General features: G+C 72.9%; 46 protein-coding genes (1 of these 46 cut by a window edge). 17 read left to right on the top strand and 29 right to left on the bottom strand.

Annotated features, from left to right (window positions below; all coding sequences use genetic code 11):
- From ACWEVS_RS33465 to ACWEVS_RS33445, 5 genes are all read right to left on the bottom strand, one after another.
- Positions 1 to 244, bottom strand: a 244-nt coding sequence (locus ACWEVS_RS33465; RefSeq protein WP_452554684.1) for a hypothetical protein, incomplete at its 3' end; no start/stop codon positions are given.
- Positions 214 to 1188 carry a tetratricopeptide repeat protein gene (locus tag ACWEVS_RS33460; RefSeq protein ID WP_452554682.1) on the bottom strand — a complete coding sequence of 325 codons (975 nt, stop codon included), beginning with the start codon at positions 1186 to 1188 and terminating at the stop codon, positions 214 to 216. The genes ACWEVS_RS33460 and ACWEVS_RS33465, both read right to left, overlap by 31 nt.
- Positions 1189 to 1248: 60 nt before the next feature.
- On the bottom strand, positions 1249 to 2637 hold the full coding sequence (locus ACWEVS_RS33455) for a DUF4331 domain-containing protein (protein ID WP_449918741.1): 1389 nt from the start codon (positions 2635 to 2637) through the stop codon (positions 1249 to 1251).
- Positions 2638 to 3025: 388 nt separating this feature from the next.
- Positions 3026 to 4951, bottom strand: a complete 1926-nt coding sequence (locus ACWEVS_RS33450; protein WP_452554680.1) for a hypothetical protein — start codon at positions 4949 to 4951, stop codon at positions 3026 to 3028.
- 536 nt (positions 4952 to 5487) lie between these two features.
- Entirely contained in the window at positions 5488 to 6897 is a 1410-nt protein-coding gene (locus ACWEVS_RS33445) for a GAF domain-containing protein (RefSeq protein ID WP_452414976.1), read from the bottom strand.
- Between the two features lie 194 nt (positions 6898 to 7091).
- Between ACWEVS_RS33445 and ACWEVS_RS33440 the strand changes: the two genes are divergently transcribed.
- Both ACWEVS_RS33440 and ACWEVS_RS33435 read left to right on the top strand, forming a co-directional pair.
- On the top strand, positions 7092 to 7835 hold the full coding sequence (locus ACWEVS_RS33440) for an alpha/beta fold hydrolase (protein ID WP_449919701.1): 744 nt from the start codon (positions 7092 to 7094) through the stop codon (positions 7833 to 7835).
- A gap of 82 nt (positions 7836 to 7917) precedes the next feature.
- On the top strand, positions 7918 to 8199 hold the full coding sequence (locus ACWEVS_RS33435) for a hypothetical protein (protein WP_354908018.1): 282 nt from the start codon (positions 7918 to 7920) through the stop codon (positions 8197 to 8199).
- Positions 8200 to 8320: 121 nt separating this feature from the next.
- On the opposite strand, the gene ACWEVS_RS33430 is transcribed toward ACWEVS_RS33435, so the two are convergent.
- The gene (locus tag ACWEVS_RS33430) at positions 8321 to 9502 is read right to left on the bottom strand and encodes an MFS transporter (protein ID WP_449918747.1); all 1182 of its coding nucleotides are present in this window, start codon (positions 9500 to 9502) and stop codon (positions 8321 to 8323) included.
- Between the two features lie 29 nt (positions 9503 to 9531).
- The gene (locus ACWEVS_RS33425; protein ID WP_449918749.1) at positions 9532 to 10341 is read right to left on the bottom strand and encodes an LLM class flavin-dependent oxidoreductase; all 810 of its coding nucleotides are present in this window, start codon (positions 10339 to 10341) and stop codon (positions 9532 to 9534) included.
- A 184-nt stretch (positions 10342 to 10525) separates the two neighbouring features.
- Between ACWEVS_RS33425 and ACWEVS_RS33420 the strand changes: the two genes are divergently transcribed.
- From ACWEVS_RS33420 to ACWEVS_RS33410, 3 genes are read left to right on the top strand one after another with little or no spacing between them, the layout of a single operon-like run.
- A complete protein-coding gene (locus tag ACWEVS_RS33420) occupies positions 10526 to 10975 on the top strand; it encodes an RlpA-like double-psi beta-barrel domain-containing protein (protein ID WP_354908023.1) in 450 nt (149 codons plus the stop codon).
- Between the two features lie 10 nt (positions 10976 to 10985).
- Positions 10986 to 11582, top strand: a complete 597-nt coding sequence (locus tag ACWEVS_RS33415) for a cell wall protein (RefSeq protein WP_449918752.1) — start codon at positions 10986 to 10988, stop codon at positions 11580 to 11582.
- Positions 11583 to 11607: 25 nt separating this feature from the next.
- Positions 11608 to 12384 carry a MauE/DoxX family redox-associated membrane protein gene (locus ACWEVS_RS33410; protein WP_452554677.1) on the top strand — a complete coding sequence of 259 codons (777 nt, stop codon included), beginning with the start codon at positions 11608 to 11610 and terminating at the stop codon, positions 12382 to 12384.
- Between the two features lie 101 nt (positions 12385 to 12485).
- On the opposite strand, the gene ACWEVS_RS33405 is transcribed toward ACWEVS_RS33410, so the two are convergent.
- Complete coding sequence (locus tag ACWEVS_RS33405; RefSeq protein WP_452554675.1) at positions 12486 to 13397, bottom strand: S1 family peptidase; 912 nt, start codon at positions 13395 to 13397, stop codon at positions 12486 to 12488.
- 268 nt (positions 13398 to 13665) lie between these two features.
- Here ACWEVS_RS33405 and ACWEVS_RS33400 point away from each other — a divergent pair, with 268 nt between their 5' ends.
- Complete coding sequence (locus ACWEVS_RS33400; RefSeq protein WP_449918759.1) at positions 13666 to 14367, top strand: hypothetical protein; 702 nt, start codon at positions 13666 to 13668, stop codon at positions 14365 to 14367.
- Positions 14368 to 14437: 70 nt separating this feature from the next.
- Here the strand turns inward: ACWEVS_RS33400 and ACWEVS_RS33395 are convergent, their stop codons facing one another.
- Together ACWEVS_RS33395 and ACWEVS_RS33390 are read right to left on the bottom strand one after the other, a co-directional pair.
- Complete coding sequence (locus ACWEVS_RS33395; protein WP_452554673.1) at positions 14438 to 15880, bottom strand: carboxylesterase/lipase family protein; 1443 nt, start codon at positions 15878 to 15880, stop codon at positions 14438 to 14440.
- A gap of 106 nt (positions 15881 to 15986) precedes the next feature.
- Positions 15987 to 16862 (bottom strand): LysR family transcriptional regulator, encoded by an 876-nt coding sequence (locus ACWEVS_RS33390; RefSeq protein ID WP_452554671.1) that lies wholly within the window; start codon positions 16860 to 16862, stop codon positions 15987 to 15989.
- Between the two features lie 70 nt (positions 16863 to 16932).
- Between ACWEVS_RS33390 and ACWEVS_RS33385 the strand changes: the two genes are divergently transcribed.
- On the top strand, positions 16933 to 17298 hold the full coding sequence (locus ACWEVS_RS33385; RefSeq protein WP_449918768.1) for a YybH family protein: 366 nt from the start codon (positions 16933 to 16935) through the stop codon (positions 17296 to 17298).
- Positions 17299 to 17351: 53 nt separating this feature from the next.
- Here the strand turns inward: ACWEVS_RS33385 and ACWEVS_RS33380 are convergent, their stop codons facing one another.
- From ACWEVS_RS33380 to ACWEVS_RS33350, 7 genes are read right to left on the bottom strand one after another with little or no spacing between them, the layout of a single operon-like run.
- A complete protein-coding gene (locus ACWEVS_RS33380; RefSeq protein ID WP_452414960.1) occupies positions 17352 to 18743 on the bottom strand; it encodes an amidase in 1392 nt (463 codons plus the stop codon).
- An 8-nt stretch (positions 18744 to 18751) separates the two neighbouring features.
- On the bottom strand, positions 18752 to 19495 hold the full coding sequence (locus tag ACWEVS_RS33375; RefSeq protein ID WP_354908036.1) for an ABC transporter ATP-binding protein: 744 nt from the start codon (positions 19493 to 19495) through the stop codon (positions 18752 to 18754).
- Complete coding sequence (locus ACWEVS_RS33370) at positions 19492 to 20418, bottom strand: ABC transporter ATP-binding protein (RefSeq protein ID WP_354908038.1); 927 nt, start codon at positions 20416 to 20418, stop codon at positions 19492 to 19494. Before ACWEVS_RS33370 ends, ACWEVS_RS33375 begins: the two co-directional genes overlap by 4 nt.
- A 2-nt stretch (positions 20419 to 20420) precedes the next feature.
- Positions 20421 to 21272, bottom strand: a complete 852-nt coding sequence (locus tag ACWEVS_RS33365; RefSeq protein WP_452414958.1) for an ABC transporter permease — start codon at positions 21270 to 21272, stop codon at positions 20421 to 20423.
- Positions 21272 to 22246, bottom strand: coding sequence for an ABC transporter permease (locus ACWEVS_RS33360; RefSeq protein WP_449918774.1), 975 nt, complete (start codon positions 22244 to 22246; stop codon positions 21272 to 21274). The genes ACWEVS_RS33365 and ACWEVS_RS33360 overlap by 1 nt, the downstream gene beginning before the upstream one ends.
- A complete protein-coding gene (locus ACWEVS_RS33355; protein WP_452554669.1) occupies positions 22216 to 23823 on the bottom strand; it encodes an ABC transporter substrate-binding protein in 1608 nt (535 codons plus the stop codon). Before ACWEVS_RS33355 ends, ACWEVS_RS33360 begins: the two co-directional genes overlap by 31 nt.
- A 24-nt stretch (positions 23824 to 23847) precedes the next feature.
- Positions 23848 to 25479 (bottom strand): amidohydrolase, encoded by a 1632-nt coding sequence (locus tag ACWEVS_RS33350; RefSeq protein ID WP_452554667.1) that lies wholly within the window; start codon positions 25477 to 25479, stop codon positions 23848 to 23850.
- A 108-nt stretch (positions 25480 to 25587) separates the two neighbouring features.
- Here ACWEVS_RS33350 and ACWEVS_RS33345 point away from each other — a divergent pair, with 108 nt between their 5' ends.
- Complete coding sequence (locus ACWEVS_RS33345) at positions 25588 to 26286, top strand: TetR/AcrR family transcriptional regulator (RefSeq protein ID WP_354908045.1); 699 nt, start codon at positions 25588 to 25590, stop codon at positions 26284 to 26286.
- Between the two features lie 18 nt (positions 26287 to 26304).
- Here the strand turns inward: ACWEVS_RS33345 and ACWEVS_RS33340 are convergent, their stop codons facing one another.
- The 5 genes from ACWEVS_RS33340 to ACWEVS_RS33320 all read right to left on the bottom strand — a co-directional run bounded on the left by ACWEVS_RS33340 (position 26305) and on the right by ACWEVS_RS33320 (position 33988).
- Positions 26305 to 29208, bottom strand: a complete 2904-nt coding sequence (locus ACWEVS_RS33340) for a sugar-binding protein (RefSeq protein WP_452554665.1) — start codon at positions 29206 to 29208, stop codon at positions 26305 to 26307.
- 286 nt (positions 29209 to 29494) lie between these two features.
- Positions 29495 to 30322 carry a carbohydrate ABC transporter permease gene (locus ACWEVS_RS33335; RefSeq protein WP_452554663.1) on the bottom strand — a complete coding sequence of 276 codons (828 nt, stop codon included), beginning with the start codon at positions 30320 to 30322 and terminating at the stop codon, positions 29495 to 29497.
- Positions 30319 to 31227, bottom strand: a complete 909-nt coding sequence (locus ACWEVS_RS33330) for a carbohydrate ABC transporter permease (protein ID WP_452554661.1) — start codon at positions 31225 to 31227, stop codon at positions 30319 to 30321. The genes ACWEVS_RS33335 and ACWEVS_RS33330 overlap by 4 nt, the downstream gene beginning before the upstream one ends.
- Positions 31228 to 31294: 67 nt before the next feature.
- A complete protein-coding gene (locus ACWEVS_RS33325; RefSeq protein ID WP_452554659.1) occupies positions 31295 to 32686 on the bottom strand; it encodes an extracellular solute-binding protein in 1392 nt (463 codons plus the stop codon).
- A gap of 3 nt (positions 32687 to 32689) precedes the next feature.
- Positions 32690 to 33988: a PfkB family carbohydrate kinase gene (locus ACWEVS_RS33320; protein WP_452554657.1), complete on the bottom strand. Its 1299-nt coding sequence runs from the start codon at positions 33986 to 33988 to the stop codon at positions 32690 to 32692.
- Positions 33989 to 34120: 132 nt separating this feature from the next.
- On the opposite strand from ACWEVS_RS33320, the gene ACWEVS_RS33315 reads away from it, so the two are divergent.
- The 3 genes from ACWEVS_RS33315 (at position 34121) to ACWEVS_RS33305 (ending at position 37156) form a co-directional block, all read left to right on the top strand.
- Complete coding sequence (locus tag ACWEVS_RS33315) at positions 34121 to 34879, top strand: DeoR/GlpR family DNA-binding transcription regulator (protein ID WP_452554655.1); 759 nt, start codon at positions 34121 to 34123, stop codon at positions 34877 to 34879.
- Positions 34880 to 34934: 55 nt separating this feature from the next.
- Positions 34935 to 36287 carry a 6-phospho-beta-glucosidase gene (locus ACWEVS_RS33310; RefSeq protein ID WP_452554653.1) on the top strand — a complete coding sequence of 451 codons (1353 nt, stop codon included), beginning with the start codon at positions 34935 to 34937 and terminating at the stop codon, positions 36285 to 36287.
- A gap of 245 nt (positions 36288 to 36532) precedes the next feature.
- Positions 36533 to 37156: a maleylpyruvate isomerase family mycothiol-dependent enzyme gene (locus ACWEVS_RS33305; RefSeq protein ID WP_452554651.1), complete on the top strand. Its 624-nt coding sequence runs from the start codon at positions 36533 to 36535 to the stop codon at positions 37154 to 37156.
- A gap of 177 nt (positions 37157 to 37333) precedes the next feature.
- Here ACWEVS_RS33305 and ACWEVS_RS33300 read toward each other — a convergent pair whose 3' ends face one another.
- The 7 genes from ACWEVS_RS33300 to ACWEVS_RS33270 form a co-directional block, all read right to left on the bottom strand.
- The gene (locus tag ACWEVS_RS33300) at positions 37334 to 38305 is read right to left on the bottom strand and encodes a carbohydrate kinase family protein (RefSeq protein WP_452554649.1); all 972 of its coding nucleotides are present in this window, start codon (positions 38303 to 38305) and stop codon (positions 37334 to 37336) included.
- Between the two features lie 30 nt (positions 38306 to 38335).
- The gene (locus ACWEVS_RS33295; RefSeq protein ID WP_452554647.1) at positions 38336 to 39457 is read right to left on the bottom strand and encodes an ABC transporter ATP-binding protein; all 1122 of its coding nucleotides are present in this window, start codon (positions 39455 to 39457) and stop codon (positions 38336 to 38338) included.
- Positions 39458 to 39565: 108 nt separating this feature from the next.
- Positions 39566 to 40579 carry an NAD(P)-dependent alcohol dehydrogenase gene (locus ACWEVS_RS33290; protein ID WP_452554645.1) on the bottom strand — a complete coding sequence of 338 codons (1014 nt, stop codon included), beginning with the start codon at positions 40577 to 40579 and terminating at the stop codon, positions 39566 to 39568.
- Between the two features lie 9 nt (positions 40580 to 40588).
- On the bottom strand, positions 40589 to 41494 hold the full coding sequence (locus tag ACWEVS_RS33285) for a carbohydrate ABC transporter permease (RefSeq protein ID WP_354908062.1): 906 nt from the start codon (positions 41492 to 41494) through the stop codon (positions 40589 to 40591).
- Positions 41491 to 42426, bottom strand: a complete 936-nt coding sequence (locus ACWEVS_RS33280) for a carbohydrate ABC transporter permease (protein ID WP_449918811.1) — start codon at positions 42424 to 42426, stop codon at positions 41491 to 41493. The genes ACWEVS_RS33285 and ACWEVS_RS33280 overlap by 4 nt, the downstream gene beginning before the upstream one ends.
- The gene (locus ACWEVS_RS33275; RefSeq protein WP_449918813.1) at positions 42427 to 43881 is read right to left on the bottom strand and encodes an extracellular solute-binding protein; all 1455 of its coding nucleotides are present in this window, start codon (positions 43879 to 43881) and stop codon (positions 42427 to 42429) included.
- A gap of 242 nt (positions 43882 to 44123) precedes the next feature.
- Positions 44124 to 45617, bottom strand: coding sequence for a mannitol dehydrogenase family protein (locus ACWEVS_RS33270; protein WP_452554688.1), 1494 nt, complete (start codon positions 45615 to 45617; stop codon positions 44124 to 44126).
- 105 nt (positions 45618 to 45722) lie between these two features.
- Between ACWEVS_RS33270 and ACWEVS_RS33265 the strand changes: the two genes are divergently transcribed.
- The 6 genes from ACWEVS_RS33265 to ACWEVS_RS33240 all read left to right on the top strand — a co-directional run.
- Entirely contained in the window at positions 45723 to 46691 is a 969-nt protein-coding gene (locus tag ACWEVS_RS33265) for a TIGR03557 family F420-dependent LLM class oxidoreductase (RefSeq protein WP_449918815.1), read from the top strand.
- Between the two features lie 79 nt (positions 46692 to 46770).
- A complete protein-coding gene (locus ACWEVS_RS33260) occupies positions 46771 to 51114 on the top strand; it encodes an HAD-IC family P-type ATPase (protein WP_452554642.1) in 4344 nt (1447 codons plus the stop codon).
- A gap of 97 nt (positions 51115 to 51211) precedes the next feature.
- A complete protein-coding gene (locus tag ACWEVS_RS33255; RefSeq protein ID WP_452554640.1) occupies positions 51212 to 51571 on the top strand; it encodes a metalloregulator ArsR/SmtB family transcription factor in 360 nt (119 codons plus the stop codon).
- 168 nt (positions 51572 to 51739) lie between these two features.
- The gene (locus ACWEVS_RS33250) at positions 51740 to 52192 is read left to right on the top strand and encodes a hypothetical protein (protein ID WP_452554686.1); all 453 of its coding nucleotides are present in this window, start codon (positions 51740 to 51742) and stop codon (positions 52190 to 52192) included.
- Between the two features lie 27 nt (positions 52193 to 52219).
- On the top strand, positions 52220 to 53608 hold the full coding sequence (locus ACWEVS_RS33245) for a cytochrome P450 (protein WP_452554638.1): 1389 nt from the start codon (positions 52220 to 52222) through the stop codon (positions 53606 to 53608).
- Positions 53609 to 53655: 47 nt separating this feature from the next.
- Positions 53656 to 53951: the 5' portion of a prenyltransferase/squalene oxidase repeat-containing protein gene (locus tag ACWEVS_RS33240; RefSeq protein ID WP_452554636.1), read on the top strand. 1351 nt of this gene lie beyond the right edge of the window; only the first 296 of its 1647 coding nucleotides appear in the window; its start codon is at positions 53656 to 53658; the stop codon falls past the right edge of the window.

Here is a 53951-nt window from a genome sequence, read left to right as displayed (position 1 = left end):
GACGCCGACCTGGAAGGCTACCGGCGTTCCGCTCCGGTGCGATGGGGTAACGGCACGGCTGACCAGCGCCAGCCTCGCGGTCGCGGCCGGCCCGGTGGAGCGCCCAGGCCAGCGCGTCGGCGGCCGTCAGGTTGGGGTGGCGGGCGTACTCGGCGCGGGCGTGGGCCACGGCCTTGGCGGGGGAGCCGTGGTCGGCTTCGAACTCCGCCCAGGTCAGGTCGTCCCTGACGGCCGCGGCGTCCATGAGGATGCGCTGGGCCGCCAGCAGCCGCCACTGCGGTGCGGGGTCGCGGCCGGCCGCGGCGAGGGTCTCGCCGTACTCGATGATGTACTGCGGCAGCGGCAGCCGGGCCACCAGGGTCGCGTAGTCGTCCAGCGCACGAGGGAGCTGCCCGGACAGCGCGCCGGCCCTGGCCCGCCCGGCCAGGGCGGGGGCGAAGGCGGGCGCGGCGTCCAGGGCAGCTGGTACTGCTCGGCGGCGGCGGCCACGTCCCCTGCGTGCAGGGAGAGCTCGCCCAGCGAGTAGCGGCAGTAGGCGACGTCCTCGGGGGCGTAGGCGTCGAGCAGGGCGTAGTTCAGGAGCCTGCGCGCCTGGGCCAGGTCGCCGCGCAGTTCGGCGGCGTAGGCGGCGCGCGTGTAGGCGGAGACGCCGGGCCGCAGCGCGATCATCCGGTCGGCGGCCTTCGCGGCCGCGTCGTAGCGGCCGAGCTGGGTGGCGGCGTCGGCGAGCACCCCGTAGGCGGTGGCGCCGTAGGGGTTGGCGGCGATCGCGCGGTCGGCCAGCCGTACGGCCCCCGCGAAGTCGTGCCGCGCCGCGGCCAGTGCCGCACCGCCGGTCAGGGTGGCGGGGTCACCGGGGGCCAGCGCGGCGGCCCGGTCGAGGGCCTGCTGGGCCCGCGCGTAGAGGGTGGGGTCGGAGGTGATCCTGGCCTCCTGCACGTAGGCGGCGCCGAGCCGGGCCCAGGCGTGGTGGTCGCGCGGGAGCCGCCGCAGCCTGGCGTTCAGGGCGTCGACCGTCGCGCGGGCGGAGGTGGCCGACAGCGCCGTGTCGGCCTGCGCCGCCGCGGCGGGGACGGGCGCCGGCGCCGGCGGCGGGACGGGCGAGGGGAGCAGGGTCGCGGCGGTGGTCAGCGCGGCGGCCAGGACCAGGCCGCCCGCGGCGAGCACCACCCCCCGTCGGGATGGCATGACGATGACCTCCAGGCAGGAAGGGAAGGGAGCGGGGCCGGGGCGACCGGCCCCGCGGGGTCAGCGCGCGCCGGCGTTGACCGAGGTGTTCGCGGGAAGCGCGACGTACGGGAAGGACGCGCCGAACGCCTTGTCGTTGGCGTCGACCCGGTCGCCGGTCGCCAGGGCGTCGACGAGCTTGCCGGTCCTGGCCGCGCCGGCCATCGCCTGCAGCGCGATGTCCACGACGTCGTCGGTGAGGCGGCGGCCGTTCGGGAAGCCCTGGAGGTCACCGGCGAGCACGCCCAGCCGGTTGGGGGCGGCGGTGGGCGGCACCGACATGTTCAGCCGCAGCATCTCGGCGGGGCGCAGCCGGCCGGCGTCCTTGTTGAGGGTCTGCGAGTTGAGGTCGGCCTTGATCGGGCCGTTGTCCTTGGCGATGCCGGTCAGGAAGATCTCGACCAGGTCGGTACGGGGCGTCGCCGGCGCCTTCAGGCCGTAGATCTTCTCCAGCAGCCGGGGGACCTCCGGATGGGTGACCCGCCTGACGACGGAGGGCAGGCCCGCGTCCTTGTCGGGGCTCACGGAGTTGAAGGCGTCCTTGAGCCCGGCGGGCAGGACGACCTCGTTGACCAGCGGCTGTCCCAGGCGGGAGACCTGCTTGTAGCCCTGCGGGCTCCACTTGTCGACGCTGGACCACACGCCGATGACGGGGTTACGGCGGGCGTCGCCCTTGAGCGCCACCGCGTCCTTGGGCACCTGGACGGCCAGCGTCTGCACGCCGTACCCCTTGAGCGTGTCCTGGCCGACCTCGGACAGGTCGCCGCCGTAGAGCAGGTCGAAGACGCGCAGGTCGAGGAAGAAGGGGTCGTCGGACTGCCCCGCGAACGTCCTGCCGCCGCCCTGCACCGAGGTGACGGCCTGGGCGCGCAGCGTCGCGTAGGAGGGCATGGAGGCGGGACCGGTGTTGCTCGGCGCGACGACGCCGTTCCTGACCAGCGTGGTGACCCCGCGCGGGGTGATCCGCTGGAGCGTGTAGCGCTGACGGAACAGCAGGTTGGGGTCGTCGAGGGAGGTGACGGGCCCGTTGTCGGCGAGGAATGTCGAGGTGCCGCGCCGGTCCTCGTCACGGAACGTCCACTGGTAGGTGACGTCGGGCAGGGCGTCACCGTTGCTGTCGATCTTGATGTTGTAGCGGGAGCGGGTGTCGAAGGTGTAAAAGTTGGGCCCGCCGTTCGGCTCCTCGAAGGGGAGGAAGTCGGCCAGCAGGGTGACGGTGTCGGGGCGGTCGGGGCTGACGAACGCGTAGACGTCGGTGTTGTCGTTGCGCGGGTCGCCGGCGATCAGCGGTGCCTCGCGGTGCGAGGACGCGGTGCCGGCCGGCGGCTGCAGCAGGGCGAGGGACGAGGCGGCCAGCGCCCCCGCGGCGGCCAGGGCGAGCAGGGCGCGCCGGTTGGTCGTGAGCTTCATGCGACTGTGAGCCTTTCGCAAGCGTCTGTGTCGTGGTCGAGGGGTCCGGCCGGGTCCTCGCCGCGTGATTCGGGGCGGTGGCGGCCGCGGATGGCTCGAATCGCAAAAGATCTCAACGGGTCTGGTGATATGCCGGGTAATGGGGGTTTCAGCGGGAAATGCCGTTGGGTCTACCGGCGGTCGGGAAGCCACCCCCTGAGGTTGCCCGGCGACCAGCTCGTGCCCGGTGACCCGACACCCCGACGCGCAGATCGGGATCATCGAGGACCTGTCGCGACGGCCGGGTGACCCGAACGAAGGAGGGGCCGATCGGACAGGTGTCCGGTCGGCCCCTCGGATGTTCAGCGCTGGTGATCAGCGGCGCTGATCAGCGCTGTGCGGGTTCAGCTCAGGCCCTGCCGCCCTTCCTGGCCATGGCGGCCTTGCTCGTCAGCTCGTCCTCGAGCTGGTTCCTGAGCTCGGCCTCCAGCCGGTTCCTGAGCTCGGCCTCGAGCCGGTTCCTGAGCGCGGCCTCGATCTGGTTCCTGATCTCGTTCTCCACCTGGTTCCTGGCCTCGGCCTCGGCGCGGTTCCGCGCGTCGGCGTCGGCGCGGTTCCGCGCGTCAGCGTCGGCGCGGTTACGGGCGTCGGCGTCGGCGCGGTTACGGGCGTCGGCGTCGGCGCGGTTCCTGGCGTCGGCGTCGGCACGGTTACGGGCGTCGGCGTCGGCCTGGTTCCGGGCGTCGTTGCGGGCGTCGTTGCGAGCGTCCGCGTCCGCGTCGGCGTCCGAGTCGGCCCAGTTCCGCGAGTCCAGGTCCGCCCAGTTCCGCGCGTCGTTGCGGGCGTCGGCGTCCGCGTCGGCCTTGTTGCGGGCGTCGGCGTCAGCGTCGGCGTCAGCGTCGTTCCGGTTGCGGTTGTCGGCGTCCTGGCGCTGGCGGGCGTCGGCGTCGTTCCGGTTGCGGTTCTCAGAGTCCTGACGCTGCCTGGCGTCGGCGTCGGCGTCCGCGTCGTTGCGGTTGCGGTTGTCGGCGTCCTGGCGCTGGCGGGCGTCCGCGTCGGCGTCCACGTCGTTCCTGTTGCGGGCGTCGGCGTCGGCGTCCACGTCGTTCCTGTTGCGGGCGTCGGCGTCGGCGTCCACGTCGTTCCTGTTGCGGGCGTCGGCGTCGGCACGCTGGCGAGCGTCAGCGTCGGCGTCCACATCGTTCTTGTTGCGGGCGTCGGCGTCCTGGCGCTGCTTCTGCTCGGCGTCCGCCTTGTTGCGAGCGTCGAGGTCCGCGCGGTTGCGGGCGTCGGCGTCCACGTCGTTCCTGTTGCGGGCGTCAGCGTCGGCGTCGGCACGCTGGCGGGCGTCGGCGTCGGCACGCTGCCTCGCGTCGGCGTCCGCCTTGTTGCGAGCGTCGGCGTCCGCGTCGGCCTTGTTGCGGGCGTCGGCGTCGGCACGCTGGCGAGCGTCGGCGTCGGCGTCGGCGTCGGCGCGGTTGCGGGCGTCGGCGTCCTGGCGCTGCCTGGCGTCGGCGTCCACGTCGTTCTTGTTACGGGCGTCGGCGTCCTGGCGCTGCCTGGCGTCGGCGTCGGCGTCCACGTTCGTCTTGTTCTTCGCCTCGTTGCGGGCGTCGGCGTCCTGCCTCTGCAGGGCGTCGGCGTCCACGTCCGTCTTGTTGCGGGCGTCGGCGTCGGCGCGCTGGCGGGCGTCGGCGTCCGCGCGGTTGCGGGCGTCGGCGTCCTGGCGCTGCCTGGCGTCGGCGTCCACGTCGTTCTTGTTGCGAGCGTCGGCGTCCACGTCGTTCCGGTTACGGGCCTCGTTGCGGGCATCGGCGTCGGCGTCCTGGCGCTGCCTGGCGTCGGCGTCCGCGTCGGCGTCCTGGCGCTGCCTGGCGTCGGCGTCCGCGTCCTGGCGCTGCGTGGCGTCCGCGTCGGCACGCTGCCTGGCCTCGGCCTCGGCACGCTGCTTGGCCTCGGCCTCGTTGGCCGCACGCTGCTTGGCGATGGCGTCGGAGAGGCTGTCGGAGTCGGCCGAGGTGTTCAGGTGGAAGTTGACGTTCTGGTGCAGGTTCTGCGACTGGCTCTGGAGCTGGCTCTGCAGCTGCTTCTGGAGCTGGCGCTGCTTCTGGAACTGCTTGTTGATGCTGCGCAGCAGGTCGCGCCGCCAGCCCCAGCCACGGCCGCAGCCGCCGCCCCATCCACCAATTCCGCAGCCGCCGCCGGCCTCGCTGGTGCTGGCGTTGGTGCTGGCGCTGGCAGCGGTGTTGGCGGTGGCGGCGCCGAGTCCCACGGCGCCGGCGCTCAGAAGGGTGGTAACAGCGGCTGCCGCGACAGCGCCCGTGAGCTTCTTCATTGCGTGATTCCCCCTGTGAAATGACTTGACTTGCACCAGCATGGCCATAAGCCAAATAGCTGGAAAACGCCCTACGTAACCCTGAAGGATTATCTTGCGCGCAACGTAGATTTCCCGCCGATCACCGGATAAACGGACATTACCCGCTTCTTTGTGCAACTGGCTGCTTGCTTGACTAAGTCGGATTTCCCACGGGCGGAGAGGCATGGCAGGTGTAGCCGTATTCGCCGTGACTCGGAACGTTCGTCCTGGGCGCAAGCCCTGTCCCACGCCTACGGGACGCTCATGAGGCGCGCTTAGCCACCCCTTTCCGGTCCGGCGTGCCGGCTTGAACAATGGCGCACTCTCGGCGGAAGGAGCGGGTGTTCCGGGCTTGGTGGAGCCGGGATGGCGTGTGTCGCTACCCATCGACAAAACGGACAATTGCCATTTCGTTCCGCCTGTCCGGCTGTAAGTATTCGGGCACCTCGAAAAAGGGGTGAAGGTTACTAATCGCCCCTATTGGAAGAAGTCGCGTCGCCCCGCCGACCGCCGGATCAGCGCCGGGTGCCGTCCTGGGACGGCAGGTGGCCGTGCAGCGCCTGCCGTACGGCGGTGTCGTCACGCCCGTGCGGCGCGGTGATCCAGCGGGTCAGGGCGTCGGCGTCGCCATGGGACAGGAGCCTGCCGCGCAACCGCTGGTGCAGCCGTTCGCGCAGCGCCCCGACGCCCTCCGCGCGGGAGGACGGCAGCAGCGGGCCGGGGTACCGGTCGAGCAACTCGCCGACGTCCACGCCGGTCAGGTCCTCGTCGAGAGCGAGGAAGTCGGCCGTCGTCCGCCCCAGCAGCCGGTAGGGGTCGGAGCCGAGGCGGTAGCCGAGCACCCGGCGCAGCCTGGTCATCTCGGCGCGCAGGGTGACCGTCTTGGCGCCCTGCCCGTAGACCTCGCGGGCCAGCGCGTCGGCGGTCAGCCCCGCCGGATGGGCCGCCAGCAGCACGACGAGCTCGCTGTGGCGGGCGCTGAGCTCGTGGGTGACACCGTCCAGGCGGATCCACGCGCGATCACGGCCGAGCGCGTGCAGCAGCAGCCCCTCGTCGGCGCTGTCGGCGTCGTCGGTGCAGTGCACCGCGAACGGGCCGGAGGGGGACAGGCGCTCGACCACCACCCGGCGGCCGTCGGCGAGCGTCGCGGGTCCTTCCCTGGGCGGGAACGGCCAGCGCCGCGGGAGCCAGCCGCCGGGCGAGGCGTGCAGCACCCGGCCGTCGGCACCCACCAGCGCGCTGTGGATGCCCTTGTGGCGCATGACGTGGTCGAGGTAGCGCATGCGCAGCAGTTCGTCCTGGTGCCTGGTCTGCTCGCCCAGCTGCGCCTCGGCCAGCCGCGCCGCGGCGGCGACCAGCGACAGGGACAGGGAGTTCGCGGCGGGCGTGGGGCAGGTCACGTCGATCGCGCCGAGCAGCTCGCCCGTGACCGGGTTGCGGATGGGCGCGGCGGAACAGGTGAAGTCGACGGCGACCGACAGGAAGTGCTCGGGACCGCGCACGCGGAACGGCCGGCTGAGCGCGAGCGCCGTGCCCACGCCGCTGGTGCCCGCCTTGCCCTCGCTCCACAGCGCGCCGGGCACCAGGTTCACCCGCTCGGCCAGCCGCCGCGCCGACCGGTCGCCCATGATCCACAGCAGGTGGCCGGCCGAGTCGCTGGCGAAGACCAGGTGACCCGGCTGCGTCGCCGCGTCGCTCAGCGTGGCCAGCAGGGTCGGCCAGACCGAGGCCAGCGGATGGTCGCGCCGCAGCCCGCGCACGCGGTCCTCCGCCAGCTCGATGGGCGGCAGGGACCGGTCGGGATGCACACCCTGCTGCCGGGCACGGTCCCAGGACTCACGTACCTCGGGGCGCACCTGCGCAGGTCGTTGGCCGCTCAGTGCCCGCTCGCGAGCACGGGCCATGCGTCGCGTCGAGTCGTCCATGATCTCCTGCCGAGAAAGGTAGCGCCGGATGCAACCCCAATGCAACGTGGGCTCGAGCCTTGGCCGGCCGGGGTGCGTAAGCGGATAGTCGTTACGGCCTGGACATTTCCACATCCGAGGGAGACGCGTTGTCATATCTGGAGTTGCCCGACGGCGTTCCGCTCTACTACGAGGACCGCGGCTCCGGGCCCGCCGTGCTGCTCATCCATGGGTGGACGATGAACAGCACCTTCTGGGGTCAGAACGTCGGGCCGCTCAGCGAGTCGAACCGGGTCATCACTGTAGACCTCCGCGGGCATGGTCTGTCCGGAAAAACCGATGAAGGTCACACTTTGTCGCAATATGCCCGCGATGTACGAACCTTGCTCGACCATCTGGGAGTGCGCGATGTGTGCATGGTGGGCTGGTCGATGGGCACCGCGGTCATCCTGTCCTACGTCCAGCAGTACGGCTGCGACCTGCTGCGCTCGGCGGCCTTCGTCGACCAGTCGCCGCGGTTCCTGGACGGGGAGGGGTGGGACTTCCCGCTGCTCGGCGGCTACTCCACGACCGACCTCGCCGTCTTCACCCAGGGCGTGCGCCATGCCAGGCCGAGCGTGATCAAGCCGTTCATCGCCGCGTGCTTCGCCGAGACGCCGCCGGAAGAGGTGATCGACGCCGTCTACGCCGAGACCACCAAGATGGCCACGTCGGCGGCGCTGTCGGTCTGGTACGACATGGCCTACGCCGACCTGCGCCCGGTCCTGCCGTCGCTCACCGTACCGACCCTGCTCATGTACGGCGCGCGCAGCAAGATCTTCCCGGGTGAGCTCGACGCCTGGCTGGCCGAGCGGCTGCCCAAGGCCCAGGTGGCCCGCTTCGAGAACAGCGGCCACGCCCCGTTCAGCGAGGAGCCCGACAGGTTCAACGAGACCCTGGCGGCGTTCCTGCGCTCCTGACGTCGGAACGCGGATTGGATCTCACGTGGGGAGTGGGAGTGTCTCGAGTGCCCCGCAGGCGGCAGGACCTCAGGAGCGCCAGGTGACCAGGATCGCGGCCACCGCGGCGGCCGACCTCGCGCACCTGCACGAGGAGTACCAGCTCGTCCGGCTCCGCGACCACCTCGTGCTGCTCGGCGTCAACGCCGAGCTGCGCGACAACAACACCGCTCTCATGGTGCACCGGCCCCCGCCAGGACTTCCCGTCTGGGTCTTCGTCGGGTACGGCGGCGCCTGCTACTCCTGGCAGAACGCCAACAAGCGGCACCCGGTCGACGATCCTCAGGGTGCCGCCGCCGTGCTGGCCGAGTACGTCTCGCGGTAGGCGACCAGAGCCCGGTCCCCCTTCGGGGGACGGCTCGCCGTCGCCATCGGATCGTGTGTCCCCGGGCGGGAGGGCGCCCGGGGACACGCTCGCTCGGACCGCACCTCACGCCCGTGCCGCGCTATCGCGCCGGGCGTGAGGTGCGGTGTCGGGCGGCCAGCAGGACGACCGGTCCGGCGGCCAGGAGCAGGGCCAGGGCGGCGAAGCCGTACGCCGGCGTGGAGGCGGTCGCGACGCCGGCCACCAGCAGCGGCCCGCCCGCGTCGCCGAGTTCGCGGCCGAGCTCGGCCGCCCCCATCGTCTGGCCGAGCCGTTCCCGCGGGGTGGCGGCGGCCAGGGCGGCGAACCCGAGCGGGGTGATCAGCCCCGTTCCCGCACCGACCAGGACCGCGCCGGACAGCAGTCCGGGCAGCCCCGGCAGCATCGCGCAGCCCAGCCCGGCGGCGGTGACCAGCAGGCCGGCCGGCAGTCCGGCGCGCAGGCCGAGCCGTCCCGCGTCGAGGGCGCGCCCGGCGACCGGCTGGACGACGGCGGCGCAGGCGGCCAGCACGGAGACGGCGGCGCCGGTGGCCACGGTGCCGAGCCCGGCCGCGGCGCCGGAGACCGGCAGGAAGCCGACCCCGACCGACAGTGCGGCGCTCGCGCCCGCGAGCGCCGCGGTGGGGCCGAGGAAGGAGGGCGCGGACAGCCTCCTGGCCAGGTCGAGCACGGTCTGGCGGGCGCGCGGCAGCGGCGGCACGGCGGGGACGGCCAGCGCCGCCCAGAGCGCGACGGCGGCCGCGAGCCCGGCCGTGACCGCGAACAGCAGCGACAGCCCGCCCGCCCAGACCACGACGCCGCCGATCAGCGGGCCGAGGGTGTAGCCGACGGACTTGGCGAAGCCGTAGCCGCCGAAGGCGCGGCCGTGCTTGGCGGCCGGGTTGAGGCGGGCGACCAGGGCGGCGGCGGATGGGGAGAACGCGGAGGCCGCTGCCCCCTGGCCGAGGCGGGCCGCCCACAGCCAGCCGGGGCTGTCGGCCACCGCGTAGAGCGCGGAGGCGGCGGCGAAGGCGATCAGGCCGCCGAGCAGGACGGGCCGCGCCCCGACGCGGTCGGCGAGCGTGCCGAAGACCGGTTTGAGCACGACCTCGGCCCCGTCGTACAGGGCCAGCAGGCCGCCGAGCATCAGCAGTGAGGTCACCGCGTCGGCGCTGAAGCCGCCGAGGTTGGCGGCGATGGCGTGGGCGCCGAACGCGGTGGTGAACCCCGCGGCGTACAGCGGCCCCATGGCGCGCGGGGGCGGCGTCTCCTCGTCGCCGGTCATGTCGCTCCTTCGTTCTCGTCCCGGATCGGCTACCGCCTGATCGCGGCGACCGCCGCGAGGTCACGCCATGCCCGCTCGGGCCGCCGGGTCTCCTCCGGGTCCCCGCTGAACGGATCGAGGACGACGGCCTCGGCACCGAGCGCCTTCAACCGCTCAAGATCGGCCGCCACCTGCTCGATCGTTCCCTGGCCCGCCAGCCGGTTCCCCGCGCGGGGGGACAGGTCGAGCGCGATCCGGGGAACCAGCGCGGGGAGCGGGCGGTCCTCCTCGGCGGCCAGCGCCGCAAGCCGTTCGACCGACTCCTCCAGCCGCGCCATCGGGTACCGCAGCGGATGCCAGGCCGCGCCGAGCCTGACGGCCCGCCGCTGGGCGGCCTCGCTGGAGCCGCCCACCCAGAGCGGGATGTCACGCCCTTCCCAGGCGGCGCGCATGACGTCGAGGTACTCGTCGGTCAGCCGGCCTCGCCTGTCGAACGGCACGCCGAGCGCCTCGAACTCCTGCCGGGCCCAGCCCACCCCCACGCCGAGCACGAACCGCCCGCCGCTCAGGTCGTGCAGGTTGATCGCCATCCGGGCGGTGACCAGCGGATGCCGGTACGGCACGATCAGCACGGTCGTGCCGAGCGTGACCCTGGTGGTGATCCCGGCCAGCCACGACAGCGTGGTGAACGGCTCGTAGAAGGGCGCCGGGTACTGCGCGGCCACGTCGGGCGTCACCACGACGTGGTCGGAGACCATCAGCAGGTCGAACCCGAGCCCTTCGACGGTCTGCGCCCAGCTGCGCAGCATGCCGGGATCGGTGCCGGGTCCGAAGTTCGGAACATTCACCCCAATTCGCACGGGTTCAGGCTATAGACGCAGGCGCCCGTCGCTGAAGGGACTCCGTCACGCCGGTGGAACCCGCCACAACAGGGGGATTGACGAAACTTACTTACATGCTATTGATAGATCAAGTCGGAAAGTTTCAGTACCGCTGCACCTTCTCATCGGGGGACCGTCGGAGCCCACCCCAAGGAGGACGCGCATGGCGCGCAGCAAGCCCACCGACCCGCCCGTCGACTTACTCGGCCCCGTCCAAGGAGAAGTCTCCTGGTTCTGTTGCGGAACCGCCTGGGGCCCGTGCAGCACCACCGGCAGGGGAGCCTGCGGCACCTGCAACTCGGGCAGCCTGCAGCACGCATGGCCCAACACCTCCGACGCCTGCTGGGCGATCACCCGCCCGGACGTGTGCGGAGACTCCCTGTCCCGGCGGACCTGCGGATTCCGCCACCAGACCACGTCGCTGTGCGGCGGCGCCAGCGTCATCACCTCCATCGCCGACTGCGGCCCACAGACGGACCTGTTCTGCGGTGAGCGCAGCTGCTGCGGCGCGACCTGCGCCAGCAACCGGCTGATCGACCTCACCCCCGCGGCCTACAGCCGGATCGCCAGCCTGTCCACCGGCCTGCGGCCGTGCGAGATCTCGACCGCCTAGGGAGCACGCCATGACCAGCAGAAGGCAACTGCTCAAGTCCGCCGTGCTCGGCGGCGGCGCCACCGTCGTCGCCGCCACCGCGATGGGATCGCTCGGCGCCGAAGCCGCCTTCGGCGCGGCGGCACCGCAGGTCGAGCCGGGAACCCCCGACCCCGACTTCGCCGAGGGCCGGATCCGCTCCATCAAGGACAACACCCTTCTCGTCCTCGGCTCGAACCTGGTGTTCCACTCCATCAGGGTCGTCGACGGCACCAGCCTGTGGAAGCTCGGCCCGGTCGGCTTCGACCAGGCCAAGCCGGGCGACGGCCTCTACGCCAGAGGCGTCCGCATGCCCGACGGCGTGCTCGCCGCCGAGTCGGTGTGGCTCAACATCATCAACATCAAGGGCCACATCACCAACATCACCAGCGAGAAGATCCACCTCGACCACCACGGCAAGGAGATCCTCTGCCACGTCGTGCCGGGCAGGTCGGTCGCCATCCACTCCGACGCGCCCGCCTCGGCGGACCTGTCGCTGCTCCGCGTCGGTCAGCACGTGCAGATCCTCGGCGCCTGGCGCCCTGACACCAACGAGGCCGACATCGCCACCGTCTTCTCCCCGCACTAGCTTCTCCCCGCACCAGGAGCGACACATGCAAGGGATCGCCGCGCTGCAGCCGTACGTGATCGCCGCCTTCCTCGCCTGGGCGGCCGTGCTGAAACTGTTCTCCCGACGGATGCGATCGCAGACCGGGCAGACCGCCCTGGCCCGGCTGGTCGGCCCGGCGCGCGCGATCCCCCTGCTCCGGCTCGTCGGGCTGGCGGAGCTGGCAGTGGCGGCCGCGCTGCTCCTACCGCCGGCCTCCCCCTGGGAGGGCACGGCCGCCGCCGCGCTCTCCCTCGGGTTCCTGGCCTACCTCGGCTACGCCGCCGTGGCCGCCCCCGCCTCCTCGTGCGGCTGCCTCGGCGCCCACGCCCAGCCCGTGAACGTGCGCGGCTTCGCCCGTGCCGGGCTCCTGCTCGCCATGAGCCTCGCCGCGATCCCGGCGCCGCCGTTCCGGCCGGACCCGCCGCTCCTGCTGCTGGGCCTGGCCGAGGCGGTCGCGCTTCTCGTCCTGTCGCCGGAGCTGGACCGGCACTGGCTCACACCCCTGCGACAGCTGCTCGTACGGCTGCGCAAGCCGCTCGCCGTCCCCGACGGGCGGGAGGTTCCGCCGGAGGTCTCGCTGCGCCTGCTCTACCGGAGTCCCGCCTACTGCACGGCGTCCGCGCGGCTCACCTCGGACGTCCAGGACGTCTGGGAGGAGGACGGCCTGCGGTTCGTCAGCTACGCGGCAGGCGCGCGGACGGCGGTCTTCGCCATCCCGCTGTCCGGCGGCGACCCCTCCGCCGTGCGCGTCGCCCTCGTCGAGGAGCCGGCGCCGGCCTGAGCCCCGCCGATCCACCGGTCACCCGCCAACCCGCCGATCCACCAGTCACCCGGTGGGCCGGCGGGCCGCCGGTCACCCGGAGATCCCGGTCGGTGGCCGGTTCAGGAGGCGTCGTGGAGCGGGGCGGACTCCTCGACGGTGTCGGCGATCCAGTCGCGGTAGTGGGTCACGTCCGTCCAGATGCCGACCCCCGGCCCGCCTTCGGGGTTGGTGGAGCAGCCGGCATGGCCGTCCGTGCGCTCGCCCAGGTCGTCGCCGTCGCGCGAGGTGGCGCCGACCAGCTCCCACCGGCCGGCCACCCGGCGGATCAGCGGGCCTCCCGAGTCGCCGTGGCAGGAGCTGGCCGCCCGCCCGTCACGCTCGCCGATGCACAGCTCGCCGCTTCCCCCGAGGTCGGCGCACCGGCCGTCGGCCACGCGCACGGTGTCGAGCTCCTGGAGCCACCGCGTGCTCGTGCAGGCGCTGTCGTTCCTGTCCTCGCAGGTCATGCCCCAGCCGATGACACGGCTGGGCTCGCCGACCTCGCCGGGCTCGGCGGCGATGCGGACGGGCGCGAGGTTCACCCGCCGGTCGAGCTGGACGAGCGCGATGTCGGATCTGGCGGCCATCGGCATCCCGTCCCCGTACCCGCCGCTGTCGCCGTAGGTGACGACGCGCTTGACGCTGGTGACGACCCCGCCCACCTCGCGGTCGAGTGAGCCGATCCGTACCTGTGTCCTGCCCGGCTTCATGAGGCCCTTGCAGTGGGCGGCGGTGACGACCCAGTCGGCGGCGACGAGGGCGCCGCCGCAGTGGTGCTTCGGCAGCTCCTTCAGCTGGAAGGACACCATGAACGGGTAGCTCTCGGTGGCGGGCCGCCCGCCGATGATCGCGGGACGGCCGGCGCCCGCGGTGCCCGCGCTCGTGCTCGGCGTGCCGGCGGCCGCGGCGGCGACCGGAGCGGTGGCCAGCGCGAGACCGGTGGCCATGAGGGCGGCGAGCACCGCCGATCGTCTGCCAGTCGCCTTGGACACGCACCTCTCCCATCAGTCGCAGAGGCGGCCGGGGAGAAACCTGGAACGATCCACGCACCACTGGCCGACGACGTGCCGCCGGCTCGGCCCGCAGCCGCATCGGCAAGGCTACCTGCGGCTTCGGGTGGACGGACCATCGTTGCCGTCCTTCGACACTACCCGGGGAAGGCCCCTCCACGCGTGCGCGCAAAGGTCGGCGAAAAATGCCCCCACGCTTCTTGAGCCCAGGGACAAACCGGACGAATCATCGAAACTGGAGGTGGTTGCCGTGAACAAGAGTCACGAGCTGCGATGGGGCGGACTGGCCGGTATCGGTGCCCTGGTCGTCGGGGCCGTCGGCCGGCTGGTGATGGGGAACGCTCCGAGCATCACCGAGCCGACGATGACGATCGCCGGATACCTGGCCGGCTACCGGGCCCAGATCCTCGCGGCGGCCACGCTCTTCGCCGTCGCGCTGATGCTGTTCCTGTGGTTCGGCGTCGCGCTGACCACCGCCTTCCGCCAGGCCGACGAGGGCAGCGACACCCCCGCCCTGGTGCTGGCCGGGTTCGTGCTCGTCACCGCGATCGGGTTCATCGGCGTGTCGGTCTTCGCCGGCATGACCTACGCCATGACCGCGAACCCGGCGCTGCTGACCATCGCCTCCGGGCCGTACACGGCGCTGACGGTGATGGGCGGGATCGCCGGGATCGCCGTCGCGGGCCTGTTCGCGGCCATGGCCGCCGCGATCATGCGCACCCGGGCGTTCCCCGTGTGGATGGCCTGGTTCGCCGTCGCCGTCGCCGCGGTCAGGCTGCTGGCCGCGATCCTGGTGGGCGGCGGGAGCGGGGCGCTGCGGCCGGACGGCCCGCTGACGCTGATCCTGCCGGGCCTGCTGACGGCCGCGTGGGTCCTGGCCGCGAGCTGGCTGCTCATCCGCGAGCACCTGCCGGTGCCCTCCGCCGGCGCCCGTCCCGTGATGGGTCACTAGGTCACGGCGGGGATGCCGGGAGCGCGCGTGACCGACGGGCTCGGGGCGCCGGCGCCGGGCGGTCCCGGAGCTAGCCGATGACCTGGATGCCGCGCTGCGACCAGAGCGCCCGCGAGGGCGCCTCGGGGTCGGAGACGTCCGAGGGGTCGACGTCGAACACGTGGGTGGTGGCCTTCACCGGGTCGTAGGCGGCCCAGCCCGGGTCGCCGCCGGCCGCGAACCGGGTCCAGGCGGTGCGGAACTGCCGTGACAGGCCCTCGCCCTCGGGGGAGCCGCCCGTCAGCATCAGCGCGAGCGGGGCGTCGAGGGTGCCGAACGTCAACGGCACGTCGAGCCCGTGGCAGGCGCCCATCCCCGTCGGCGACCAGGCCAGCTCGTAGGCGTGCACCTGCCCCTGGTGCGCGTCGGCCAGCAGCGCGCTGGGCATCCTGAACAGCCAGTCCGACATCAGCAGCACGTACAAATCCTCGGCCGTCGCCTCGGGGCGCGCGGTCCGGTAGGCGGCCTCCGCGCCGGCGGGCGCGAGCGTCCTCATGGCGGCGCCGAGGTCGCCGGTCCTTCCGCCGCCGAGCGTGTGGAAGTACCGGAACTCGTCCCTGGTGAAGCCCACGACCAGCTCGATGTCCCGCCCGGCCCCGGCCGACAGCGCCTCCCACGGCGTGGTGGTCAGCACCTCGCCGTCGACGACCGGCGCGAAGGGCATCCGCAGGAACGCCATCGGCCCCCAGCGCCCGGGATCGTCACGTCCGGGCGCCATCATGAGCGCGCCGGCGCTCTCGACGAGGTCCTCGGGCGCGGCGTCGTACGGCGAGCCGCCGCCGAGCCCTTCCATGATCGCCGCGGTGATGCCGGAGGCGAGTTCGGGTGTGAAGAACGCCCCCGGCACGCTCTGCGCGATCGCGCGCCTGAACAGCCCCGCCGCCGCGGGCATCGCCATCAGGCACGCGATCGCGCCGGCCCCCGCCGACTCGCCGAAGACGGTCACGTTGCCTGGATCGCCGCCGAAGGCCGCCGCGTTCTCCTGGACCCAGCGCAGCGCGGCGACCTGGTCGAGCAGGCCCCGGTTGGCGGGGGCGCCGTCGACCTGCCCGTACCCCTCCATGCCGATCCGGTGGTTGACGCTGATCACCACGACGCCTTCGCGGGCCAGGCGGGCACCGTCGTACTCGGGGAAGTCGGTCGCGCCCGTGAGGTAGGCGCCGCCGTAGATCCATACCATCACCGGCAGGCCCGCGCCGCCGGGGTCGGGCGTCCAGACGTTGACCGTCAGGCAGTCGAGCCCGTCCGCGGAGCTCCATCGCGGCATGCCGGGCAGGACCGCCGGCTGGGGCGGTCGCGGTCCGAAGCTGGTCGCGTCGCGGACGCCGTCCCATGGATCCGCCGGTTGCGGGGCCGCCATGCGCAGCGGTCCGAACGGGCTCTTGGCGTAGGGGATGCCCTTGAACGTCGCGACGCCGTCGTCGAGGTGTCCCTGGATTGTGCCTGTCGTGGTCGCCGCAGCGATCAGCCGCATGGCCCGACCCCTCTCGTGGTGGAGGAGGCGATCCCGTGGGGATCAGCCCCAAGATCGTTACTGCGTGACCGTACCATTCGGCATGGTACGTCCCTGATCCGGGGTGTCAGCGGAAGGCTCGCCTGCCGTGGGGGAGGAACGCGCGCACCGCCGGGGCGGGCGGGCTCTTCCAGGTCAGGGCGAGCAGGGCGGGCGTCTCGACGTCGTCGATGGTGAGGGCAGCGAGCCGGTCGCGGTACGGCACGGCCATCGACTGGCTGAGGACGGCGACGGCGAGCCCGCGAGCCGCCAGATCGGCGATGGCGTCCGCGGCGCCTGCCTGCAGGGTGATCACCGGCTCGAGGCCTTGCGCGGCGCAGGCCTGGTCGAGCACCGCGCGCAGGCCGGTGCCGGGCGGCATGCACACGATCGGGTGGGCGACCAGGTCACGCAGGGTGAGCCGGCGCAGCCGCGTGAGGGGGTGCCCGGCCGGGACGGCCGCGACGAGCCGCTCGCTGACGATGGTCAGCGCGTCCAGCCCGTCGGGTGTGGCGGCCGCGGTCCCGACGAGGGCCAGATCGAGTCCGCCCTCGCGCACGCCCTCGACGAGCCGGGCGGAGTTGTCCTCCAGCAGCGAGATCTCCACACCCGGATGCTCCCGGTGGAAGGCCGCCAGGGCGTCGAACAGCGGCGTGACGGTGCAGCCGACGACCATCCCGACCGTGAGCCGGCCCCTGATCAGGCCGGTCACCTCGCCCACCGCCTGGCCGACCGCGCCGGCGGCGGCGAGCGCCGCGCGGGCGTGGTCGAGCGCGGCCTTGCCCGCGACGGTCAGGCTCGCCACGCGCGCCGAGCGGTCGAACAGCTCGGCGCCGAGCTCGCGCTCCAACCGGCGGATCTGGGCGCTGACCCCGGACTGGCTGATGTGCACGCGCTCGGCCGCCCGGGTGAAGCTCCGCTCCTCCGCGACCGCGACGAAGTACTCCAGCTGCCGCAACTCCATAACTGTTGATTCTAGATCCCATCAGAACCAGCTGTTGGACTTCTGGAGACGGCGCCGCGAGGCTGGAACCATGACGGAATACGAGAAGGCCATGCGGCCCGAGGACATCACCCGCCTGTTCGTCGAGCGCTCCAACGCCGGTGACGCGGCAGGCGTCGCCGCGCTGTACGAGGAGGACGCGGTGCTGGCCTACCCGCCGGGCGGCCAGACCGTGGGCCGGCAGGCCATCCGCGCCCTGTGGGAGAAGGTGCTGGCCGGCCGTCCCCGCTTCGAGCCGGAGACGCCGCTGCCGACGCTGGTCAGTGGCGACGTCGCCCTCACCTCGACCGCGCCGAGGGACGGGGCCGGCGCCCGCGCCCAGGTCGTCAGGCGCCAGCCGGACGGCAGCTGGCTGCGCGTGCTCGACCAGCCCGAGTTCGTCCCCACCACCGGCTGACCCGGCCCGCGTGCCATCCCCGACATCCCCCGGCATCCCCGGCGATCAGGGTGTCAGGCTACGGCGGGTCGTCCGATGCCGGGGAGGGCGGCTTCCAGGCAGGCGGCGACCTGGAAGACCGTGACGTCGTCGTAGGTGCGGCCCACGACCTGCACGCCGGTCGGCACGCCGGTGGCGGCCCGCCCCGACGGGACCGACAGGACCGGGCAGCGGCTGGCGATGTTGAACGGGATCGTCATCACCCCGAGCATGTAGTGGCCGAGCTCGCCGTTGATCGGCAGCGGGCCGCCGTCGTGCTCGGCAGGGAAGGCGGGCACGGCCGTGGTCGGGCACAGCAGCGCGTCGAACCGTTCCAGCAGCTCGCCGAGCGGCCGGTAGATCAGGCCCTCCAACTCCATGCCCTGGTAGAAGCTGAGCTCCGGCTTGGTGCCGGCGAAGCGCCGCGTGTAGTCCGACAGCAGGTCCGCGTGCTCGGCGGCCAGCTCGCCGATCCCGGCGCCGAAGATGCCCGCGAAGTGGGCGTCGGCGGCGGCCATGATCTGCGCCCTGGTCCAGGGCAGCTCGACCTCCTCCACGACCGCCCCTGCCGCCCGCAGCGCCTCGGCGGCGGCCAGCGTGCCGGCCACGACGTCCGGCTCCACCAGGTAGTCGCCGAGCGTCGTCGACAGGGCGATCCGCATCCCGCGCACGTCGCCGGTGAGCGGCGGCAGCTCCAGCTTGGGCCGGATGGAGACCACGTCCCACGGGTGCGGCCCGGCGATCACGTTCTGCAGCAGGGCGACGTCGGCGACGGTGCGCGCCATGGGCCCGTCGTGGCAGTACTGGTCGAGGTTGAACGGCGGCAGCGCGGGCACCCGCCCGAAGGGCGGCTTGAACCCGACCACCCCGCAGAAGGAGGCGGGAATGCGGATGGAGCCGCCGATGTCGGAACCGGTGGCCAGCAGCGAGGTGCCCGCGGCCAGCGAGGCGCCGGAGCCGCCCGACGAGCCTCCCGGCGAGTAGTCGAGGTTCCACGGGTTGCGCGTCACGCCCCACAGCCTGCTGTGGGTGAAGGCGGCGCAGCTGAACTCGGGCGTCGTGGTCCTGGCGTGGATGATGCCGCCCGCCTGCGCGATCCGGCTGACCACCGGGTGGGTCTCCTCGGCGATCATGCCCTGGAGCAGGAGCGAGCCCTCCTCGTGGGTGCGGCCCTCGATGGGCTGCTCCTCCTTGACGGCCACCGGGATGCCCTCGAGCGGCCTGGCGGTGCCGTTCAGGTAGGCGGTCTCGGCGGCCTTGGCCTGCTCCATCGCCGACTCGTACAGGCGCTCGGTGAAGGCGTTGATCCGCGGCTCCACCGCCTCCGCCCGGTCGATGACGGCGTTCAGCAGCTCCACGGGCGACAGCTCACGCCTGGACATCAGGGCGTGGGCCTCGGTGGCCGAGAGGTAACACAGCATTTCCATGACTCTCCTCAGAAGGCGGGCCGCGGGACGGAGTCCAGCAGGAGCCGCGTGTACTCGTGCTCCGGCGCGGTCAGCACCCGCGCCGTCGGCCCCGACTCGACGATCCGGCCGCGCCGCATGACGGCCACGTGGTCGGTGACGCAGCCGACCACGGCCAGGTCGTGGGTGATGAACAGGTAGGAGACGTCGCCGGCCGTGCGGATCTCGGCCAGCAGGCCGAGGATCTGCGCCTGGACCGACACGTCGAGCGCGGCCACGGCCTCGTCGAGCACCAGCACCTTGGGCCGTACGGCCAGCGCCCTGGCGATGGCGACGCGCTGCCGCTGCCCGCCCGACAGCTCCCTGGGCATCGCGCGCGCCTCGCGCGGGCCGAGGCCGACCTGCTCGAGCAGCTCGGCAGTCCGGGCCGCGTGCGGCTCGCCGGGAAAGTGCAGCCGCAGCACCTCGGCCAGCGACTCCTCGACGGTGAGGCGCGGGTCGAGCGAGCCGAGGGGATCCTGGAAGACGATCTGGATCAGCCTCGCCCGGTCCTTGCGGCCGAGCGAGGCCAGCGGCCGGCCCGCCACCAGCACCGTGCCCGCGTCGGGGCGCTCCAGGCCGAGCAGCAGCCTGGCCGTCGTGGTCTTGCCGGAGCCCGACTCGCCGACCAGGCCGAGCGAGCCGCCCGTCGCCAGGTCGAAGCCGACGTCGTCCACCGCGGTGAACGCGCCGTACCGCTTGCTCAGGCCGCGCACCTCGAGGTCGATGTTCACGGTTCCGCCTTCACACAGGCCACCCCGTCCACCAGGAGCGGGGCGGCGGCCGTACAGGAGTCCATGGCGTGCGGGCAGCGCGGGGCGAACGGGCAGCCGGGCGGTGCCGACAGCAGGTCCGGCGGGCGTCCGGGGATCGGGGGCGGCAGCGTGCCCAGGTCGCTGACGCGCGGCGTGGCCGACAGCAGGCCCTCGGTGTAGGGGTGGCGCGGCTTGGCGAACAGCTGCCGCGTCGGCCCGGTCTCCATGACCCGGCCCGCGTACATGACGTAGACGCGGTCGCAGATCATGGCGGCCAGCTCGAGGTCGTGGGTGATGAAGAGCATCCCGGTCCGCGTCCTGGCGCGCAGCTCGCGCAGCAGCCGGATGATCTCGGCCTGGGTGGTCACGTCCAGCGCGGTGGTCGGCTCGTCGGCCAGCAGCAGCCGAGGTTCGCCCGCCAGGGCCGCCGCGATCACCACCCGCTGGAGCATGCCGCCGGACAGCTCGTGCGGATGCTGGCGCACGTGCCGCTCGGGTTCCGGCAGGCCGACCATGCCCAGCAGCTCGACGGCGCGGGCACGGGCCGCCCTGGCGCCCATCTCCTCCCGGAGGATCTCGGCGAGGAAGTCGCCGATCCGCCGGAAGGGGCTGATCGCCGCCCGCGGGTCCTGGTAGATCATCGCGGCCGCGTGGGTCCGGTGGCGGCGCAGCCCCGCCGGCGACATCGACAGCACGTCGGCGCCGTCCATGCGGATCTCGCCCGAGGTCCGCGCGCCCTTCGGCAGCAGGCCGAGAACGGCCCGCGCGGTCAGGGACTTGCCGGACCCCGACTCGCCCACCAGGCCGACGGTCTCGTTCTCGGCCACGGTGAGCGAGATGCGGTCGATCGCCGGGCGGGCGGTGCGCGGCAGCCGTACCGAAAGGTCGTCGATCTCCAGCATGGTCACCTCCTGGAGACGCGGTCGGCGAGGCTCTCACCGACGATGTTGAAGGCGATCACGCTGAGCACGATGGCCATGCCGGGCACGAGGATCGGGCCGAGCGCCCCCTGCAGGACGGCGGACTGGCCCTCGTTGATCATGGCTCCCCAGTCGGCGGCCGGCGGTTGCACACCCAGGCCGAGGAAGGCGAGCCCGGCCAGGTCGAGCAGGGCGTAGCCGAAGTTGATCGTGGACTGGGCGAGGATCACCGGCGCGATGTTCGGCAACAGGTGGCGCAGGCAGATGGTCAGGCCGCTGAATCCCAGCGCCCGGTAGGCGGCGATGTACGGCCGGCCCATCTCCCCTCGCGCCACGCCGCGCACCATGCGGCCGACGAACGGCGTGTACGCCACGGCGAGGGTGATCACCGGTCCGAGCTGGCCTGGGCCGTACATCGCGACGACCAGCATGGCCAGCAGCAGGCCGGGGAAGGCGAAGACCAGCTCCATCGAGCGCGACAGCGCGGTGTCCACCCAGCCGCCGTGCCAGGCGGCGGCCAGCCCGATCGCGACTCCGAGCACCGTGGACAGGGCCACGACGCCCAGCGGCCCGAGCAGACCCGTCCGCGCGCCGTAGATCACCCTGGAGAGCAGGTCGCGGCCGGAGGCGTCGGCGCCGAGCAGGTGGTCGGCGCTCGGTCCGGCCAGCACCGCCGACAGGTCCACCGCGTCGGGGTCGGCGGGGGCCACCAGCGGCGCCAGCACGGCGGCCACGACCAGCAGCGCGATCACAGCCAGCGCCGCCGTCCGCAGGCCGCCGCCCTTGAGCCGGCCGGTGAGGCCACGCAGGCCGGGTCTGACGACGAGTTGTTCCATCAGGTCCTCGCTCCCAGGCGGACGCGGGGATCGGCCAGCGGCGCCAGCAGGTCCACCACGAGGTTGGTGACCACGAACACCGCCACGGTCAGCAGGGTCAGCGCCTGCACGACGGGGAAGTCCTTGACCGTCACCGAGTACTGCAGCAACTGGCCCAGGCCGTTGACCCCGAAGGTGGTCTCCACCAGCACGGTCGAGACCAGCAGGCCGGGAACGAGCAGGCCGCCGTAGGTGAGGGTCACGGTCATGGCGCCGCGCAGCACGTGCCGGCGCACGATGGCCCGCTCGGGCACGCCCCGGCCGCGGGCGACCGTGACGTACTCCTGGCCCAGCTGGTCGATCATCGCGGTGCGCGACACCCGGGCCAGCACCCCGGCGAAGGTGAGGGCGAGCGCGACGGCGGGCAGCGTGAGATGGTGCAGCCGGTCGGCCAGGCCCTCGCCCGCGCCGATGGACGGGAACCAGCCGAGGTTCACCGAGAACACCGCGATCAGCACGAACCCCAGCACGAACGAGGGGGTGGCGACCGCGACCGAGCTGCCCACCAGCACCGACTTGTCGACCAGGCCGGGCCTGATCGCGCTCCACACGCCGAACGCCAGGCCGAGGACCATGGTGAGCGCGAAGGCCATGCCGATGAGGGTGAGCGTGACGGGCACGCGGGCGGCGATCAGCCCGCCGACGTCGGAGCGGAACTGCACCGAGCGGCCGAAGTCGCCGGTGAGCACGCCGCCGATCCAGTGCAGGTACTGCACGGGAACCGGGTCGTCGAGCCGGTACTGCGCGCGGATGGCGGCGATGGCCTCCGGCGTGGCCGAACGGCCGCTGAGCAGGAAGCTGGCCGGGTCCCCCGGCGCGAGCTGGAGAGCGCCGAACACCAGGAAGGAGGCCGCCCCCAGGATCGCGGCCATCCCGGCCAGGCGCCGCAGCAGGAAGCGCGCCATCAGCCCGCCGCGCCGATGTCCGCGGCCCACGGGTAGTAGAGGTAGGAGATGCTGGTGGGCGCGCCCGTGATGCGCTTGCCGAGGAACATCACGTTGTCGAGGTCCGCCAGCGGGATCCACGGCAGCTGCGTGGCGACGGTGTCCTGGAGCTTGGCCGTCAGCTGGGCCCGCTTGACCCGGTCGAACTCCACCTGGGCCGCCTCGACGAGCTTGTCGTAGGCGGGGTCGGAGAAGCCGCCGTAGTTCTCGAACTGCCCGGTCTCGAACAGCCCGTACAGCTCCAGCGGGTCGGTCGCCGACAGGTACCAGAACGTCGGGAACAGGTCGATCCCCTTGCGCGCCTCGGGGTCGGAGAACAGCGCGGTGTAGGCGTCGGGGGCGACGGTGCGCACCTCGGCGGACAAGCCGATCTCCTGGGCCGCCGCCTGCACGGCGTTGGAGATCACCGACATCTCCGGACCCGTGTTGGAGGTGCCGATCACGATCTTCTTGCCCTGCGCCCCGGCCTCGGCGATGAGCTTCTTGGCCCCTTCCACATCCCGCGTGACGGCCGGCGCGGACGGCTTGGCCGCCGCGACGTTGCGCCAGGACTCGACCGGCCCCGGCACGAGCGAGGGGCTGCTGTAGTCGCCGAAGGCCGCCTTGGCCAGGCCCTGCCTGTCGATGGCCAGCGACAGCGCCCGCCGTACCCTGAGATCGGCGAGGGTGCCGTTCTTGAGGTCGGAGACGATCAGGTTCGCGGTGGTCAGGTTGGGGCCGCCGTAGACGGTCCCGGCACCCGAGGACCGTAGCCGGGCGACGGAGGCGGCCGGCACCATCCAGCTGCCGTCGGCCTCGCCGGTCACCAGGGCGTTGGTCCTGGCGGCCGCGTCGGCCACGAAGGTGAAGGTGACCTTGCCGGCCTTGGCCTTGTCGCCCCAGTAGCCGGCGAAGCGCTCCAGCTGGATCGACTGTCCCTTGGTCCAGGTGCCGAGCTTGAACGGGCCCGTGCAGTCCAGGCCCCCGTCGGCGGTGCCGAACGACTTGCCCTTCGCCTTGAGCGAGGCGGCGCTGGCCACCGTGCCGGGGGAGGCGCCCATCTCCAGGTTGAACAGCGCGTCGGGCCTGGTGAACTTGACCGTCACCTCCATCGGGCCGGTCTTGGTGATCGACTCGACGTTGCGGTAGCTGGAGATCCAGTAGGAGCCGATCTTCTCGTCGAGGTGCCGGTTGAGGCTGGCCACCACGTCGTCGGCGGTCAGCTCGGCGCCGCTGTGGAACTTCACGCCCTTGCGGATGGTGTAGACGAGCGTCTTGGGGTCGCGCTGCTCGTACTTCTCCGCCAGGCCGGGCTCCTCCTTCAGCTCCGGCGTCCAGCGCATGAGGCTCTCGCAGATGTTGGACAACACCATGTTCTGCGGGTAGTCGAAGGCGTAGACGTAGTCGAGGGTCGGGGGCTCGGCGTAGGAGGCCCAGGTGAAGGCATCGATGTCACCCTTGGGCAGGGGAGTGCCGGAGCTGAGGGTCTTGCCGGGGGAGGGCGTCGCGTTCCCGCCTCCTCCGCCGCACGCGGCGGCCGTCACGGTCAAGGTGAGGACGGCCAGCGCCGTCCACCGTCGTCTGCTCATGAATCACGCCTTTCTCGCGAGATGTCAGGCCTGGTGGACGAGCCGGCCCTGGACGTAGGTCCTGACGACACGGGTGGCGCCGATCTCCTCGGGAGGTCCGGCGAAGGGGTCGCGGTCCAGCACCACCAGGTCGGCGTCCTTGCCCGCCTCGACCGTGCCGGTCACGTCGTCGAGGTGGTTGATCCAGGCGCTGCCCGCCGTGTAGGCGGTGAGCGCCTGCGCCAGGGTGAGGGCCTGCTGGGGAAGGAACGGCTCGCGGGGCTCGCCGTCGGGCACGGCCCTGTTCACCGCGACGTGCACGCCCCACAGCGGGTTCGGGCTGCTCACCGACCAGTCGCTGCCGGCCACCAGCCGCGCGCCCGCGCGGAGCAGGTCGCCGAAGGGGTACTGCAGGGCCGCCCGCCCGGCCCCGAGGAAGGGAATGGTCAGCTCGTCCATCTGGGGTTCGTGGGCCGCCCAGAGCGGCTGGATGTTGGCGGCGGCGCCGACCTCGGCGAACCTGGGGATGTCGGCGGGGTGCACCACCTGCAGGTGCGCGAGGTGGTGGCGGTTGTCGTTGGCGCCGTTGGCCGCGCGCGCCCCGGTGAGGGCGTCGAGCGCCTCCCTGACCGCGCGGTCGCCGAGGGCGTGGAAGTGGATCTGGAAGCCGAGCGCGTCCAGCTCGCGGACCGCCTCACGCAGCAGGCCGGGGTCCACGAAGCTGATGCCGCGGTTGGCGGTCGCGCAGCCGCAGCCGTCCAGGTACGGCTCCAGCATCGCCGCGGTGAAGTTCTCCGCGACGCCGTCCTGCATGATCTTGACGGTGGTGGCGTTGAAGCGGCCGACCCGCCCGTTCTCGCGCCGCTCCACCAGGTGGGGGATCTGCTCCAGCCCGCGCTCGCGGTCCCACCACAGCGCGCCGACGACGCGGGCCAGCAGGGTTCCCTCACGGGCGGCGCGCAGGTACACCTCGTAGTTGTCGGGGTTGCCGGGGAAGGCGCCGATCATGGCGTCCTGCCAGGCGGTCACGCCCATCGAGAACAGGTGGGACTGGCCCGCGAGCAGGCCGGCGTAGGCCTCCTCGGCGGTCGCCACCGGCACGTGCTCGCTCACCAGCGTCATGGCGCCCTCGTGGAGGGTGCCCTGCGGGGTGCCGTCGGGCCCGCGCTCGATCCTGCCGTCAACGGGGTCGGGGGTGTCCTTGTCGAGTCCCGCCAGGCGCAGCGCCAGGCTGTTGGCCCAGGCGCCGTGGCCGTCCCTGTTGGTCAGCAGCACCGGCCGGTCGGGCACCACCGTGTCGAGCAGCTGCCTGGTCGGCGTGCCGCCGGGGAAGACGTCCATCGACCAGCCGCCACCGTGGATCCACGCCTTGTCCGGGTGCGCCGCGGCGTAGGCGGCGATCACCGTCAGGTAGCCCTCCACGGTGTGCTCGGCCGACAGGTCGCAACGCAGCATCTGGCCGCCGCCGAAGGCCGGATGCACGTGGGCGTCCTGGAAACCCGCCATGAGCAGCCCGCCGCCGAGGTCCACCACGTCCGTGTCGGGGCCCGCGGTGGCCAGCACCTCCTTCCGGTCGCCGACCCGCAGGACGCGCCCCCCGCCGACCGCGACCGCCGCCTCGATCGGGGCGGCGGTCGTGCCCGTGAAGACCCGCCCCATGAAGATCGTTTCCACCATGACCGCACCTTCCGCTCACGCCGTGTTGGGGAGGAGTGAACGCGAGCGCAACATAGATGTCAACACTGTTGCGCTATCCGGAGACCCAACCGATACACTGGGGCGATCATGGCGAAGACACCTGTGAGGACCAGACGCTCGGGCAGCCAGCTCAGCCGCGAGGCCATCATCGAGGCCAGCCTGCGCATCGCCGCCCGGGGCAGCGGCGACGCGTTCACCGTGCGCCGCCTCGGCGAGGAGCTCGGAGCCGACCCCACGGCCGTCTACCGGCACTTCCGCGACAAGGACGAGCTGCTGCTGTCGGTGGCCGACCGGGTCTACGGCGAGGTCATCGAGAGCGTTCCCGACGGGCTCGGCTGGAAGGACCGGCTGCGGGCGCTGGCCGACGCGTCGCTGCGGATCGCGCTCAAGTACCCGGCCGTCGCCTCCATCACCGGCAGCCGTACCACCCGGCGGATCAACGAGTTCCGCCTGGTCGAGTTCATCCTGGGCGCGGTCGGCGAGGCGGGGCTCGACGGCGCCGACGCCGCGCTGCACTACCGGGCCTTCGCCGACGCCCTCCTGGCGCACGTGGCCCAGGCGGCCGCCTACGCGCTGTTCTCCCCCGAGGTCAGAGCGGGGGACGAGTCGTCATGGGGGCGGGAATACCGCACGGTCGATCCCGAGCTCTTCCCCCGGATCACCCGCCTGAACGCGGAGCTCGCCGAGATACGCCCGGGGCCGGTCTACACCGTCCAGGTGGAGGCCCTGATCGCCGCGATCGAGGCCCGCGCCGCGTCGGCGGCCGGGGACGCGCCCCGGACCTGAAGCCACGGCGGGGATCCGTCAGCGGACGCGGACCTGCGAGGCCAGCGTGCCGCCGCCGGGCGCCCGCCATCCGGCCGGCACGAACGCGCCGGGGCCGAGGGCGCGGGTGAGCGGCACGCGCACGGTCGTGACACCGCCGCGCGCGACGGTGACCACGCGGCTGCCCGCCGTCCCCTGACCGTCGCGGACGCACAGGTGCGCCGTGCCCGCGGACGCGGCGCGCAGCGTCACCGTCACCGCGTCCCGCCCGGCCACGGCGGAGGTGACCAGGCCGCGCTCGGACGGCCCGGCCGCCGGACCGCCGGCGAGCGGCAGGCCGAGGCGGGCCGCCTGCTCCAGCGACTGCGGCGAGTCCAGGCTGGACAGGCCGGTGTCCGGGATCACCGGGTCGGGCGGGGTGGTCGGCCGCCCCGGCGGCGGCCGGTAACCCGGCAGCGTCACGACGCCCCACCGGTACGGGTCGCCCTGCACGCCGCCCCACGTCGACCAGCCGATCCGGGTCTGGCCGGTCTTGTCCTGGGTGTCGGAGTCGTACACGAGGACGTTCAGCCCGAGATGCCCGGGATCGACGGCGCCCGGCAGGAGCTCCATCGGGATGGCCATCTCCACGGTGTACTGCCCGGCCGACACCTTCGCGGCCACCCGCATCCCCGGAGCGGTCCGCTCGCCCGGCCCCTGACGGTTGTCGGCGTCCCGCTCGAAGCACGGCGGCCCCTCGGCCGTCACCGGCAGCACCGCCGCCTTGAACGTCGTGGAGGTGTTCTCCGACGCGCCGCGCGGGTCGAGGGTCACCTCGACGGCGTCGGTCCGCCAGTGGCGCTTGCAGTCGGCGGCGGGCAGGCGGGTGCCGGTCACGTCGTCGTTCACCTGGACCAGGAGGAACAACGTGTCGTCGCGCCAGGAGAGCTTGGCCGTGCCGGAGCAGTCCGCCGCCGACGCGCACGCGGAGCCTTCCCAGAGGCGTGAGACGTCCAGGGCCGCGCCGGCGTACTCACCGTCGCCCTCGGCGCCGTCGACGACCGGCGCCTCGGCCGCCCGCGGGATGGCCGCCGCCGGCACCAGCTCCAGCGCGGGCCTGCTGACGCTGGAGCCGTCCGCGCTGGTCGTGGTGATGGTGTAGGCGTAGTCGCCGCCCTCGTTGCCGGTCTTCAGCGAGGTGTCGGTGTTGGTGACGGTGAACGGCACCGTCGTCGAGGCCCCCGCCGCCAGGCCGGTGTAGGCCGCCTCGGCGCGGTCGGCGGCGAAACCGGCGGGCAGGTCCAGCCGTACGGTGCCGGACCGGACGGTGTCGCTCACGTTGGTGACCACGACGCCCACCTGGCGGGAGCCGCCTGAGGGCAGGGTGAGCACGGGAGTGACCAGGTCGCGCAGCTGCGGCACGCCCGCCTGCGCGGCCCACGTCTCGTACTGGCCGACCTGGGGCAGCGACTGCTGCCCTCCGCGTACGGCGGGGCTGACCTCGACCACCCGATCGGTGTAGCCGCGGCCCTTCTCGGTGGCCAGCGTCGCGGCCACCCGCGCCCGTTGACCGGGGGCGGCCTCCCGCGGCGGCGTGACGGTGAAGGCGGCCGACCCGGTACGGCCGGCGCCGAGCCCGCCGAGGTCGCCCGACCCGCTGACCCGCCAGCCCTCGGGGACGCGCAGGGTCACCGCCGATCGGCCCAGCGGCTCGCGGGCGGGAGCGGTCGCGGTCACCGTGACGGTGAACGCCGTGCCGGGGCGGACGTCGAAGGTGCCGGCGCGCAGGTCGAGCGAGGTGCCGAGCGGGACCGCGCCGGACGCCCTGACCAGCGCGCCGTCGAGGACCGCCGTCGGCGCGGCGGCCGCCGCGGTGCCCGGTTCGGGGAAGGGCACCCGCGAGTCGACCTGGGTGAAGAAGTCGCAGCCGAGCCGGTCGGGGTCCTGCGGCACGTCGGGGAAGCCGGCCCAGCCCTGGGAGGCGTAGACGCGCTGGGCGTCGCGCTCGATGGCGGCCCAGCTCCGACCCGCGCTCGGGGAGACGCGCCCGCTCCACACGCCGTACACGTTCTGCGTCGGATCGGCGGGGCGGAACGTCGCGGCGCACCGGGGACCGTTCTGGGCGGTCCCGCGCGCCCGTCCGAGCAGCACGCGAGCGGGGGCGAAGGGGCGCAGCCCCTCACGGGCGAGCTGCTCGGGGAAGGCCCGGGGGTCGGCCGCCGCGTGGAAGGCCTGGACGGCCAGCCGCGCGGCCTGCTGGTGGTTGCCGTGGTTGCCGGGAGAGGGGGCCGGATCCATCGTCAGCAGGATCTCGGGCCTGGTCTGGCGGACGATCCGCACGACCTTCTCCAGCGTGTCGCCGCCCCAGACGCGGTCGGTCAGCGGCGCGCTCACCGTGTAGTAGAAGTCGACGTCGTCGAGGTTGAAGACCTCCCGCACGCCTGCCTTCGCCACCGCCGTACGCTCCTCGGCCTCCCTGAGCAGGCCGAGCGCCGGGCCCTCCTCGGGGCCGACGGCGTTGCCGCCGCCCTCGCCCCTGGTGACGGTGACGACGCCGGCGCGGACGCCGTGGTCCTCCTTCCACTGCCCGAGCGTCGAGAGGGTGAAGGCCTCGTCGTCGGGATGGGCGCCGACGAACAGCACGTCGAGATCGGCACGCGTCCCACCCGAGGCGGCGGCCTCGGCCCCATCCCTGGCGCCGGACTCGGTCCCACCTGGGGCGGCGGGCTCGGTCCCACCCGGGGTGGCGGTCTCGGTCCCGCCCGGGGTGGCGGGCTCGGTCCCGGCCTGCGTGGCGGGGTGCGTCACGGAGCCGGGCGGGGCTGGGTGAGCGTGGGAGCCCGCCGGGGCGGCCGAGCCCAGCGCGGGTACGGCCGGCGCCAGCGCCAGCAGCACCGCGACGGCCAGCACGCCCAGGCGATCCCCCGGCCGCGCGGCCCGCCAGGACGCGGTCGAGGGAGTCACCGTCCGCGAAGACGCGGAATGTATGGCCACCGCCCGGGGAGGCGCGGGAGGCGGGCACACCGCTCGCGGAGGCGTGGAAGGCGGAGACGCCTGCGGAGGCGCGGGCAGCGGATGCTCGGCGCGTGGAGGCGTGGAAGGCGGAGACGCCTGCGGAGGTGCGGGCAGCGGATGCTCGGCGCGCGGAGGCGCGGAAGGTGAGGGCTCGGCGCGCGGAGGTGCGGGGGCCGGGGGAGGAGCGGGAGGGGTGGGTCGCGGGTGCTGCGGATGGCGCATGGAACCTCCGGGATTACTCGCGGACCGCCCCCTGGAGCAGCCCGCGGATGAAATGGCGCTGGAGGAACAGGTAGAAGATCACGACGGGTGTGGCGACGATGACCGAGCCGGCGGCGAGGAGCGTGAAGCCGGAGGTGTACTGGCCCTGGAAGAAGGCCAGCCCGAGCGGCGCGGTACGCAGCGACTCCGAGGTCACCATGATCAGCGGGATGAGGAACTCGTTCCACGTCCACATGAAGACCAGGACGGTCAGGGTGACGATGGCGGGCCGGGCCGGTGGCACCAGCACCTGCCACAGGATCCGCCAGACCGAGGCGCCGTCGATGCGGGCGGCCTCGACGATCGCGCGGCTGCCGGTGCGGAAGTAGGCCCGCATCCAGAACGTCCCGAACGCCACCGACAGCGCCACCTGCGGCAGCGCGACCGACCAGAAGGTGTCGGTCAGGCCGAGCGCGCGCAGGTCGAAGTAGAGCGGTACGGCGATGGCCTCGCTCGGCATCATGATCCCGAGCAGGAACAGGTAGAACAGCACCGACCGGCCGCGGAAGCGCATCGTGCCGAACGCGTACCCGCTCATGATCGACAGGACGACGCTGACGACCACGACGAACGACGACACCGCGAGGCTGGTGGCCAGGTAGGTGCCGAAGCGGCCGACCTCCCACGCCGCCGCGAAGTTCCCGACGTGCAGCCCGGCCACGCTGAACCGCTGCCCGTCCGCTCCGGCGGCGTCGTCGGGGCCCAGCGCCGCCGACAGGATCGTCACCACGGGTCCCAGCGCGAACGCGGCGAACGCCAGCAGGATGACGTAGTTGGCCAGCCGTTCCCCGCGAGAGATCACGAGACACCCCTGTCGGCGAACCGGTTGATCACGAACGAGATCGCGAAGATGACGGCGGTGAGGGTGACGCCGACCGCCGCCGCCGAGCCGACCTGGCCGAGCTCGAAGGCCCGATGGTAGACCTCGTACGACGGCACCGCCGTCGAGTCGCCCGGCCCGCCGCGCGTGGTGACGTACACCAGGTCGAACGTCCGCAGCGCGGCGATCACGGTCAGGGTGAGCGCCACCGCGATCTCCCCGCGCACCGAGGGCAGCGTGACGGCGAAGAACTCCCTGACCGCGCCGGCCCCGTCCAGCCTGGCCGCCTCGTACAGCTCCACGGGGATGCGGCTCATCCCGGCCAGCAGCAGCACGGTCACCAGGCCGGTCTCGAACCACGTGCCGACCACGCCGACCGCCGGCAGCGCGAAGGCGTGGTCGCCCAGCCAGCCCCTGGTGAGCGCGTCGAGCCCGAGCGCGCCGAGCAGGTCGTTGAGCGTGCCGTCGGGCGCGTAGACGCGCCGCCAGGCGACGGCCACCACGACCATGGCGACCACCTGGGGCAGGAACACCACCGTGCGGAAGAAGGCCAGCCCGCGCACCTTGGCGTGGTTCAGGATCGCGGCCAGCGTCAGCCCGAGCGCCAGCGGCGCCAGCGCGTAGAAGACGATGAGGACCAGGGCGTGGGCGAAGGCGGCCCGCAGCCCCTCGTCCGCGACGATCGCGGCGTAGTTGTCCAGCCCCGCCCACCGGCCGGGGGTCAGGCCGTCCCACTCGAACAGCGACAGGTGCGCCGCCCGCGCGATCGGATAGAGCAGGAACGCCGCGTAGACCGCCAGGGCGGGCAGCAGGTAGAGGTAGGCGATCCCGCGCGGCTCCCCGGGCGGACCTCCCGGGCGCCTGGGGATGGGCCGGGACCAGGTCACGTCCGCCTCCGGACGCCCTGACCCGGGAGCGCGCATGGACGAGAGCGGCGTGGCCATGAGCTCGCGGTCACTCGTTGCTTTCGGCGAACGTCTTGTAGTCCTTCTCCAGCGTGGCCAGGAACTCCTGCGGAGCGACCTTCTCGGCCAGCAGGTCCTGCAGCGCCGCGCCGAGCGTGTCGGCGAAGGTCGGGGTGGCGTAGTCGAGGTAGGGCACCAGGCCGTTGCGCTCGGTGACGGCGCCGAACGCGGTGAACATGTCCTGCTGCGCGCCGGCCCCGACGCCGTCCTGCCGGGTGGCGTCGGCGATCGGCAGCAGGCCGTTGGCGGTGAGCACCTTCATGGCCTCGGCGCTGGTGAGGAAGTCGATGTAGGCCGCCGCCGCGTCGGGGTGGGGGCTCTTGGCCGTGATCGCGAACGGCAGGCCGGTGCCGCCGGTCGCCACGGGCGGCGTGCCGGGCGGCCGGACGAAGCCCAGGTCCTTGCCCATGACCTTCTGCAGGTCGGCGACCAGCCAGCTGCCGCCGATCAGGAAGACGCCCTGGCCCTTGCCGAACGCCTGCCAGGCGGCGTCGTAGCCCTGGCCGTTGAAGCCCTTGACGAAGTAGCCCTTGTCGACCCAGTCGACGAGCTGCTCGGCGGCCTTCAGGTTCTCCGGGGTGGTCCACGAGGCGCCCTTGCGGCCGAAGCCCAGGGCGGTGATCTTGGGGGCTGACACGTGCCGTGCCTGCACGGTGCCGAACACGTGGACGGCCGGCCACTTGTCGAGGTTGCCCAGCTGGAGCGGCACCTCGCCGGCGGCCTTGGCCGTGGCCAGCGCGGCGTCGAACTCCTCCCACGTCGTCGGCGGGCGCAGGCCGAGCCTGGCCAGCTTGGCGGCGTTGTACAGGATGCCGACGACCTCGCCGACCTGCGGCATGCCGTACAGGTCGCCGGTGCCGAAGATCTTGCCGTCGGGGGTGTAGCTCACGTACTGCAGGACCGACGGGGAGTAGCGCTTCCTCCACCCGTAGGCCTCGGCGTAGGCGTCCAGCGGGCGCAGCTGGCCCGCTTTCACGAACGCCCCCATCTGGGCGCGGCCGTTGTTGGCCTGCACCACGTCCGGCGGCTGGTTGCCGCTCAGCGCCAGCCGCAGCGTGGTGTTGAGGTCGTCGAAGGAGCGGGAGACCCGGTTGAGCGTGATGTTGGGGTACTTCTTCTCGAACGCGGCGTTGAGCTGCTTGATCTGGGCGGCCTGCCCGCCGCGGACCTCCTGGTCCCAGACGGTGAGCGTCACGGGGCCGAGGGCCGCGGCGTCGGTGCGCACCGCCGAGGCGGGCTGGGCAGGGGCGGGCGGGGCCGAGGAGCCGGGCGCGCACGCGGCCACGGTGAGGGCCAGGACCGCGGCACCGGCGACGAGGACGGCACGCGTCACGGCGCCGCGCGGCTCGCGCCCGCGCGCTGTTCGCGTCGTGGAGATCATGGGTTACTCCTTGTGGGCAGGCACGGGCGGCGTGTCCGGGTCCGCCGGCGGTCCTTCGGCGGCCTCGGGCGGCGTGTCCGGGTCCGCCGGTGGTCCCGTGGCGGCCTCGGGGTCCGGATCCACCGGCGGTCCGGTGGCGGCCTCGGGGTCCGGATCCGCCGGCGGTCCTTCGGCGGCCTCGGGCGGGGGAGCGACCATGCCCAGGTCGGCGTGCCTGGCGATGGTGGCCACGGCCCGGCGCACCGCGCCCATCGGGACGGTCGGCACCAGCCGGTCGAGGAAGCGGTAACGGCGGGCCAGCGACTCGGCGTAGGCGCCGCCGTGCCCGGCTCTCGCCCGTGCCGCGTGCCACCAGTCGGCGATGTCCCCCCAGCCCGGCGCGGCCAGCGACCCGCCGAACTGCTGGACGGCCAGCGCCGCGCAGAGCCCGGCGAAGGCCAGCCGGTCGGCCAGCGGCCAGCGGCACAGGGTGCCGAGCACCAGGCCGGCGCCGAAGACGTCACCCGCGCCGGTCGGGTCGAGGGCGGTCACCCGGGGGGCGGGCACGTAGGCCTCCTCGCCGGACAGGGAGTCGATGGCCATGGCGCCGTTGGCCCCGTCGGTGACCACGGCGAGCGGCACCAGGTCGGCGATCGCGTACAGGGCGTCGCGCGGGGTGTCGGTGCCGGTGTAGGCCGTCGCCTCGACCGCGTTGGGCATGAACGCGTGGCAGATCGTCAGCTGGTCCAGCAGTTCGGGACGCCACGTGCCCGAGGGGTCCCAGCCCACGTCGGCGAAGATGAGCGCGCCTTCGCGGTGGGCCAGCTCGGCCCAGTTGCCCTCGCCGAGCGGCTCGTCGCTGGCGAGCGCCGCGATCACCGCTCTGGACGGCGGCGGCGTGCCGATCATCTGCGTCGCCGGCATCGGCGCGGGGTGGCCGTGGGTCACCATGCTGCGGTCGCGGTCGACGGCCATGGAGACCGTCACCGGCGAGTGCCAGTGCGCGAAGCGCCGTGACCTGGACAGGTCGACCGACTCCTGTTCCGCCAGCGTGCGCCAGCAGAAGTCGGCGTAGTCGTCGTCACCGAACGCGGCGGCCAGCGAGGTGCGCAGGCCCAGCCTGCTGGTCGCGATGGCGAGGTTGGCGATGCCGCCGGGGCAGGAACCCATGCCCTCGGCCCAGATCTCGGTGCCTGAGACGGGCATCGAGGGCAGGCCGGTGAAGACGATGTCGAGGAAGACCGTGCCCGCTAAGAAGACGTCGAACCGTGGCCCCTCAGGGGTGCGCTGATCGGCGAGAGGGTCGTACGCCTGGACAGACACGGGAATGAGTCCTCCTCGACAGACCGTCTTGTGCGCAATCTTGCATGTTTCCTCGAGCACATCAAGTGCTTTGTGCGGCAAGCTGGTCAATGTTGCTCACTCATGCGCGTAAATGACTGATATGATCCCCCCGTGCTCCAGCACCTCAGGCATGCGGAGATCATGCGCCGGGTCCGCCTCGCCGGTGCCACCAGCGTGCTCGATCTCGCCAGGCAGCTCGGCGTCAGCCCGTCCACCATCCGCAGGGACCTCGAGGTGCTCGACCGCGACGGCACGCTGCGGCGCGTGCGCGGGGGCGCGCTCGCCGACGTCGACGCCGACGACGACCGCCCCTTCGCCGAGATGGCCGCGGTCGACGAGCGGGACAAGGAGGCGGTCGCCGTCCGCGCCGCGCAGATGGTGCACGAGGGCGACGTGGTCCTGCTCGACATCGGCACCACCACCATGCACCTGGCCCGCCGGCTGCGCGGGCGCCGCGTCACCGTCGTCACCTCCAGCCTGGCCGTCCTCGACGTGCTGCGCACCGACACCGAGGTCGAGGTGCTGCTGCTCGGCGGCATGGTCCGCCGGGCCTACCACTCGCTGGTCGGGGTGCTGACCGAGGCGGCGCTGAGCCAGATCTGCGCCGACCACGTCTTCCTCGGCGCCAGCGGCGTCCGGCCGGACGGCCAGCTCGTCGACACCACGCTCGCCGAGGTGCCGCTGAAGCGTGCCATGATCGCGGCGGGCGAGCGCGTCGTGCTCCTGGCCGACCGGCACAAGTTCCCCGGCACCGGCGCCCTGCGGGTGTGCGGCCCCGAGGACATCGACGTGATCGTCACGAACGAGGGCGCCGACGAGAGGACGCTGCGCGCCTGCGCGGCGGCGGGCACGGAGGTGGTGCTCGCGTGATCGTCGCCGCCGCGCGCGAGCCCCTGCCGAGACCGGGCGGCGGACGGGGAACGCGATGAAACTGGCCGTTCTGGGCGGCGGAGGCTTCCGGGTGCCCCTCGTGTACGGCGCGCTCCTGCGCGACACCGCCACCCCGCGGGTGGAGGAGGTGGTCCTGCACGACGTGTCGGAGGAGCGGCTGGCGGCCATCCGGCACGTGCTCGACCAGCTCGCCGCCGGACACGACCGACCGCCCAAGGTGTGGGCCACCACGGACCTGGACGCCGCGCTGCGCGAGGCCGCCTTCGTCTTCTCGGCGATCCGGGTGGGCGGGCTGGCGGGCCGTACGGCCGACGAGCGGGTCGCGCTCGACCTCGGCGTGCTGGGCCAGGAGACGACCGGGCCAGGCGGCATCGCCTTCGGCCTGCGCACCGTGCCGGTGGCGGTGCGCGTGGCCGAGCGGGTGGCCGCTCTGGCCCCGGACGCCTGGGTCATCAACTTCACCAACCCGGCCGGAATGATCACCGAGGCCATGCAGGGGGTGCTCGGGGACCGCGTGGTCGGCATCTGCGATTCCCCGATCGGGCTGGTCAGGCGCGCCGCCGCCGCCCTCGGGCTCGATCCGGCCCGGGTGTCGCCCGACTACGTGGGGCTCAACCACCTGGGCTGGCTGCGCGGCCTCACCCATGACGGCCGCGACGTGCTGCCGGACCTGCTCGCCGACGACGCCGCGCTGCGCCGGGTGGAGGAGGCCAGGATCTTCGGCGGCGACTGGGTGCGCACCCTCGGCGCGCTGCCCAACGAGTACCTGTACTACTACTACTTCACCCGCGAGTCGGTCGCCGCGCTCCGCGGCGCCGCGCACACCCGTGGCGAGGCCCTGCTCGGGCAGCAGGACCGGTTCTACGCGGCGGTGCGCGAGCGGCCCGAGCACGCCCTCGCCGCCTGGGGCAGGGCGCGCAGGGAACGCGACGCGACGTACATGGCCGAGGCCCGCGACGCCACCGCCGCCGGCGAGCGCGACGTCGCCGACCTGGAGGCGGGCGGGTACGAGGGCATCGCGCTCGCCCTCATGGCCGCCATCGCGCGGGGGGAGCCCTCCACCATGATCCTCAACGTCCGCAACGGCTCCGCGGTGCCGGGCCTGCCCGAGGAGGCGGTCGTCGAGATCCCCTGCCTGGTCACCGGTGCCGGAATCCGGCCGCTGGCCACCCGCCCGCTGCCCGGCCGGTTCCTGGGGCTCGTGCAGCAGGTCAAGGCGGTCGAGCAGACCGCCATCGCGGCCGCCCTGTCCGGCTCGGCCCGCCTGGCCGTCGCGGCGTTCGCGCTGCATCCCCTGGTCGATTCGGTGGCCACGGCGCGCGCGCTGCTGGACGGCTACCGCGCCCGCATCCCCGAGCTGGCCGCCGTCCTGCCCGGTCCGGCCTGACGCCGCGCCCGCATCCCCGAGCCGGCCGCTGTTCCCTATCCGGTCCGGCCTGACGCCGCAGCCGCATGACCGGGCCGGCCGCTGTCCCCGGTTCGGTCCGGCGCCCGTGTCCCCTTTCCCTGGCGCCGCCGAAAGCCCGCCGTTCCCGACGTTCGCGTTCCGGCGAATTCCCGAGGCGGCGCGTGTCGGTCCGGCCGGTTCCCGTTCGTCGGTGAGGCGAACAGCCTTCAGCGAAGGGGAACCCGATGAACGACATCAGGGCGGCCGTCGCCGCCGAACGCCGCGACCTCGCGGACGTGCTCGCCGGTCTGTCGGACCGGCAGTGGGACCAGCCCAGCCTGTGCGCGGGATGGCGGGTACGGGAGGTGGCGGCCCATATGACCACGCCCTTCCGGTACTCGCTGCCGAAGGTGGTGCTCGGCCTGCTCGCCGCCCGCGGCGACTTCAACAGGGCTGCCGACCGGTTCGCCAGGCGTGACGCGGTCACGATGACGCCGCGGCAGCTCACCGCCTCGTTGCGCGACAACGCGACCCACCCCTGGAAGCCCCCGGGCGGCGGCCACGAGGGCGCGCTGAGCCACGACGTGATCCACGGCCTGGACATCACCGTCGCGCTGGGCCTGGACCGGAAGGTGCCCGAGGAGCGGCTCAGGCCCGCCCTGCCGGTCAGCGCCTCCGACAGGGGCGTGCTGTTCTTCAAGGTCGACCTCGCCGGCGTCGAGTTCCGCGCCGACGACCTCGACTGGACCTTCGGGACGGGCACGCCGGTCCACGGCTCGGCACAGGACCTGCTGCTGGCGATCTGCGGCAGGAAGCTGCCGCCCGGCAGGCTGCGCGGCGCCCCGGCGGCACGCTTCACCCGCGCCTGACCGGAACGCCGCCACACCCGGCGCTCCGCGTCACGAGCCAGCGGTCCGGCCAGGGGCCCGCGTCACGAGTCGGCGGTCCGGCCAGGGGCCCGCGTCACGAGCCGGCGGTCCGGTCAAGGTCCGCGTCACGAGCGGTCCGCCGGGTCCGCGTCACGAGCCGGTCCGCTCGGGTCCGCGTCACGCGTCGGCGGTCCGGCCGGGGGCGGCGGCGGGCCGGGCCCCGCTGTCGGCGTCGAGTTCCGCCCGCCACGGCGGTTCGGCGCCCACGCGGGTACAGGTCAGCGCGGCCACGTGCTGGGCCTGGTCGAGCGCCGCCGCCAGCGGGCCGGCGGGCAGGGCGGCCAGCCGGTCGCGCGCCAGCGCGCCGCCCTCGGCGAGCGCGGCCAGCAGACCGGACATGAACGCGTCTCCCGCCCCGACCGTGTCGGCCACCCGCACCTGCCGGCCGGGCAGGTCGACCGGCCCTTCCGGCCCGAGCGCGTGCACACCCGCGGCCCCGCGCGTCACGACGACGACGGCGGGCCCGCGCTGCCGCCAGCGGGCCGCGACGCTCTCGACCGGCTCACCGGGGGTCAGCCAGGCCAGGTCGTCGGAGCTGATCTTGACCAGGTCGACCAGTCCGATCCAGTGATCCAGCCGCGCGCGCAGGGCGGCCGGATCGCGGGCCAGCCGGGGCCGCAGGTTCGGGTCGAAGGCGAGGGTGCGCCGCGAGCGCTCCCGCCGCAGCAACGCCTCCAAGGTGTCGCCCATGGCCGGTACGGCAAGCGCCAGCGACCCGCTGACGTGCACGCAGGCCGTACCGGCCGGTAGCTCCGGTGGCAGGTCGGCGGGCTGCCAGGCGCCGTCGGCGCTGCCCGTGACGTAGAAGGTGTATTCGGCGCCGCGCTCCGGCCCGAGGGTGACCACGGCCAGCGTCGTCGGCTCGCCCGCCGGGACGGCGAGGCTCAGGTCGACACGGGAGTCCGTCAGGTGCGCCCGCAGGAGCCGGCCGAACCCGTCGTCGGCGAGCCGGGCGAGCATGGCGACGGCGACGCCGAGCCGGCCGAGGCCCACGGCGACGTTGGCCGGGCTGCCCCCCGGCCGGGCGACGAAGCAGCCGTCCCGCCGCGGCACCAGGTCGACCAGCGCCTCACCACAGGCCACGATCACGCGTCCGGCTCCTCTCCTGGTGCCTGGTGGTCAGGTGGACAGCCGCTGCCCGGTGACCGTGGAGAAGAGCCGCTCCTTGCCCGGCTGGATCCGCAGGCGGACCACCTGGCCCTTGGCGGGCGGCGCGTTCGGGTCCACGCGCGCGATGACCGTCCGGTCGCGCAGCGCCGGGTCGGTCGTGTCGGCGTACTGGCCGTAGAGGAAGGCGTCCGAGCCGAGCTCCTCGACGACCGTGACCGAGATCGGGAAGGTCGGCTGCTCGCCGTTCGTCTCCCCCTCGCCGACCACGTCGACGGCCTCGGGCCGGAAGCCGACGATGACGCGCTCGCTGCTCTCCTCCTTGAGCAGCTTGAGCGTCTCGCGGCTCAGCCGGATGCGCATCTCGCCCAGGACCGCCTCGTCGCCTTCGACGCCGTACTCGGCCAGGTTCATCGCCGGGGAGCCGATGAAGCCCGCGACGAAGACGTTGGCCGGATGCTGGTACAGCGCCAGCGGCGTGTCGACCTGCTGGAGCACCCCGTCCTTCAGGACGGCCACCCTGTCGCCCATCGTCATGGCCTCGACCTGGTCGTGGGTCACGTAGACGGTCGTGACGCCGAGCCGGCGCTGCAGGGCGGCGATCTGGGTACGGGTCTGCACCCTCAGCTTGGCGTCCAGGTTGGACAGCGGCTCGTCCATGAGGAACACCTTCGGCTCTCGGACGATCGCCCGGCCCATGGCCACGCGCTGCCGCTGACCGCCGGACAGCGCCTTGGGCTTGCGGTCGAGGAAGTCCTCCAGGTCCAGCAGCTTGGCCGCCTCGCGGACCCGCCGGTCGCGTTCCTCCTTCGGCGTCTTCATCACCCTCAGGGCGAACCCCATGTTGTCGGCCACCGACATGTGGGGATACAGGGCGTAGTTCTGGAACACCATCGCGATGTCCCGGTCACGCGGCGGCAGGTTGGTGACCTCCCGGTCACCGATGCTGATGTGCCCGCCGTCGACCCGCTCGAGACCCGCCAGCATGCGCAGGGAGGTGGACTTCCCGCATCCTGACGGGCCGACGAGGACCAGGAACTCGCCGTCGGTGATGTCGAGGTCGAGGGCGTCCACCGCGGGCCTGGTGGATCCGGGGTAGACGCGGGTCGCCTCGTCGTAGACAACTCTGGCCATCGGTGTCTCCTTAGTCGGCGCCGAGCCGGTGGCGGCCTGGTGACGGCCGCCGCCCCGGTCCGGGGCCGGTGGTGTTGGTGCTGGTGGTCCGAGCGCGCGCCATCCTCATCACTCCTGCGGCCGGACGACGGCCTTGACCAGGTCGGGATCGCGGCTGCCGGCCGTGAGCGCCTTCTCGACCTCGGCCAGGCCGTAGTGGCCGGTGACCAGGTCGTCCAGCCGCACCCTGCCCGAGGCGGCCAGCGCGATGGCGGCCGGCCAGGTGTTGGCGTAGCGGAAGGTCCCGGTCACCTCGAGCTCGCGGGTCTGCACGTACGACAGCGGCAGCGGGATCTCGTCGCCGCCCATGCCGATGAGGACGACCCGCCCGGCCCGCGCCACCTCGCGGACGGCCTCGCCGATCGCCGCCGGATGGCCGGAGCACTCGAGCAGCACGTCCGGCTCGAAACCGGCGTCCGCCAGGCGGTCGTCGCGGACGTTGAGAGTCGCGCGGGCGCCCAGGTCGCGGGCCAGCCCGAGCCGGGTGCCGGTGACGTCGGTGACCAGGACGTCGGTCGCGCCGAAGGCCAGCGCCGCCTGGAGGCAGAGCAGCCCGATCGGGCCCGCGCCGGTGACGAGCACGCGGGTGCCCGGCCCGACGCGTGCCTTGCGGCAGGCCCACACGCCCACCGACAGTGGTTCGATGAGGGCGGCCGCGTCGTCGGAGACGGAGTCGGGGACGGGGTAGGCGAACTCCTCGTGCACCACGACGTACTCGCAGAAGGCGCCGTCGATCGGCGGGGTGCCGAAGAAGCGCATCCGGGGGCACAGGTTGTACCGGCCGGCCCGGCACTGCGGGCAGGTGAAGTCGGGCACCCCCGGCTCCAGCGAGACCCGCTGGCCCGGGCGGTGGCGGCCCGCCGCGGCTCCGACCTCCACCACGGTCCCTGACGGCTCGTGCCCGAGCACCAGCGGGGACGTCACGACGAAGTCGCCGATCCGCCCGTGCTCGTAGTAGTGGACGTCCGAGCCGCACGTGCCCACCGAGTCGACCCGCACGAGCACCTCCCGGGGGCCGGGCTCGGGCCGCGGCCGCTCCTCCAGGAGGACCGTTCCCACGCCGTGCAGTACGGCGGCACGCATGGCTGCCTCCTACTCTCCGGTGACGGCGCCGAGGGTCAGGCCGGTGACCAGCCAGCGCCGCACGGCGAGCCCGGCCAGCATCATCGGCACGACCACGATGGTCCCGATCGCGGCGAGCTGGCCCCAGTCGACACCCGTCTGGGTGACCAGCTGGGAGGCGGCGATGGGCAGCGTCTGGGAGTTCGGGCCGGAGAAGACCACGGCGAACGCGTAGTCGTTCCAGGCGAACACCAGGCACAGCACGAAGGTGGTGACCAGGCCCGACTTCGTCAGCGGCAGGATCACCGTGCGGAAGGCCTGCCAGCGGGTGCAGCCGGCCACCAGCGCGGACTCCTCGAGCGACGGCGGCACCTCGGCGAAGAACGCGCTCATCAGCCAGATGGCGAACGGCAGGTTGAAGGTCAGGTACGCCAGCACCAGTCCGGGGATCGAGTCGATCAGGCCGAGCCCGCGGAAGATGAGGAACAGCGGCACCACGACCGCCGCGATGGGCGCCATACGGGTCGAGATGATCCAGAAGGCCAGGTGGCGTTTCCCGCGCATCTGCGTGCGGGCCAGGCCGTACCCGGCCAGCGCCCCCAGGGTGACCGCGAGCAGCGCGGAGATCCCGGCGGCCAGCACGCTGTGCCAGATGTACGGCACGAGGTTGTTCGCGCCGGTGAACAGGCCGACGTAGTTGTCCATCGTCGGCGCGAACGCGAACTTCGGCGTGGGCGCGGTCACGTCCGTGCGGTTCTTGAACGACGACATCAACATCCACACCAGCGGGACCAGCGTCCAGAGCAGGGCCAGCGCGAGCAGCAGCACGGTCAGCCACCGCGTGCTCCTACTGGTGGCCTCCAGGGGCGACTGCGGCACCCCGCGCGGGGCCGCGGTGACCGCCGGGCCGGCCGGCGCGGTCTGGGTCGTGCTCATCGGGTCAACCCCCTCACGTCGAGCAGGCGGACGAACGTACGGGCGATGATGATCGAGAAGGCCAGCATCGCCAGGCCGATGGCGGCGGCGTAACCGAAGTCGAAGAAGCGGAACGCGGTCTCGTACAGCCGGATCGGGACGATCTTGGTCGCGTCGGCGGGACCGCCGTTGGTCGTGACCCAGATGATGTCGAAGTAGCGGATGGCGTCCATCGAGCGGATCAGCAGTGCCACGAGCAGCACGTTGGAGATCGCGGGGAAGATGACGTACCGCAGTGTCATCCACCCTCCGGCGCCGTCGACGGCCGCCGCCTCGCGCACCGACTGCGGCACGCTCGACAGGCCGGCGAGGGTGATCAGGGCGATCAGCGGGGTCCACTCCCAGACGTCCATCAGCACGACGGCGATGAAGGCGCTGACCGGGCTGCCGAGGATGTCGCCCTGGTAGCCGAAGGAGCGCAGCACCCACGCGTACAGGCCGAAGGTGGAGTCGGTGAGGTAGCGCCCCAGCAGCCCGACGATGGACGGCGCGGCGAACATCGGCAGCAGCAGCAGGCTGAGCATGATGTTGCGGCCGTGCAGCACCCGGTACAGGCACAGCGCGATGGCCACGCCCAGCGTCATCTCCAGCCCGACGGTGAGGACGAAGTAGATGACCGTGCGCGCCCACGACATCCACATGTCGGCGTCGGTGAAGAAGCGCACCCAGTTGGTAAGGCCGACCAGGTCGAGCGACACCCCGCCGAGCAGCCTGACGTGGGAGAAGCTCATCGCGACGAGGGCCAGGAACGGCACGATGGACAGCGCGGCCAGCACGATCAGGCCCGGTGTCATCATCCTGCCCTCGAAGCCGATCCGCGGCTCGCGCGGAGCGGCCTCCTTCGGCCGGGCCGAGCGGCTGAGCACCGGTGAGGTGTCCGCGGCGTGTGTCATCTAGGCCACCCACCCTCGCGCCACGATCCGGTCCACCCGCGACTTGATCTCGCGCATCGCCTCCTCCGGCGAGGCGCCGCCGGTGAGCATGCGGGACAGCTGGGTGAAGATCGCGGTGTTGCACTCGTTCCACATGGGGATCTTGGGTCGCAGCCCGATCCGGTCGGGCCGCCAGGCCTCCCGCACCGCGGCGGCCGTGAGCATGTTGGGCATCGGCGAGGGCCGATGCTCGGCGGCGCGCACCTGCGGGAGCTCGTAGACGGAGATACGCGTGGGCGTGCCGCCGCCGGCCTTGCTCTGGAGGTTGGCCAGCTGCGTCTGCGGCGAGGTGGCCCACACCAGGAACAGCCAGGCCGCGCCGCGCTCGTTCGGCGGCGTGTTGGCGCTGATCCCGATCCCGGTGCCGCCGTACATGTTGGCCGTGCTGACCGGGCCCTTCGGCAGCGCCGAGTAGCCGGCCCTGCCGGGCATGACCTGCTCGTTGCTGGCCGCGAACTCGTGCCAGTTGGGGCACATCGCCAGCCTGCCACCCCGGAAGGCGGCGCCCACACCGTCCCAGTCCCACGTCGTGGAGGCCGGGTCGGCGATGCTGAGCAGCCGCTGGTAGAACTCCGCGCCGGCGATCGCGGCGGGGGAGTCGAGGCGGCACGGGCCGGGGTCGCGCGAGCCCAGGCGCCCCACTTCCTTGCCGTTGTCGAAGTAGTCGCCGCCGTAGGACCACAGCACGTTGCTGAAGTCGTTCATCAGCGAGTCGTGCTGGCGGGCCTGGTGGCCGGTGCCGTACTTGACGTCCTGCTTGGCGTTCTTGTTGAACCACTCGGCGATCCTGAAGTACTCCTCCCAGGTCCGCTCCCCGCTGGGCGTCGGGTCGAACCCGAGGTCGGCGGCCATGCGGTCGTGGTACTTGGCGAACAGGTCGCGCCGGTACTGCCAGATCATCGTCGGCGCGTCGTACGGCAGGGCGTAGACGGCCTGGGGGTCGACGAACCGGCCGGCCGCGTCCATCTGCGCCGGGATGAAGTCGGCGATGCCGCCGGGCAGGTCAGGCAGGCTCGGGTCGGCCTGCAGGGTCCGCAGGTCCACCAGGCCGCGCTGGTACGGCGCGAGCACCTGGTACGGATCGGCGTAGATCACCTGGTACTGGGAGTGGCCGGAGGCCAGGTCCAGGGCGACCCGTTGGACCAGCGCGGTGAGCTCGAGCGTCACGATCTTGACGTCGATCCCGGTCAGCGTGGTGAACGGGCGGGTGTTCGCGGCGATGGCCGCGGTCGGAGCGGTGTTCTCCGAGATGAAGTTCAGGGTGGTGCCCTGGAACTGGCGCCATGGGCCGGCACCGGCGGTTCGCGGCGCGTCGGTTTGCGTGCCGCAGGCGCCCGTCATGGCGAGCGCCGCCCCCGCGGCCAGCGCGCCACGAAGCACATCCCGCCTACTCGGCTCGGGCGGATAGCAGTCCACTGTCCACTCACCCCCGCACTCCAGGCAAAAAAAGGGCGCTAATGGCGGTCAACTGTCCTTGGGTGCCCTATATAAACGAATGTGTATTCTATTTTCTCGCAAACAAGATTTTGGGCTTCGGAGGAATGTGTCAGCAATTTGCACTTTCGCGCACGTCGAATCACCGGCCGGAAACGGCGCGGCCCCGGCCGGCCCGCCGAACCCCCGAACCTGGCCCTTGAACCTGGCCCCCGAACCTGCCCCTACGCGCGCCTTTCCCGCTCCGCCAGCTCCCGCACCGTCGCGCGGGCGCCCCGCGTGTGCAGGGACTCGAGCGCGCGCAGATACGGCTCGACGAACCGCTTGTCGTCGGCGAGGTCGCCGAAGAGGTCGCGATTCTCGATGAAGGCCGTGGGCCGCGTGCGCTGCGTTCTGGCGATGGGTGTCAGCCGGTCCTTCAGCGGATCGACGATCGTGATCGGCTCGCCCGCCTCGTCGACCCCCTCGGCGTACCGGGCCCAGCTGGCCACGACGGCGGCCGCGCGGGTGACCTCGCCGCCCCTGGCCAGCTGCTCGCGGACCACGGGGAGCAGCCACTTGGGGATCCGGTCCGAGGACTCGGCGCACAGCCTCGCGATGGTGTCGCGCACCTCGGGGTTGGCGAAGCGTTCGATGAGGGTCCGCTTGTAGTCCTCCAGGTCGACACCGGGGACCGGGCGGAGCGTCGGCGTGGCCTCGATGTCCATGTAGTCGCGCACGAACCTCGCCAGAGCCGCATCCGTGGCCGCCTCGTGGACGTACCGGTGCCCGCTGAGACGGCCGAAGTAGGCAAGCGCCTGGTGACCGGCGTTGAGCAGGCGCAGCTTCATCAGCTCGTACGGCTCCACGTCCGCGACCATCTGGACCCCGGCCGCCTCGAACGGCGGACGCCCGCTGGCGAAGTGGTCCTCCAGCGCCCACTGCGTGAACGGCTCGCAGGTGACCGGCCAGGCGTCGAGGACGCCGAACCGCTCGGCCACGGACGCGCGGTCCTGGTCGGTGGTGACCGGGGTGATGCGATCGACCATGGAGTTGGGGAAGGCGACCGCCTCCTCGATCCAACCGGCGAGATCGGCGTCGGCGAGCCGGGCGAAGGCCGTGAAGCTGCGCCGCGCGACGTCCCCGTTGCCCTGGATGTTGTCGCACGACATGACCGTGAAGGGCGCGACCCCCCGGGCGCGCCTGCGCCGCAGCGCCTCGGTGACGAGCCCGAACACCGTCGCCGGAGCCGCCCCCGGCTCCAGGTCGGCGCGGACGGCCGGAGCGTCGGCGACGAACTCGCCGGTCACGGGGTGGAAGTTGTAGCCGCCTTCGGTGATCGTGAGCGACACGATGCGGACGGCGGGATCCGCCATCTTCTCGACGACGGCCTCCGGATCGTCGGGCGCGAAGAGGAACCCGACGATCGAGCCGATGACGCGCGCCTCGAGGGTGCCGTCGGGGTGCTTCTGCACCAGCGTGTAGAGGCCGTCCTGCGCGTCGAGCGCGTCGCGCATCCGCGCGTCGCCCGGCAGCACCCCGACGCCGCAGACCGCCCAGTCGTGGGCCAGGCCGTCGTTCATCAGCCGGTCCAGGTACATCGCCTGGTGCGCCCGGTGGAATCCGCCCACCCCGACGTGGACGATGCCGGCCGTGAGTCTCGACCGGTCATAGGAGGGAACCGCGACCTCCCGGGGAAGAGCCGCCACCGTCTCCTGCGTCAGCGCTGTCACCGCCATCATCCCCCTACCGGGCTCGACCGGCCCTCGCGGCGTCGACCACCTTCATCATTAATCTTCGCTCCTCGGCACCTACCCTTGACCGCGCGGGGACATGACGAGGCCATGGTGAACATCGGCTACACCCTGATGTCCGAGCAGACCCCGGCCCGCCAGCTCGTCGGCAACGCGGTGGCGGCGGAGCGTACCGGCTTCGACTTCGCCGTCATCTCCGACCACTACTTCCCGTGGCTGGAGGAGATGGGGCATTCGCCGTATGCCTGGTCGGTGCTCGGCGCCGTCGCCCACGCCACCCGGCGGCTGCCCCTCATGACGTACGTGACCTGCCCGATCATGCGCTACCACCCGGCCGTGGTCGCGCAGAAGGCCGCCACGATGGGGGTGCTGAGCGAGGGCAGGTTCACCCTCGGGCTGGGCGCGGGCGAGAACCTGAACGAGCACGTGATCGGCGAGGGCTGGCCGCCGGCGGACACCCGGCACCGGATGTTCGCCGAGGCCGTCGAGATCATCAGGCGGCTGTTCAGCGGCGACTACGTCACCTACAACGGCGAGTTCTACGACGTCGACTCCGCCAAGCTCTACGACCTGCCCGACGAGCGGGTGCCGATCGGCGTGGCCGCCTCCGGCGGCAGGTCCGCCCGGATCGCCGCCGAGCACGCCGACCTCCTCGTCGTCAACGATCCGATGCCCGAGGTCGTCGCGCAGTTCCAGGCCGCGGGCGGCGCCGGCAAGCCGATCTACGGCCAGCTCGCCCTGGCCTACGACAGCGACGCCGAGGCGGCGGAACAGCGGGCGCACCGGCTGTGGCGCTGGGCCGCGGCGGGCGGCTGGAAGGTCATGGCGGAGCTGCCGGGGCCGGTCAACTTCGAGGCGGCGGCGTCCTCGGTCCGTCCGGAGGACGTGGCGCGGAGCGTGCCCTGCGGCGCCGACGTGGACGCGGTCGTGCAGGCGGTGCGGGCGTTCGCCGACGCGGGGTTCACGCACGTGGCCCTCGTGCAGATCGGCGCCGACCAGCAGCAGCCGTTCTTCGAGTGGGCCGAGAAGGATCTCCTGCCCGCGCTGCGCGGCCTCTAGCAGCGGGATCGTCGTCGTCTCGCCGGCCGAAAAGTCGCGCCGGCACGCGTAAACGGCTTCACCGGGGTACGGGGCCGACATGCCTTTCGGTTTGTCGCTGCCCGGCCTACCCAGGCTGCCCGGCCTGCCCGGCCTGCCCAGGCTGCCGGGCCAGGATCTCGTGGCCGCACCGCTCAGGTGGGCCGCGGACAAGGCGGCGCAGGCGCCCGGCTGGGCCACCACCACCCTCGCGGAGCTGGCCGGCGTGCGCCGGTCGACGTGGACCTATCCGGGCCGGATCCACCTCGCGCTGTCGTGCCCGGTCCCCGAGCAGCTGACCGACGCGGTCGAGTCGGCCCTGTCGGTCCACCCCGGCGTCCGATGGGCGCGCGTCAACCTCGCGCTGGGCCGCGTGATCGTCGCCGTGGACGAGCCGCCGCCCTCCGTCGACGACCTCGTCGCCGTCCTGGACGAGGCCGAGCGGGCCGCCGTGGAGAAGGACCCGGCCATCACCGAGGGCACGTCGGCAGGGCCGCCGGTCGCCCTCGTGCTCGCCGCGGACGCGCTCGGGCTGGCGGTGACCGGCGTGGAGTGGCTCGTGCACCGGGCGCCCCTGCCGTCAGGGGTCGCCGGCGTCGCCGGCTACCTGAGCGCGGTCCCGCAGCTGCGCAAGGTGCTCGACGACTCGATCCCCGCCTGCCGGTCCTGGATGCCGATGGTGAACACGGCGATCCAGACACTCACCCCCGGCGGCACGGGCCTGGCCATCGACCTCGTGCAGCGGACGCTGCAGATCCGCCAGTCACGCGTACAGAACGACGTGTGGGCCGAGCGGGAGGAAGAGCTGACCGGCACCCCGGAACGCGCGCGCGCCCACGTGCGTGCCCCCGACCGGCCGCGGCGGCTGCCCAACGGGCCGATCGAGCGGCACGCCGAGAACGTGCTGTCCGGCAGCGCCATCGGCAGCCTGGCCGGAGGGGTGCTGACCGGCGACATGCAGCGGGGCCTCGAGGTCGCGCTGGCCGGACTGCCCAAGGCGTCGTCGGCGGGACGTGACGCCTTCGTCGCCGAGCTGGGCACGCTGCTGTCCCAGCGCGGCGTGATCATCGCCGGCTCCCAGGCGCTGAGCCGCCTGGACCGGGTCGACACGCTTGTGCTGGACGAGGACGTGCTGATCGCCGAGGACCTCATGATCGGCGAGGTGGCCGCCGCGGAGAAGGCCGACCACGAGGCGGTGGCCGCGCGGCTCCACGGTCTGTTCGAGCCGTCGGAGCCCGACCGGGTGCGCAGGGAGGGCGACTGGGCGCTCGGCCCCTACGACGAGCTGCCACGCAAGGGCTGGGCGGGCAGGTCGCACCACGACCGCTTCAGGAAGGGCGCCGCCGTCCACGTGCTGGCGCTGACGCACCGCGAGCGGCTCCAGGCCGTGATCGAGGTCGTGCGGGGGCGGGTGCCGGAGGCGCACGCGCTCGCCGTCGCCGCGCGCGGGGCGGACCTGCGGCTGGTCGAGGAGAGCGGCGAGGAGCTCGCCGCGTCGGTGCGCGAGCTGCAACGCCAGGGCGCCGTCGTCATGCTGGTGTCACGTGACGGCGCCGCGCTGGCCGCCGCCGACTGCGGCGTCGGCGTGTCCGGCCGCGACGGCCGGCCGCCGTGGGGCGCCCACCTGCTCGTCGGCGCCGACCTGGGCACCGCGGCGCTCGTCATCGAGTCGGCGCGCGACGCCCGGGCCGTCAGCGAGCGCGGCGTGACGCTCGCCAAGGCGGGCACCGGCGTGGCCGCGATCTACGGGCTGACCGACCGGATGAGCCGGGTGACCGGGCACGTGCTGTCGGCCGTGAACGGCGTGGCCGCGCTCTCGCTGGCGCAGGGCGCCTGGCAGGCCCACGCGAGCATGCGGCGGCCGATCGCGCCCGCCCTGTCCGTGACACCGTGGCACGCCATGCCGGTCGAGCGGGTGCTGGCCGTCCTGGAGACGCGGGACGGTGGGCTCAGCGCGGCCGGGGCGCAGGCGCGCCGCCGAGCGCGCGCGCCGGCGGCCTCACCGCTGGCGACGCTGGTGCGCGGTGTCGGGGCCGAGCTCGACAATCCGTTCACCCCGATGCTGGCGGCCGGCGCGGCGGGCTCGGCCGTCCTCGGCTCGCTCGTCGACGCCCTCCTCGTGGTCGCCGTCATGGGGGTCTCGGCCTTGGTGGGCGGCGTGCAGCGGACGGCCACCGCGAGCACCCTGGCCGAGCTGGCCGAAGAGACGAAGGTGCGCGCCCGGCTCCGGCGTGACGGCACGGAGAGCGAGGTGGAGGCGGGCGAGCTGGTGCCAGGGGACGTCGTCCTGCTCGACACCGGGCAGGTCGTGCCCGCAGACTGCCGCGTCATGGAAGCCGACGGGCTGGAGGTCGACGAGTCGTCGCTGACGGGGGAGTCGCTGCCGGTCCCCAAGGGCACCGGTGCGGTTCTCGCCCACCACGTCGCCGAGCGGAGCTCCATGCTGTACGAGGGGACCACGGTCGCCGCCGGCAGCGCCACCGCCGTCGTGGTGGCCGTGGGCGACGCCACCGAGTCCGGCCGGGCGATGGCCGCCACCGCCGGCGTCGAGCGGGTGAGCGGCGTGGAGGAGCGGCTGACGGCGATCACCAGGGCCACCACGCCCATCGCCATCGGCTCGGCGCTGGGCGTGACCCTGTCCGGCCTGCTGCGCGGCAGGCGCCTGCGCGAGACCCTCGGCGAGGGCGTCAACCTGGCCGTCGCCTCGGTGCCCGAGGGACTGCCGCTGCTCGTCAGCGCGGCCCAGCTGGCCGCGACGCGCCGGCTCGCCGCCGGCGGCGTGCACGCCCGCGACCCGGGGACCATCGAGGCGCTCGGCAGGGTCGAGGTGCTGTGCTTCGACAAGACAGGGACGCTCACGGAAGGCCGCATCCGGCTGGCCAGGGTGAGCGACGCCCAGCACGACAAGGACGTCGGCGCGCTCGACGACAGCCTGCGCGAGGTGCTCGCCGCGGCCCTGCGCGCCACCCCGCACTCCGCCGACGGGGACTACAGCCACGTCACCGACAGCGCGGTCGGCGAGGGCGCGGCCGAGCTCGGCGTCTCGCGCCAGACCGGCGCCGACGGCTGGGAGGAGATCACCGCGCTGCTGTTCGAGTCGTCCCGCGCCTACCACGCCACGCTCGGCCGGCACGGGTCCGACCGGCTGCTCAGCGTCAAGGGGGCACCCGAGGTCGTGGTGCCGCGCTGCGCCGGGCTCGACGAGGGGCGGCGGCGCGAGATCGAGGCCCGCGTCGACCACCTCACCTCGTCGGGGCACCGGGTCCTCGCCGTGGCCGAACGTCCCATGGACTCCGACGAGCTCACCGACGACGACATCGACGACCTGCGCTTCACCGGCCTCGTCGGGCTCGCCGACGTCGTCCGCGACACGGCCGGGTCGGCGGTCGCCGCGCTGCGCAACGCCGGCGTGCAGATCGTCATGCTCACCGGAGACCACCCGGGTACGGCCGGCGCCATCGCCGCCCACGTCACCGACGACCCTCACCCGCACGTCCTGACCGGCACCGACATCGACGAGATGGACGACGGCGCGCTGGACAAGACCCTCCCCGACGTGGACGTGGTCGCCCGCTGCACGCCCACCCACAAGGTCAGGGTGGTCGAGTCGTTCCAGCGCCTCGGCAGGGTCGTCGCGATGGCCGGCGACGGCTCCAACGACGCCGCCGGCATCCGGCTGGCCGACGTGGGCATCGCCGTCGGCTCCGGCGCGACCCCGGCCGCGCGGGCCGCCGCCGACCTGGTCGTGGCGGACGAGAGCCTGGAGACCATCATCTCGACGCTGGTCGAGGGGCGGGCCATGTGGGCCTCGGTCCGCGAGGCGCTGGCCATTCTCGTCGGCGGCAACCTCGGCGAGATCGGCTTCACGCTGATCGGGTCGCTCACCACCGGCCGCTCGCCGCTGACGGCCAGGCAGTTGCTGCTGGTGAACATGCTCACCGACCTCGCGCCCGCGCTGGCCATCGCCGTACGGGCGCCGTCGAAGGACGCCGCGGCGGCGCTGCTCGACGAGGGGCCGGAGACCTCTCTGGGTTCGGCGCTCACCCACGACATCGTGCGACGGGCCGTCTTCACCACCCTGGGCGCCGCCACCGGCTGGACGCTGGCCAGGCTGACGGGACCGCAGGCCCGGGCCCGCACCGTGGGGCTGGTCGCCCTCGTCGGCACCCAGCTCGCCCAGACGGTGATCGCGGGCGGCACGGGCCGCCCGGTCCTGCTCAGCTCGCTCGGGTCGGCGGCCGTGCTGGCCGCGATCGTGCAGGTGCCGGGGGTCAGCCAGTTCTTCGGCTGCGTGCCGCTCGACCCGCTCGCCTGGGGCACGGCGCTCGCCGCCGTGGCCGCCGCGGTGGTCGCGGAACGGTTCGTCCCCCTCGACCGGCTGCCCCTGATGAACCGCCTGCCGTGAAGTCCGCGCGCGGGGCGGCGAACCGGCGATGAGCAGCCCCACGGCCCGGTGGACCATCTCATGGCAAGCGCATAACCTACTGGTTACGCTTTCCGCCATGGACGAGGTGGCCTCGGCGATCGCCGACCCGGTACGGCGCGGCATCCTGACGATGCTGCGAGACTCACGGCTGCCCGCGGGCGAGATCGCCGATCGCTTCCCGATCAGCCGGCCGGCCGTGAGCCGCCACCTTCGGGTCCTGAGAGAGAGCGGTCTGGTCCGGGACGAGCTCGTCGGACGGCAGCGCTTCTACGTGCTCGACGCCGACCGGTTCACCGAGCTGGCCGCATGGCTGGCCCAGTTCGTCCAGCCCTCGGCCTGGGAGCGGCGCCTCGACGCGCTGGAGACGGAGGTCTACCGCACCCGCCGCGAACGCCGCCGCGACCCGGGCGACCACGAGAAGGAGGACACGGCATGACCCCCAGACCCACCGCACGCCTGTTCCGCACCCGCGACGGCAGCGACCTCGTCTTCATCCGGACGTTCCGCGCGTCCGCCGAGGACGTGTGGGCCAGCGTCACCGAGCCCGACCGCACGGCCCGCTGGTTCGGGGCGGTGGGAAGGCGAGGCCGCGCCCGGCCGCACGATCAAGCTTCAGGCGGCGTTCGAGGAGAACGCGCCGTGGAGCGACGTGCTCGTCGAGGCGTGCGACCCGCCACGGCGGCTGGCGCTCTCGACGACCGACCAGTATGGGACCTGGCGGCTGGAACTCCTGCTGTCCGAGGCGGTCGGCGCGACCGAGCTGCGGCTGGTGCAGCACCTCGTCACCGAGGAAGGGCTCGGCGAGGTCGGGCCGGGCTGGGAGTACTACCTCGACATGCTCGTGTCCGCGCGCGACGGCTCGCCTCGGCCCGACTTCGCACGCCGACTACTACCCCGCGATGGCGAGCTACTTCGCGGACCTGCCCGCCCAGCACGGAGGGTGAGCGTGTGGCGCCGCTCACCAGGACGGATCAATCATCACACGTGCCACATCTTGATCAGAGAAGGCGGATCGTACGATACTGCGGCGGAGAGTCACCTATGTCGCAAGAGTTAGCTTTTGCGACGCGTGTTGCTCCCTGACATGTTTGGAGTGGGGATCATCGCCATGTCGGTTGCCGCGGGCGCTGTCGCGACCACACCACGAATCCTTCCCTTCTATCGGGCCATCCCCCGCCTCATGAAGGATCCTGTCACCGAACTGGCCAAGATGGCCACCGAGGCGGGCGGTCAGGTCGTCCAGCTCGGCCTCGGCCCGTTCAGGCCATACCTGGTGACCCACCCCGCCCATGTCCAGCGGGTACTGAAGACCGACTGGACCGGGTTCGTGCGCGAGGGCATGTTCTGGCGGCCGCTGCGTCGCGTGACCGGCCAGAGCATCCTCGGGGAAGGTGAGGGCTGGGAGTCCAGCAGGAAGATCCTGCAGCCGCTCTTCACCGCCAGGTACACGGCCTCGCTGGGCGAGGACATGGCCGACATCATCGCCGATTCCATCAGTGAACTGGAGGAGCACGCGCGAACCGGCCGGCTGGTCGACGGCGGTTACCAGATGACGACCATCGTCAACCAGGCCGTCATCAAGGTGCTCTTCGGTGGCCGGATCTCCCGCGACATCGCCGAGCGGCTGGCGCCCGAGCTCGCCACCTGCGCCACGTCGATAGCCTTTCGGCTGCTGTTCCCCTTCGTGTCCTACTCCATCAAGGTGCCAGGGGACCGCGCTTTCCTGGCCGCCGCACAGAAGATCGACGAGATCGTCTACCCGCTGATCGATCAGGCACGCGCCGAGAAGAGCACGAGGAACGAGGTGGTTGCGGCGCTGATCGAGGCGCGGATGGCGCACGGCGGCGAGGCGGATGCCCGGCAGGTCCGCGACGATCTGGTCAGCATCTACGGGGCCGCCTCGGAGACCACGGCCATGTCGCTGACCTGGCTGTGGTCCGTCCTGCACGACCACCCCGACGTGTATGCCAGGCTGCTGGAGGAGATCGACGAGGTAGTGGGCGAAGGCCCCATTCGGCCGGCGCACGTGCCCAAGCTCGTGTATCTCCGGATGGTCCTGCAGGAGTTGCTGCGTGTCTACCCGTCAGCCTGGATCATTCCGCGCCAGGCGGTGGCCGACACCGACATCGGCGGAGTCAGGATCAAAGCGGGCTCACAAGTGCTGGTCAGCCCGTACGCGACCCACCGGTTGGCCGAGTTTTGGGACCGGCCGCTGGAGTTCGACCCTGAGCGCTGGGCGACGGAGAACACCGAGCGGCGGCACCGTTACAGCTTCATCCCCTTCGGCGCCGGCCCGCACGTCTGCCTCGGCCAGCACCTGTTCTACGTGGAAGCCCCGCTGGTGATCGCCAACCTGCTGCGCAGGTACCGGGTGGAACTGACCAACCCGCAGCGCCTCACGCCCGTGCCGGGCGCGTCGGTGCGGCCGAAGGAGAAGCTCATGCTGAAGCTGGTGCCGAGGGCGCGGGACTGACGGGTGAGCGAGCGAAACAGACCGGTACGGCCGACGGAGGTGGGCGGGTGAGCATCACCGCTCAGGGAGTACCGGAGACGATCCCGGCCGCGGACGCGCTGCTGACCGATCTCATGCGCAGGCCGTGGGGCCAGGTCTCCCCGTCGGTCTACGAGACCGGCCGGCTGGTCACCCTGGCTCCGTGGCTGGTCGGGCACGAGGAGCGGCTCGCCTTCCTGGTGGCCACCCAGCGGCCGGACGGCAGCTGGGGGGCGCCGGACGGCTACGGCCTCGTGCCGACGCTGAGCGCCACCGAGGCGATCCTGTCGGCGCTGCTGCGCGACGACCACGGCGCCCCCGGCGC

It is taken from the genome of Nonomuraea sp. NPDC003754 (genome assembly GCF_053605785.1).
This window is presented reverse-complemented; position numbering and strand designations above follow the sequence as displayed.

Bases quoted from the DNA above. Each gene is read 5' to 3' on its own strand.
- ACWEVS_RS33305 (WP_452554651.1), top strand. From the start codon at position 36,533: ATGAACGACATCAGGGCGGCCGTCGCCGCCGAACGCCGCGACCTCGCG.
- ACWEVS_RS33290 (WP_452554645.1), bottom strand. From the start codon at position 40,579: ATGCGTGCCGCCGTACTGCACGGCGTGGGAACGGTCCTCCTGGAGGAG.
- ACWEVS_RS33245 (WP_452554638.1), top strand. From the start codon at position 52,220: ATGTTTGGAGTGGGGATCATCGCCATGTCGGTTGCCGCGGGCGCTGTC.
- ACWEVS_RS33455 (WP_449918741.1), bottom strand. From the start codon at position 2,637: ATGAAGCTCACGACCAACCGGCGCGCCCTGCTCGCCCTGGCCGCCGCG.
- ACWEVS_RS33355 (WP_452554669.1), bottom strand. From the start codon at position 23,823: ATGAGCAGACGACGGTGGACGGCGCTGGCCGTCCTCACCTTGACCGTG.
- ACWEVS_RS33260 (WP_452554642.1), top strand. From the start codon at position 46,771: ATGCCTTTCGGTTTGTCGCTGCCCGGCCTACCCAGGCTGCCCGGCCTG.
- ACWEVS_RS33255 (WP_452554640.1), top strand. From the start codon at position 51,212: ATGGACGAGGTGGCCTCGGCGATCGCCGACCCGGTACGGCGCGGCATC.
- ACWEVS_RS33430 (WP_449918747.1), bottom strand. From the start codon at position 9,502: ATGACCGGCGACGAGGAGACGCCGCCCCCGCGCGCCATGGGGCCGCTG.
- ACWEVS_RS33365 (WP_452414958.1), bottom strand. From the start codon at position 21,272: ATGGAACAACTCGTCGTCAGACCCGGCCTGCGTGGCCTCACCGGCCGG.
- ACWEVS_RS33285 (WP_354908062.1), bottom strand. From the start codon at position 41,494: ATGAGCACGACCCAGACCGCGCCGGCCGGCCCGGCGGTCACCGCGGCC.
- ACWEVS_RS33265 (WP_449918815.1), top strand. From the start codon at position 45,723: ATGGTGAACATCGGCTACACCCTGATGTCCGAGCAGACCCCGGCCCGC.
- ACWEVS_RS33310 (WP_452554653.1), top strand. From the start codon at position 34,935: ATGAAACTGGCCGTTCTGGGCGGCGGAGGCTTCCGGGTGCCCCTCGTG.
- ACWEVS_RS33450 (WP_452554680.1), bottom strand. From the start codon at position 4,951: ATGAAGAAGCTCACGGGCGCTGTCGCGGCAGCCGCTGTTACCACCCTT.
- ACWEVS_RS33325 (WP_452554659.1), bottom strand. From the start codon at position 32,686: ATGATCTCCACGACGCGAACAGCGCGCGGGCGCGAGCCGCGCGGCGCC.
- ACWEVS_RS33460 (WP_452554682.1), bottom strand. From the start codon at position 1,188: ATGCCATCCCGACGGGGGGTGGTGCTCGCCGCGGGCGGCCTGGTCCTG.
- ACWEVS_RS33395 (WP_452554673.1), bottom strand. From the start codon at position 15,880: ATGCGGCTGATCGCTGCGGCGACCACGACAGGCACAATCCAGGGACAC.
- ACWEVS_RS33380 (WP_452414960.1), bottom strand. From the start codon at position 18,743: ATGGAAATGCTGTGTTACCTCTCGGCCACCGAGGCCCACGCCCTGATG.
- ACWEVS_RS33420 (WP_354908023.1), top strand. From the start codon at position 10,526: ATGGCGCGCAGCAAGCCCACCGACCCGCCCGTCGACTTACTCGGCCCC.
- ACWEVS_RS33385 (WP_449918768.1), top strand. From the start codon at position 16,933: ATGACGGAATACGAGAAGGCCATGCGGCCCGAGGACATCACCCGCCTG.
- ACWEVS_RS33390 (WP_452554671.1), bottom strand. From the start codon at position 16,862: ATGGAGTTGCGGCAGCTGGAGTACTTCGTCGCGGTCGCGGAGGAGCGG.
- ACWEVS_RS33415 (WP_449918752.1), top strand. From the start codon at position 10,986: ATGACCAGCAGAAGGCAACTGCTCAAGTCCGCCGTGCTCGGCGGCGGC.
- ACWEVS_RS33345 (WP_354908045.1), top strand. From the start codon at position 25,588: ATGGCGAAGACACCTGTGAGGACCAGACGCTCGGGCAGCCAGCTCAGC.
- ACWEVS_RS33370 (WP_354908038.1), bottom strand. From the start codon at position 20,418: ATGCTGGAGATCGACGACCTTTCGGTACGGCTGCCGCGCACCGCCCGC.
- ACWEVS_RS33295 (WP_452554647.1), bottom strand. From the start codon at position 39,457: ATGGCCAGAGTTGTCTACGACGAGGCGACCCGCGTCTACCCCGGATCC.
- ACWEVS_RS33350 (WP_452554667.1), bottom strand. From the start codon at position 25,479: ATGGTGGAAACGATCTTCATGGGGCGGGTCTTCACGGGCACGACCGCC.
- ACWEVS_RS33410 (WP_452554677.1), top strand. From the start codon at position 11,608: ATGCAAGGGATCGCCGCGCTGCAGCCGTACGTGATCGCCGCCTTCCTC.
- ACWEVS_RS33280 (WP_449918811.1), bottom strand. From the start codon at position 42,426: ATGACACACGCCGCGGACACCTCACCGGTGCTCAGCCGCTCGGCCCGG.
- ACWEVS_RS33445 (WP_452414976.1), bottom strand. From the start codon at position 6,897: ATGGACGACTCGACGCGACGCATGGCCCGTGCTCGCGAGCGGGCACTG.
- ACWEVS_RS33270 (WP_452554688.1), bottom strand. From the start codon at position 45,617: ATGGCGGTGACAGCGCTGACGCAGGAGACGGTGGCGGCTCTTCCCCGG.